The sequence below is a fragment of the Polyangiaceae bacterium genome (genome assembly GCA_016715885.1).
Taxonomy (GTDB): Bacteria; Myxococcota_A; Polyangia; order Polyangiales; family Polyangiaceae; genus Polyangium.
This window is the reverse complement of the sequence record JADJXL010000002.1, coordinates 1-57,671: the sequence shown is the minus strand read 5'-3', so window position 1 is coordinate 57,671 and position 57,671 is coordinate 1. Positions and strand designations below refer to the sequence as shown.

Genomic DNA, 57,671 nt, shown 5'->3' with positions numbered 1-57,671 from the left:
TATGGTTCGTCGCGTCCACGACGCGCGTATACAATGCACCGTGAATTTCAGCTTCGTTACCATGCGCCGGCATGACTTCGGCAAGCTCGCCGAGAACGCCGTCGACGCCTTCTCGATCCGTACGTGCTCCCCGCAAGCCGCCCGGAGGCAGGTCGACGAGGATGTCTTTTACTTCATCGAGATTGCAACTGATTTGACCGGTATATGCGGGGCCATCGATCCGTGCCATGATGATTCCTCCTCGTGGGGGATACTTATGGTTTTACATGACGATGGGCGATCTTCTCGCCACCCGATTTGCTCTGATGCACGAGGACGAGAATCATTCAACGGTCGTACGAGATTTTTTCATCGACATCGTTTGATGCGTCGAACGTGCGGGAGGGATGTGCCAAGCGGTGACGAGTGATTGGCCAACGGTGGTGGATGCTTCGCGCCGACATGGCGGAGGGATGCCGGGAAGGTGGCGAAGTGGCTGTCGAAAGGTGGCGGACAGATGGCGGGGACTGGCGGAGGGATGACAGCCACGTGGCGAAGTCATCGGCCGACGGTGGCCAATGCTTGGCGCCGACATGACGGAGGGATGGCGGCCACGCGGCGAAGCCATCGTCCAACGGTGGCCAATGCTTGGCGGATGGCGGCGACGGGATGCGTAAATGGGGTGAGAACGACGGGGAAACCCTCGCATCGGAAACGATTCGCCATCGCCCTTCGATCGTATGACCTATCGCTCGGCGGCAAAACTTCACGTTATTTGATGGTCACCGACCTTGGGACAGCGACGGGTGACCCCTCGAAGGGCGGCACTTTGGCGCTGCGAAACGCTGCTGCGATGCAGTTTCCTACGGGCGTACCAGCAAACGGCGCGCCCTGTACCTGAGATGACGTCACGTTGCCGCTAGGTGCAAACGTGACGATGACTCTGGCTGTTCCTGTCGGGCCATTCGGCTTCTTACACCCTTTGGTTGCTGGACCCAAAGCGCCCAATGCTGCGGACGCCGCCCCTCGGTTGAACACTGCGCCCACGGATGGCTCTTTCGCCTTCGAGCGATTTACAGGTGGTCCCCACATGGACGTGTGAAGCGGTGGCGGAGTTGGCGCACTGCTCGAGGATGCCGACGCCGAGACAACAGGCGTTTCGACGATGACCGGAGGCTCGATTTCGGCTGACGATGCAGAAGGCGCGGCTTCCGGCTCGACCGGCGAGCCACTCGCACTTGGCACCGTCGATAGCACGTCCGTCTCTTCGCTTCTGGATCGGACATCCATGACGACTAGAATGACGAGAATGCATCCCACGATGGCCGCGCCAACGGCGGCCATCTTCATATTCCGGAAGCCCCGTTTCGTTGCGCGTGGAATCGGCGGCGTCTCATCGAAATCACGATTCAAATTCGGTCGTGGATAAACAATGGTATCCAAATCGCTCGAATCTTTCGCGTTGGATTGCGGTGATTCCAACGCCTCTATGAGTGGCGCTGCAGCGACCGTGCGTGCCATCCATGCGGCCTTGGCTTCAGTGAGTTGCACGAATGCGTCCAAAAATTCGCTCACGCTCGAATACCGATCCGCCGAGTCGTGCGCAACGCACTTCGAGAACCACGCATCGAATCCCGGTGGCAGCGTCACATCGCAGCGCCGTTTTGCGCGTACGCCTGGCAGCTCCACCGGACCTTTGAGGAGCTTTTCAAAAAATGGCATGACCCCCTCGGTGCTCCGCCCCTCCTCGGCCCAATAAGGTTCGCCCACGAGCATCTCATAAGCCAAATGACCGAGAGCATGAATGTCCGTTGGAGGCCCAACGGTTCCCTTGCCAGCAAGCTGTTCCGGCGCCATGTAAAGCGGAGTGCCCACGCGCGTTGCGGCCCCCGGCTGGCTGCGTGCAACGACTTTCGCAATCCCGAAGTCGAGGATCTTGATACACGGCGAACCGTCGTCGCGCTTCGTCACGAACAGATTGTCGGGCTTCAAATCGCGATGAACAATTCCCGCTTCGTGCGTTTTCGTCAGCCCGAACGAAATTTGCTGCAAGTACAGCTTCACGTCAGCGACCGGCAAGACGCGCCGACGTTCGAGCTCCTTGCTCAACGTTTCGCCCCGCAACAGCTCCATCGTGAGAAAAGGCATGCCGCTCGCCGGATCGACTCCTGCATCGAGCACGCGCACCAGATGGTCGCTCTCGATTTTGCCAGTGATTTGAGCTTCCTGCGCGAACCGCTCGCGTTGCACGGGATCGCGCACGAGGCTCGGTTGCATGACCTTGAGCGCTCGTAGACTCTGGGTCCTCTCGTCAACGACCTCGTACACCGCGCCCATCGCGCCAGCGCCCAAACGACGCTCGACACGATAGCGTCCGTAAAAGACGCTTCCTCTTTCGAGCTGATCGTACGACGTGACGAGCATGACGGGCTACACGGACGCCTATCATGACGGCGACTCGGAAGTCTAGTTTTCAGCGCCAAACGACAGTTCCTGATTCGCACGACTTGCGAGATCAATTACACGCAACCTACGCGATTGGAAGAATCCGCAACTTTCTTTACATGCGATGTCGAAGTGTAGTAGAGGACGACAGGCGGTCAGTATCGGGTCGGTGGGACCACGAGGGACCAGGGGTCGAAAAGGGAAGTTGTCATGTCGATCTTGGCATTGTCATTTGAGAGTGGCGAGAGTTCGCTTTCGGTGCGTCGGTTTTCCGTGCACGAGGACATGTCGAGCTTGTTTGCGGTCTCGATCTGGGCCCGCTCGCCCAACGATGATATCGACATCAGCTCGATCATTGGCCACCCTGCCTCATTTCGTGCGGTCAGCGGCTATGCACAGGCGCAAGCCAGCGAGCGGATCTGGTCGGGCATCTGTAGCCACATGGAGCTCGTGCAGGCCGAATCAACTGGTTTGTCCACCTATTACCTCCGCATCGTTCCTACGTTGTGGCTATTGACGCAGCGCAGAAACAACAAGATTTTTCAACGCAAGAGTGTTCCCGACATCGTCGACGAGATTTTGGTGGAGTGGAACATCGAACCGACATGGCATATCGATCGTCCATCTTATCATAAATTCGAATATCGCGTGCAATACGGCGAGAGCGATTATGCGTTCATGAGCCGATTGCTCGAAGAGGCGGGCATTTCATTTGGCTTCGATGATGACCCCGAAAAAGGCTCGAAGCTCGTGCTATGGGACGCGCCGCAACACAAGGAACCTCGAGCTGGATTGCCACTTCGTTACATTGACAAGCCCAATGAGGCTTCCGAGATGGAATTCGTGTCGCAGGTTCGCGTATCCGAGGAAGTGCGCCCGGGCAAAGTGACCGTGCGCGATTTTGACTTTCGTAGGAATCCTTCGTTCAAATTGATGGGTGACACTCCAGCGCTCGGCACGTTCGAAGACAAGCTCGAGCAGTACGTGTATGCACCGAGTGCATTCAAGGTCTTGCAAAGCAAGGCCGAGGCGGCAGCGGGAGCGGGCCACAAAGCAGCGGGGATGCTCGACGATGCCAAGCACACTCTCATTGAAAAGGCAGACGCAAAGGTCACGGCGCTCGTCAATGAGGAAGTAACCGAGCTGCTCAACAAGGCGTTGAAGGATGTGGCCGGCAAATTCGCGGCGGATATTTCCGGAGACATTCTCGGGGGCATTTCCGGAGAAATCGCCGGTAACGTTGCGGGCAAGGTCGTTTCGGATATCATCCATGGCGATCGCGAATCCTTTGACCTTCATTTCGAGAAAATTCTCCGTGACAAAGTGAAGGGCACCATCAACAATCGAATCGCTGGGAAAGTCGATGAAAAAGTAACCAAATTCGTGACCAAAACGCTCGGAAAGTTTGGCAAGGGCAAAATTGGACAAGTGGCCGCTGGTGCCATGGGAGACCTGGCCAAAGAGGCCACCAAGGCGATTGGCGGAAAGGTCGTCGACAAGGTTCTTGGCGATGGAAAGCAGGCCGCAGAGAACGCCGCGGGCAAAGCCATGAAGATGCTGGAGCAAGGGCAAAGCGTTGCCGGCTTGCTGGCCGGTGACGACAAAGGCGCCGCTCGGCACGACGAGAAGGCAGGTAAAGAGTTTGCAGCGCGTGTCGCGGGCAGCATGAGGTCCGGGAAAAAGAGATTGAGCTTCGAGACGAACGCGATGGATCTCAAACCGGGGACGATTTTTTCGATGTCTGGACATACGCGGTCGGATCTTGGACCCGATACGAAATTGCTTGTGACTTCGTTTGCCGTGGAAGGTACGCAAGATGGCGAATGGTCGATGATGAGTAGCGCCGTCTTCGCGGACCAGCCCTATCGTCCGCTCATGAAGACACCGCGGCCGAAAATCGAAGGGATCCAAAGCGCCATCGTTGTGGGACCGAAAGGACAAGAAATCCATACCGATGAACACGGTCGTGTCAGGGTGCAATTCCACTGGGATCGGCAGGGGCAATTCGACGACGAGAGCTCGCTGTGGATGCGCGTGGGCCAAGGTTGGGGCGGGCCTGGGTACGGCATGATGGCGATTCCACGTGTCGGCACGGAGGTCATGGTGGGGTTTCTCGACGGGAATCCAGATTGTCCTTTGGTCCTCGGGCAGGTCTTCAGCACGACGTCTCCAGTGCCACACAAATTGCCGGACAACAAGACCGTGACAGCGTGGCGAGGCAATTCGTCACCGGGAGGTGGGGGATTCAATGAAAATCCTATTCGAGGACATGAAGGGCAAAGAAATGCTTTTCCTGCAGGCCGAGAAAAACTTGCGGAAACTCGTCAAGCACGATGAGACGGAAATCACGCAGCAGAATAGGCGCATTACAGTCGGAGCCAATTTGACAAAAATGGTCACGTTCGACGAGACCGAAACGACCGGTTCGGATCGAACGATGACGGTGGGCGAGAACTTGCGGCAGAGCGTTGGTGCCAATCATGCGGTTACGGTGGGCGGAAGTCAAACACAGCAGGTGGGACAGGGGTTGTCGATGACCGTGGGGCCCAATCCACCGCCAGAGGGAGAAGAGTGCGCTGCGCCCGAGGAAGACGTGCCTGCGGGCGTGATGAAACTCGACGTGAAAGAGCGTCTCGAGATTACCGTGGGAGCCGCGAAGCTCACGATTGACAAGAGTGGAAAAGTCGAATTGACCGGAGCGGAATTCGATTTCAGCGCAACTGGGCACGTGCAGATCAACGGCAGCTTGATCGACTTGAATTGAGGAGTAGCTGCGGTGATATTGCGCAACTATACACCGTTTCCGCCGCTCCTATTCGATGGTCGGGACGTCCAGGGTCGCGACTTTGCCGTATTGGTTTTGCGCGGAACGTTCGATATCATTCCCGGAGCGCCTCTTCGGCCCAATCCAACGCAGCAGCCGATTGTCGAATCGGATGTTTGGCACGGTGAACCGAACTATTCGAGCGTGTACATGGAGAGCGATTTGGCGCCTTTCAAGCCGCGGACGGACATTTTGGTGAATGCCATTGCGCACGCGCCCGGTGGGCGACCGCTTCCCGATTGGCAGGTGGGCATTGAAGTGGGGCCGATCAAGAAAAGGCTACGTGTGACGGGGCCACGCGCGTGGGTACGCGAAGGCGGCGAGTGGAAATTGGAGGATCCAGCGCCCGTTACTGAAGTGCCATTGCGGTATGAATATGCATTTGGAGGAATCTACAAATCGAATTGGGGCGACGAGCATATTTTCATGCGAATCCCGTGGGCATGGGATTCATCGAGGGGGAGGTGCCGAGCAACATGGATCGATGGCCGGCGCCGCAGATTGAAAGCCTGGACGATCCGGTGGTGGAGCTTGGCAAGAAATATCGTCCGGAGGGATTTGGACCCATTGCGCGATCCTGGCAGCCGCGATTGAAACGAGCGGGGACGTTCGACGAGGAATGGCAGCGGACGCGGTGGCCGGAGTTGCCTCACGATTTTGAATTTTCGTTTTACAACGCGGCTCATCCGGATTTGATTTGTCCAGGCTTTTTGCGAGGGGATGAAGAGGTTCTCTTAGAGGGCTTGTCGGCGGAGGGAACGGTACGGTTTTATTTGCCGGGGTACAAGATGGGGGTGTTGTTGCGGTTCAAGGATGGATCGATGGCGATTGTCCCAGTGTATTTGGATACTCTGTTCGTAGACGTGCCGGCACGAAAAGGACACATCATGTGGAGAGCGCCGATCCCCAAGGAGAAGGCGATCAGAGTAATGGAGCCGCGAATGACGCAACCGAATGGGGGCGGCAATGGCTGACAACGAGGGGGTACGAACCACGGGCGAAGCCATCGTGAAATGCACGACGCCAGACGTGTGCAAAACGCCTCCTTCGATGTCGCCGGTTCCTTACGAAATCATTGGTCGTTTCAGCGATGGAGTCTTGTTTTCGGATTCGGTTTGCATGACGGGACTCAACGTCATGACGACCGCAAGTCGATTACCCAAGGTATACGGTGACGAAGCGGGTACAGGAGGAGGCGTCACGAGCGGCGTGAACGTCGGGTATTGCAAACCGATTACGCATAGTCCAACCGTACGCGCGCAAGGAGATTTCATTGTTTTTCATTCAGCGGAATACTGGATGAACTGCAGTGGCCCCGATGGTCCGGGCAATACGAAGGGGACCGTCGTGTACGTCGACAATGTCGATGCAGTGCACATTGGGCCTTTGGGAGATATCGAGGGGGAAACGAATCCACCGGCGGAACCGGAGACGGAAAAGGAAAAGAGCTGGTGGGAGACCGCGCTCGATTGGACACATACGGCACTGGATGTCGTTGGACTGGTTCCGGTGCTCGGCGAAGTAGCCGATGGTGCTAACGCGATCATTCATGGGGTCGAAGCCGGCGTTTATGCGGCAACCGGAAACGACGCGAAGGCAAAAGAGAATGCGTTGATGGCTACCCTGTCCGTCGCCGCAATGTGGCCGGTGGGAGGCCAAGCTGCAACAGGAACAAAGCTTGCGATCAAGGTAGGCAAGGAGTTGGTAGAGGAGGGTGCGGAGAAGGCTGTCAAGGAAGGGATTGAGGAGGGGATTGAACAGGCGGCCAAGAAAGAGGTCAAGGAGGAAGTTGCGGAGAAATCGACGAAGAATGGCGTTAAAGTCACCAAACCCGAAATCAAATCGGCGGCCCAATGTAGAACGGAACTCAAGAAAAACCTGGGCGATCCGCCTGGCAATCTGCAAAATCCGCAAGCGCATCATGACCTTCCTGTAAAGTATCAGGAAGAATTCGTAGAACACGGAATTGATATCAACAAGGCCGAGAACGGGCGATGGGTGGAAGGGACGCCACCTGGCCGGCATCAAAACTGGAGCAAAGAATTCAACGACGAATGGCAGAAGTTTTTTGATGAGCCCAATATCCCAAAGAACAAGGAAACGATCCTGGAGAAAATGAACGACATGCGAAACGATCCGAGGTTTCAATGACCACCGAGTTCTTCGTTGTGAGAATCATGGTAAATTCACCATGGATCACCAGCACGCGCGCGGCGATGGTGCACGTGCACGAGGACCCTGAATTCAAGACGAAGTGGACGGAACCGTTGAGCCCCATTGACATCGACATCGATGACGAGACGGCGGACACTTGGCCCGATGTCCTTGGATGCGGCGGCAAAATTCTCGGACGCTACGTCTCAGAACATGTCCTTCGAGATTGGGATGGAGCAGGCATTGCCTATGGCAAGGTGTGGCCGGCCCAAGTAGCGAAGGTCGTACCAGGCAAGCTCAAAAACGTGCCACCACCGAACTACTACTGGATTAGTGGGCATATCGGGGCCGCGATCGACTTCGAGAGGTCGGGCTACCGAGTGATCGGACGATCGAGTCACACGGGCAAGACGTACGTGGATCATCGCGTTTCCGCACATCGTATCGTATTCGTGGAAGGAAGCTGGGACGGGAGCGACTTGTTCATTACCGATTTTCCTCCGACACAATTTTACTGTACTCGCAAAGTCGTTGAGCTTGCGGCGAAAATGCACCGGACGAACTTCCGGTTTGTCCCCATCGAGGAAGCGGGGAATGCGTCGCATCCGGGGATTTAAATCGTTCCATGCGGTGTCGTTACCGATTGTGCTTCGTCATATGGAGGCATCGTACTTTCATGCAAACAGCTACGAATCGCGCATCATTACTCAAACAGCTTGATGGAATCCAACAACGAATTCAGGAGTGGTCGGATCAATGGTTTGAAACGGACGATGCTCGCTGGTTTTTTGCACACGCTCAAGCGTATATTCTTCGCCAAATCATCGCCAACATCCGGACATTTCCAGAAGCGGAACGTGACGTACTCTTACGGGTGAGCATTCATTTCGGCAAGAGTTTTCTTGAAGCAATCTTGAAAGAGGAATCCAAGCCATTTTGGCGTGACGTACTCGAAGAAGTGGGTCCCCCGCCGATTTGGTCGTCCGATCAATGGGAACGGGCGTTTGCTGCGTGCAAACTTGTTCGCCGAGCCGAGGATGGACGCATGCGCATGCCTACGCCACCCATACGGGCCGATGTCGAAGCTTGCGGCGCTTTGATGGCCAATGTGCACATCACGAAGGATCTTCCCGCAGCGCTCCGTAGCGAAAGTGTACGAATTTCTCCGCAAAGTTACTCGAACCTCGTCATATTTGTCGAAGCGGGCGCAGAATCTGCAATTCGCAAATTGCGGTGGTGGGGCATGGAGCAGTTAGAGCTCACCATCAAGCGGCGATTTGTGCCACGACTTGAGAAGATGTGGCGCAATCAGGTCTACAGGGATCTTTATGAGCAGGATGTGCCGCCGGAGGACCCCAAATTCACTGAACAAGTGCAGTGGGTCCCGTGAATGCCGGGTCTCACATGTCCATGAAGTGCGAGTAGCATCCATCAGCTGGATAAGCTTCTCCCCACCGCCACTGCCCTCACTGCCACCGCACTCATCTCCCCCTGCTCCGCACGTGGACGTACTTCCCCGATCAATCGCACCCCCATTCGTCGCAACCCAGGCAATTCCTTCGCCAAACTCTCGGGCAAATACACCGGAGCTGCCGCCTTCGTACCCGGCGTAATCAACGTCCCCACCACCCGTGGCTGACCAAATACCGTCCGCTTCCGATAATGCCGATGCTCGAGCAACGTTTGCTCCACCTGCGCATCGAACACCTCGACCGGCGCCCCTTTTCGTCCCTCGACAAACAGCTTTCGTAAATTCGCCGTCGTCTCTTCCAATACCGCATTCGCTCCCTGCGCCCACGGCATCTTGAACATTTCTTGCACGCGCGCGATCGCCTCTTCCAGACGCTTGTCACCGTGCGCATGCGGCGCCAACGCCGCCAACGTCGCTTTCAACGTCTCCAGCTCGTCGAAACGCATCACCAATTCCCCCGCAGCAAGCACGAGCGGCGGCGTAAATCCATTTTCATCCTCGGTTGCGCGAGCCAGCGCCTCCTCTACGCCAAGCATATCCAAGGGTTCGCCCCGACATAAAATCGCCAACGCTTCTCGACGATCCTTCGCGGGAAGGCGTCGCCCCGGCGGGAAATCGTCATCCAAATCCTCATCTTCAGGACGAACCTTTACACTACCCAAAATCTCTTTCCAGGCCGATTGTTTGCGAATCCGCGGCATGGATCCCGCATTGAGCCAGATGAGATCGACGGAAACCCTGCCCGTGAGTGCTTTCGCGGATGCCCGTGATGCCGACTCCGCTGCTGCATTCGATGCCGCCAACGCACCGCCCATGGCAGCGTCTTGGATCACTGCTGGTTTTTCGTTCGACTCCGCTGACGGAACTGGACCAGCAAGAGCCGGTTTTTCCGAGCCATGTGCAGGAACTTCGACATTCGGCGCAGCAACCATGATTTGTCCAATCGACATGGGCGTTGGACGAGGTGCCCCTGGCGCATCACCCGGCGCCCGAGGTGTATTGGAAATCGGTGGAGCAATCGGGTCCACTCGAGGCGCTGCAGTCACCATGGGTGGCGGAGTAGGGAGATTCGACGAACCGCCAAACGGCAACACTGCGTCGGCAGTTCGCGGTTTAGATTGCGAGATCGGCGTCGCTCCTCCACCGATGAACGGCATGACATTGCCAACGACTTTGCTGATATCGAATCCAGGAACGAGCGTCATTCCTGCCAGATCCTCCACAGATGGGTCGTTCTCCGCAATCAATACGGACAGACTCGGCTGCACGAGCTCTTCGGTCGCTTTGGCGACTGCGACGACGGATGCTGCAGGATCATCCACGGTCACGATGATTTGACCGGGTTCGGCCGCGTGCCGCAAGCCGATACCTCCACGCCAAACCAATACGCATATTCCGCGATCGGTGTCGATCCACAAAGTGTCGGCAACGAGCTTCACGTCTTCCCGTTCACCGGTGGCTCGATGCGCTATCGCTTTTGGCCTCAGGTTCGGCAAGTTCGTCACGAGCCGTGGATATTCGGGGTGCAAGTTTTCCAGCACGATTCGCTCGTTCGCGCGCAGTTCGGCGACTTGCTGGTCAAGCGGAGCGGATTGAAAAAAACCATGGCCCAGTTCTTGAGGTAAAGGCTTTTTTTCCCAATCGCGGTAGGCTGATGTTCCTGCCAAATGCCTAAGTCGTTCCATTCGAGTCGGCCAATTCGGCGCGATGGGCCCGTAACCAACCGGCGCGAATGTGTCCGTTCGTTGCGATACGACAACGGTCGGCGGCTGCAAATTCGGGACAGCAACGGCACCATTTGCATCTGGAAGTGCATCGAAGCGCATGCCCACGGGATTGTTCGTATCGGGCCCCCCTGCCGCTTTCTCCCAACGGAGCGGCATCTTCAGAAAACGCGGCCCCTCTTTTAATTGGCCATCTCGAATCGAGAAATTTCGATCACAATATACTTCGATCGACTTGTCGATTTCACCCACCGTCAGCCGCGTCATCACCGAGCGCATCGGTTGCTTGTTTGGCGCATACGCATGCCCCACGAGAAGCACGTCTGCCCGCAACTTGAAGGGGACCTTGTCGCTTGGTACCGCAATACTCCGTGTCTCGTCATCGTCCCAATGGGAATCCTCGTCGTTCGAGGTTTCTTGATCCGCAGCCAATGTCGACGTGCCCGGGGCCAAGGAGAACGTAGCCTTTACTACGATCGTTTGGAAGTACATTCCCGTGTGAAACTGCCAGACGAACCCCCAAGCCGGCATCGCGCAGTGAGAAACGACGTCCATGGAGCCGACTATATCAGATTTCGCACCATTGGACGCAGAATTTGACGACGCGTGTGTCAGGTCAACCGACGGCCACTCGGGGTTGGTCTCCGTCCGCTCATCTTTTTCAGCACAATATTTGTCCCACGTCCGGCCTCTGTGGTAACGGCTCTGCATCGGGCGGATCGTGTAGTCGAAACAACTGTCACGGGCCGCAAAATCAGAAACGTAGGTGTTTGGGGTTCGGTACGAACATGAAGATTTCATCGAGCATGAAGCCGGGGGATGTGATCGGGGGCAAGTACCGCCTCATTCAACAGATCGGTGAAGGCGAAGGCAATATGGGGGCCGTTTGGTCTGGGACGTGCATGACGCTCGACAAACCCGTCGCGCTCAAGTTCGTGCTCCACTCCACGCACGACCTACGTCAGCGCTTGCTCCGAGAAGCAACGGCGTGTGCGAGTTTGTCTCATCCAAATATCGTCAAGCTGTACGATGTTGGTGAAACCGACGATGGCGACCCATTTCTCGTTCTCGAGCTGCTTACTGGCCAAACGCTGGGACGGATGATCAAGTCGAAACGTCGCATCGAGCCTCCGATTGCAGCGCGAATCGCGAGAGACATTGCCAGCGCGCTCGATGCGGCGCACAAGGCCAAGTTCGTTCATCGGGATCTGAAACCGGCCAACGTGTTTTTGCATCGCGCGTCCGGGATGGAGGACGGAGAGTTTCTCGTCAAAGTGCTCGACTTTGGCGTCAGCAAGCACATCGGAGCCAATGACGGTCTTGTGACCGCCACTGGCGCTGCAGTGGGGTCGCCGGCGTACATGAGCCCCGAGCAAGTATGTGTCCGCAAGGACGTCGATCATCGTACGGACATTTGGTCGTTCGGCGTTGTTCTTTATGAAATGTTGACGGGAGTCAGACCCTTCGAAGGGGCTGTCGATCAAGTCGTGCGCAACATTCTACTGGCAGAAATCGTGCCCCCATCGAGCCGCGTGCGCAGCCTCCCGCCCGAATATGATGAAATCGTGAATCGTTGTCTCGAGCGTGACCGCGGTAAGCGTATTTCCCATGCCGAAGACCTCGTGCGTATGCTCGCACCGCTCATCGAGACGAGCCGATCGTCCCGCGTGCAATTGAACGTTCCGGGATTGTCCGTTGAAACCGCGCAAGAAGTCGCTTCTTCAACATTGCATTCCACTCCCGCGCCGGGATCGCTGGCTGCTCGTACAAGCGACTCCGGTACGCCGGCGGTCGGAATGTCAACCGTTGCCGAGGCGCCTGAGCGTAGGAAAACGCCGCTCCCTTCAATGGCGGAAAAGCCGCAGTTCACGACAACAGGAACGCAACTTCTTCCCAAGAGCACTGCCGCGGCAATCTTGTCTGGAAAATCGGCCGTATCGGCAACGGGTACTGCGATTCTAGATCCAGAGGCCGATGTTGGTGATCCATTTGCAGCATTGCGACAAGAGCGTCAGCAGGCGTTGGCTGCCTATCGGCAAACCCTCGTGTTGCCCGATACCATTGTGCAAGGTGGGACCATGGCCTTATCGGCGGATGTCCTCGAGAAAGCAACGTCTGGCGTCACGCTGAACGAGACACATGCGGGTTTACCATCTGAATCCGTGAATATGGCCTCGGCGAAGGTGAACGGCCAGGGTCATCCGCGTCGTCCCAAGCGGGGTGGACGGGTCATTTTTGCATCCATTGCGATTGGCGTCATTGCCGCGTTGTCACTTGTCGGGGTGCTCCTTGCGAGCTCGCTCTCGCGCGAAAAGGAAGCTCTGGGAGCTGCAGAGACGCGGCCAACCATGCAGCAGGCGAGTTTGCCTGCGGCGACCGCCGAGGCGGCGGCGTCTGACGCCACCACCTCCGAAGGCGCGTTGCCCATCGCCGAATCGGAGCAACCGACGACAGCTCCAGCCACGACACAAGCTTCCAAGACAATTGCGGAAGGACCTGCAAACAAGTCGCCCCAAGCGCACAAGCAGTCTTCTGGTGAGAGAAACCGTGCACCGAGCCGGTCAGCGGGTGGCAAGCATAGCGCGTCGATCGTTGCCAATCCTTATGATACGCCAGCCACGACACGAGCTCGATTGTTCGATTGACAAGCTCGTCCGTAGGTGGGATACAGTCGTTCAGGTAGGCGATGAGGGGAAGCAAAACTCGAAGTTGCGCAATGCTCGTGGGTCTGCTGCTGGGGCTTTGTTCTGGCAACACGACGCCGGCCTGGGCGCAGAGTAAGGGACCTCAATCCGGGAAAAAGCCGGCTCCGGTGGCTCCGGATCCGGTAATGACCGAGTTCGACAAACACGTTCAGGCCGGCAATGAAGCTATCAACTCGAATCGTTGGGAGGCGGCGCGGCAAGAATTTTTGAAGGCGCACGAATTGAAGCCGGATGACGCCGAAGTCGTTGCGCAACTTGTGCAAGCGGAGATCGCGACCGAGAGAAATCGCGATGCGGTGGAGCATCTCGAGCTTTTCCTGGCCAAACCCGGCGGTAACGACGCCGATCGAAAAATGGCAGAACGATTGTTGGCGGAAGCGCGATCCAAGCTGGCGATCGTGACGATCAAGGTGAACAAACCAGGCGCGAAGGTATCGGTGGATGGCCGCATGTTGGGCACATCGCCGCTTGCGGATCCTGTTCTCGTGGATTCCGGTCGTCGGCGTTTCGAAGCAGAGGGGCCTGGGGGGCAAGCGCGTGTCGATATGGACCTCGAACCGGGAACCAAGCCGACCATTGAGCTGGTGTTGAAGGCGCCGGAGTCCAAGGTGATCGTGAAGGAATCGCAGTCATGGCGTACGCCTATGTTGCTCACGGGACTGGGGATTGGGGTGGTGGGGTTGGGTATTGGGACAGGCTTCAGCATTGCCGGACGCAGGACACATGCGGAAGCCATGGCATTGGGGGAGGAGATTCGGCTCTCGCGAAAGACGAGTGAAGAGTTATGCCCGCCGATCGGCGTTGACGCTCGTTGCACGGATCTTGCCGCGTTCGAAAATCGTCGCGACACCTATGCCAATGTCGCCTTGGCCGGTTTCGTCGTCGGAGGTGCAGTGGCGGCGGGCACGTTGATCGTATGGCTTACCGGACTGAAGAAAACAGCCGCAACAAATAAAAAAGAAGGTATTCTGGTTGTGCCATCGCGGAATGGGGTTTTCCTAACGGGCACGTTTTAACGCTTTGTTGTTGGGAGGTGTTTCGTCATGCCTGCGCTTCGAGTTTTCCTCGCTTTGGGATCCGCATCCTTTCTCTTTGCAGCCGCGTCGAGCACACCGCGTTCGCCAGGGTGTGCGGCTTACGAGCACGTTCAAAAATGGAACGGTACGGCTGTCGATGACGGGAATTCGTGCACGTCAGCCAAAGTCGTCAATGGTGTGACGACGTACGATTCTGCTGCGAGGGATGGATTGGCTTGCAGCCGTGGAAGCAATCCAGGGAAATGCCAAAGCGGTGAATGCGTACCGAATTGTGCAACGGATCCCTCCATGTGCATCTGCTCGAGCGCCGCAGATTGTCCGGCAGCAACGGAGTGCTCGAGTTGGACATGTGACGCGGGAACATGCAACCGAGTTCCGCAAAAGAACGGCATGGCAATCGACGCGCAAACGCCTGGCGATTGTCAGGTTGTGGTTTGCAATGATAAAGGCGAGCCGGAGAGCCGGACGGATGACACGGACAAACCGGGGGATAGCCCATGCATCACAAATTCCTGTGTAGGCGGAGCGCCCGCTGCGCCGTCGCTGAATGCAGTCGGCACATCGTGTGCAAGTGGAATGGTATGTGATGGGAATGGTGCATGCGTCAATTGCCTTTCGGCTGCGGATTGGATGAATTGCGGTGCCAATTGCGCTGTAAAGCTCTGCCAAGGCGAAGCGTGCACGGACATGTCAGGCCAGCAATGTGAGACTGGCAAATGTGTAGATGGCTCTTGTTGCGAATCCGATTGCACCGGCGAATGCATGAGTTGCGGTGTTGCGGGAGCAGAGGGGACGTGCACGAATGTGCCGTTCTATAAGCCTGATCTAAGTTACATTGATGGCATGAAGCTGGAGAAATGCGACAGCTCAAATCTATCTACATGCAATGGAATGGGTAAATGCTTGAGTTATGTGGGTGGCATATGCAGTAATGATACGGACTGCGTTAGTAGTGTTTGTCAAAAGGACATGGTTGGCGACCCTTTTGGCACATGCCTCGGAGCCACAGGAGAACCCTGCAAAAACTCCTCCGACTGTGCATCCGGGATCTGCATGAACCTCAAGTGTTCTCAATAGCGATTGCCAATCCGGCACCTGCATGTCCGGCACTTGCACCTGACCCTCATTCCTTCGCCTGCACCTTCGTGAACAGCTTTGGAGCGTCTTCTCTCTTCTCGAGTGCGCTCTTCTTCTTCGCTGCCTTGTTTGCCACGGTCGTCACCCTCGGCGTTTCCGCTTTCGCTGGCTCTTTGACGGCTGCCGGCGCTTTGACTGCCGCCGCTTTGGCTGTCGCGCTCGGCATCAAGGCCGGTGCATCAATGATTATCGGCGCCGACTGCGCCTGAACTTCGAGCTCCGGTGGCGCCGCAGTTGGCGCGGGCTCTTGCTTCTGTGGCGTTTCTTGCATGCCGAGTCCAATCGCCACGAGCAGTCCAGCCACGGCAAATGCGGCCACTCCGCCAATGAGCAAACCGAGCCGTCCTCTGGTCGATTTTGCACGGCGTCGCGATACCGGAGCCATCTCGGCGATGTTGTCGCTTTTCGCCGAATTCGGAATGTCGTCGTTCAGATGCTCCTTCATGTCGATTGTCGGCAACGCGATCGCTTGCCGCCAACCCACGTGAGCCACTGCGTTTTGCCGCGTATCTCGGGCGCTGAATAACTTCACGGCAAGCTCGGCGAGATCCTCGGGCACCTCATCCAATCGAAGCACCACTTCACCGCCGTTTTCCCCAGCGGCATCGCTTTCGGGAACGAACCGCACCGTCGTTCCACCGGCAATGTCCGATTCGCGCCCACTCGTGATGCACGTCCAGCGAATGTCCGATTCGACGAGCACGGCGGCAACTCGTGCAGCGCACGCTGCAACCACTTCGAACGGCACGCGATCTGGATGCACGATCGTGACACGTTTTGGCGGCGTCGTCCCTTCGACTGTCCACCGCAAGCCCAATTGGCTTTGCGGCAAATCTGGCAGACTATCGAATTCGCCCACATACCGGCGCAAGCGCGACTGCAAGAGCAGCGGATGTTGCCCCAGTCGCAGATAGTCGTGATAGAAGGCACTCCCTTCGGTTACGCCATTACGCTGCGACAGGAGTCTGGCATGAAATGCCGTCGTGGCCGCAAGGATGTGCTGCTCGTCCAGATGTCGGTCAACGATTGCGGCGGCATGACAAAATGGTGGATCTTGCCGTCCCGCGTGATCCTTGGCTCCTCGGATACGCAGCCCAAAGATGAGGGCGACTCCTCCGTGTCCAGGTTCGTATTGCGTATCGTCTCGAGACAGATTTCCAATGGCAAACGCATACGGACTCCCTCGACGTGGCTCGATGTACTTGACGAACCGAGCCAGATGGCTGAAGTGTTGCTGCGAAAGCTGACCACTCGGAACCTCCGGCCGGTACATGAAGTCGATTTGGTGTCCCGGCACGTTGCCGTGCAGGAAATGGTGCCAAAGCGCATCCGGCAGCGGGCAGTAGGTAGGAACCGAATAACCTGCCGAAGCAACTTGCGTTTCCATGGTAAACTCGACTCAAGCAAGATGCTTGGCAATACCGTTGGCTTTGACGGCTACGGGCAGAGTGCCATTGGACTTTGACACCAGTGGCACCGTGCTGAGCGGATTGCGGGATGCGTTCTGCGGGTGCGGCTTGTGTCCAAACGAGGGCGCGCTGGGTTCCGCATCAACGGGCGGCACCGGCGGCGCCGCGAAGCTGAAAGGCGCAGTCGTCGACGTCGAAGTCGACGTCATTGTCGTTCCCAGATCCGCTTTCATGCGCTGCTGGAGCTGGTTGTCGTAAGCATTCTTCGGGAGGATTTTCTCGACGAAGTGCGAAAACAGGAAATGCGTCGCGTGGCCATAGTTCGCCGATCCCACGAATACCTTGACGTCGATCTGATTGGCGTACTTCGCCAAACTATCGATGAGCGGTTGATAGAGGTGCCTGGCTTGCTCTTCGACTTGTGCGGGCATTCCTGGAATGAGGTCGCTCTTGTTGATAAACAGCACGACCGTCTTGCAGGAAGCCATCATCTTGGGGACGAAGAAATACCGCAATGCCTGGGGCTGGAATTCTTGAAGTTGCGCTGTCACTCGTTCACGATCCACCTGTTTTGCGTCTTTTCCGCCGAGATCGACGACGAGCAACAGGCCGTGTACTTCTTCGGTAATCAATTCCTGGACTGCATCGACGATATGCTCGCCGCCCCAGTCATGCACCTCGAAGACATGCTCGGTAACATCCTTTGCCGCTTGTACACGGCTGACGCTTCGCTCGTAGCGCTCGATCTTCGTACCGGCGATCGATGTCAAATCCGTCAATGGATTTGCCCACTTCAGCGTCAGAGAGGTCTTGCCCGTCGCTTTCATACCCAGGGCGAGGATGCGGTACGTTTTGCGCTTGCTTTCGGGGCGCAGATCGAGTTGTTCACGATAGTGCGCGATTTCTTGATCGGCGCTGTCGAGTTGGCCGATCATCTTGCGCTCGGCTTCCTGCATCGCCTCGATTTTTCCGATGAGCACACGCCGTTCCCCCTGGACGGCTTCGAGCTTGAGCTCAGCTTGCTCGAGTTCTTCGCCGAGCTTAGCGGCTTTCATACCGACGACAATGAGCGCTCCGACGAGCGCGGCGGCGACCACAGCGATTACCATGATGACGAGCAGGGACATATGCGCCTCTCAGGGACAAACGACCCCACGACACCACGGAGCCCCGTCCGGGTTTGGTGTGAGGTCGAACCTGCGGGTCACCTGATCACAGCGTGACGAAGTGGGCCAAGAAAATGGTCCACATTTACGACAGCGCATAGCCGTGATTCCGCACACAAACACGCAGCGAGCACACCTCACGCCCTCCTGCCCATGCGGAAAGTGCGCAGCAACTTTGATCTCCGACACATCGATCGGATAACATGCGCTCAGGTCACATGCTGCGCGGGCATTGATCCTTTTCGTGTGCCGCCTCATCGAGCATCTTCTTGATTTTCTGCATGTCTTCTGGATCAAGTCTCATTGCGTATTGCCTCAGCCCCGCATTCTCCAAGAGCGCCCGCTTCACGTCGTATGCGTGCTGATTGTTCGCCGGAATGCCGATGAGCGCCAAGAGCCAAGCCAAAACGTCTGGTTCGTTTACTTCGGCCAGCTTGTCCCACGTTTTTTCGGTCAGCACTGGCCCCCTATCGGACAACACCCGGACGAGCGCTTTCTTCATCTGCGCAGGATTGGATACCATGTCCGGCAATTCCGCCCGCATCTGCTCGAGCATCTGCTCCACCGAATACGCAATTGCGTGAACCCATGTCCGCTGTGCTTCGCCCATTACACTGACGCTCTTCAACGTCACCAGGTACTCGGTCGCGTCATACCCGTGCTCTTCAGCGTCTCGTAGAAGTGCGCTCACGTTTTCGCTGCTTGGACGAAGTGTCGCTTCCAAATTATCCGTTTCCTCGACGAACAGCTTGGCAAGCGCTGGCCCGGATTCGCCAAACACGTTTTTCAGTATCTCAGCCATGTGCTGCTTGGAAATATGCACACGAGTATTTCGTCCCATGGCTTCCATGTCCAAGAAAAATGACCCCATGAGATAGGCAATCGAGGGCGCTTCCTCGGATGGCTTGCGAAATGCCTCGACGGGACGGCGGACGCTAGGATCGACGCTGACCCACGTCGCCACGAGCGCCTTGACGAATGCTTGGGGCTCGAATCGAGGACCTTCGGACGAAAAACATGCCACTTGGCACGCCTCCGCGACATCGCGGTCGGCATTGAGCCATGCAATGAGCGAGCGCATGACGCCAAGAACCGTGGGGGATTTGTACCCGATAAGCGAGCGCACCCATTGTCTCGCGCCGGAACGTCCCGGAAATGCTCGAAGCACGGCTTCTTCGCCCAGCCCAGGTTCGTCTTGAAAAACGCGGGCGAACGCGTCTGGCAAGGCATCGTCGTCGTAATGTGATCGCAAGCGCTCAATGAGTCGCGGTGCATCGACGCGCACAGGCAATCGCAGCTCGCGCCCCAGAAACCGTTTTGCCATCCGACCAGCACGCTCGGCTTGCCCTTTGTCGATATCGCCCCAGACCATCGCCGCCCGCGGGAAGCGTTCTTCGACCAGCATGGCCGCGGCGAGCATCGCAAAGTGGTAAGGATGCCCCTGCGTCTTATTCCCAAATACGCACGCGGGGCCGCTCGTATCGTCATTTTTCGGATCGGCCGCTTGCACCAGGATATCGACATCGTTCGGGCGACGCTCCGACGCCTTTCCGTAATGCGCAATGTCGCGGTACATCGATTGCGATTCGGAGGTCGTCAAGGTTTTTTGATCCCCGACCACCGTCCAATGCACCTTGTTCGCGTCGCGCCCGAATTCAATCGACCGCGTATACATCTGCACGCGACACCCGTCGATCGTTCGACTACCCCACCCGAGCAGACGCGGTCGCCATGCACGAAGCAGGTCCAGCGTTTCGTCATACACCGCGGCCCACGCACCAGGCTCGATCTGATTCGGATCGATATCCAGAATGACGTGCACTCCCATCGGCCGTCTCCTCTACTGGACGCACGTGCGTCGGACTTCCCATTCCGCGCCTGGAAAAACCGTGCGCCAGGACAAACATGAAGCGCATCGCGCGGACGGTCAACGAGAAAATTTGACTTCGGCTGCAAATGGCATTGTTCAGGTTCGTTCAAATAGAACATCCGCAGGCCGTGTTTTCAAGGTCGACGTCGTCCAAGGCTCCGGCGACGAATCCATGCTGAGAATTCGGTCCACTCGCCAAACATTTTTGCGCAAATCGGTTGGTCCCGGGGTCGACCCAATGCACGCAGGAATGCCAGAGATACCCTCGAGATCTACGCAGACGAAAAGCGTACTCGTGGGGCTCCTTTCCCATCGGGTTCCGCCCTACAAGACGTGAACACTTGGGTTATAGAAAGATGGCACTCCGGCACCTCTAGGTGCCCAATACACGGCGCATGGCCTTTCCCGAGAAGTATGGGTGCCCGATGCATGGGCCTTGCACCTGAGCCGGGCACCACCGAGTGCCCGGATTCGTGCGTCTGCTTCCGTTCGGGGCACTCCGGGGTGCCCGAAACAATGCTCGAAGCGGCGCTTGGGGCGCCTAACGGTGCCCTGATGAGCTCAAAAAGACCCTGCGAGGCACCTCGGCAGCGCCAAAAGGGGTCACGCATGGCTCTTGCCCATGCTCTCGCCTACGTCGAGCCGGCAGCAGCGGCGAGTCCCAACGTTGGACGGATGGGCTATCGATTCGACCCGCCCACGCCCCCAAACGCCCGCTCGACCAACACACCCCCACCCACTCCACCTTCACCCACTTTTGGCCCATCCGAGACTGGATCTTCCCCACTTGCCACCATTCGGACCCGTCGAAAAGCCCACCTGCGTGGTTTGCCCAACCAATTTGGTTGTCCCGACGATCCACCAACCATCACAAAAAGTCCAAAAGGTTGACTCTTTTGGCTGAGATCCGTAGGGTGGCGGGGCCGCGTGGGAGAAAGTGGCAAAAAAGCCCATGCCCATGCGGAGCGTCTTCGACACGGTGGATCCGCGCTCGAAGGCTTCTGTCGCTAGCCGGGCCTTCTGATGCACACGATGTTTCGCGGTCACTTCGAGCACTCGATCGACGCCAAAGGGCGCACGAGTCTCCCTGCGCGCTTTCGCGACTTGCTCGCAGCGTCCGGTGATTTTGCGACTCGTCATCACGCCGGCGCTCTTCGATCCGTGTTTGCACGCGCACCCCATGCGCGCGTGGGAAGCGCTCGAAGAAAAGATCGCAGCTCTGCCGCAATTCGATCCGAACGTGGTCGCGTTTCGTCGGCGGTACGTGTCTGCGGCGGTCGAGTGCGAGCTCGACAAACAAGGCCGACTTCTCGTTCCGCCCGCGCTGCGAGAACACGCGGGCTTTCTGAAGAAGTCTTGTGGGCCGGTATGGGCCCAACGATCGAGCTCTGGTCGAAGGAGCGGTGGCAGGCAGCGCAGCAGATGAGCGAGTCGCAACTGGCCGACTTCAAGGCCGCGATCTCGGAGCAGTTCCGCCTATGAACGTGGTGAACGTCGTCCCTATGCGTCCTATCGAAATGCCTCCGATGCCCAAAGAACACCACGTCACCGTGCTTCGGGACGAAGTGGTGAAGGCGATCGAACCCAGGTCTGGCGGGTTTTACGTCGACGCGACGCTCGGAGCCGGAGGGCACGCCGAAGCGATGCTCGACGCAGCCCCGGGCACTCGTTTGCTCGGTGTCGACCGCGATACGCGTGCGCTCGAGCTTGCACGCGAAAGGCTCGCTCGTTTTGGAGATCGCGTCTTGTTCGCGCATGGGCCTTTTTCCGGCATCGAAGAGCACTTGGAAAAAGTTGGTGTTCCCACGATCGATGGCTTGGTCGCCGACGTGGGTTTGTCTTCGATGCAGCTCGAAGATGCCGACCGGGGATGTCGTTCCGAGCCGAAGGGCCGCTCGACATGCGCATGGATCGTTCGACGGGTGAGACCGTGCTGGAGCTCATCGAACGGCTCGATGACGACGAGCTGGCGAACGTCATTTATCAATTTGGTGAAGAGCGTCGATCACGACGCATCGCGCGGTGCATCAAACAGGCTGCGGCGCAAAACGAATTGCGCACGACGCTCGACTTGCGGCGCGCGGTCGTACGCGCGGTGGGGCCATCGCGCGTGGGCGGCGTGGACCCTGCGACGCGAACGTTTCAAGCGCTGCGCATCGCGGTGAACGCGGAGCTCGACGAGTTCACGGCGCTTCTCGAAGCGGCTGCGCGCATCGTTCGTCCGGGCGGCGTAGTCGCGATCATCACGTTCCACTCGCTGGAAGATCGCATCGTCAAGCACGCGCTGCGTTTGCCCGGGGTATGGGAGCCGCTGACGAAGAAGCCGGTTCTGCCGACGGATGACGAAGTCGCGACAAACCCACGTTCACGCAGCGCCAAGCTGCGAGCGGCGCGGCGCATCGAAGGAGAGGCAAGCGCATGATGAAGTCCGAGCGCATGAAGCAGCGGCCGTTCTTGGCTCTTTGGACGCTCGCGGTGCTCGCTTCCGTAGCAGCGTTCATCGTGCATTTGGGTTTGCGCGGCCGGATCGTGGACCTTGGTTACAAGCTCGGGCGCGTGCGTGCCGAGCAAGCGCGGCTGCGCGAAGTGAAGCGCGCGCTGTCGCTCGAGGCTGCGAGTTACGAGACGCCGCAGCGGGTGGAGATGGTCGCGCGCACGTTGCTTGGCATGACGCCGCCACCGCCCGAGCGCGTCATCCCCATGCGCGCCCCCGTGCGTATCCAGGACGAAAGCGCCGAGGAAGCGCCGGCGAGCGGTGCGGCGAATGGAGGTACGCCGTGAAAAACCTCGATCCCCAGCGCGCTCGATGGATTCGCATCCGCATGGGCATTCTTTGCGGGATGATGGGCCTCGGGCTCGGCATCATCGTTTCGGGCGCGCATCGCATTCAGATCGAAGATGGTTCGGAGTGGTACGATTTGGCCGAGCGCCAGCGTCAACGCCGTCTTCACGTCACGCCCAAACGCGGCACGATTTACGACCGTAATTCCACGCCGCTCGCGGAGAGCGTCGAGGTGCCCAGCGTGTCGCTCGATGCGGTCGAGTTGCTTCGCGGCATCGACAAGCGCTACTTGCCGATGCGCATCAAGGACTACGGCGAGCGCATCGCGCAAGCGCTGAACCTGCCGCCCGAAGACGTCATTGAAAAGGTGAGCCGCCGGCGTCGTTTCGTCTGGCTGAAGCGCCGCGTATCCGAAGCCGAAGTTGCAGCCGTTCGAGCGCTCGGTGCCAAGGGCCAACGATATCCCCTGCGTGGGCTCGTCATCGAAGGTGAGGGTCACCGGTTTTACCCGAACCGCGAGCTTGCCGGGCCGCTCGTCGGGTTCGTCTCTCCAGACGGCGAAGGTCGTGAAGGTTTGGAGCTGGCGCTCGATCACGAGTTACGCGGGAAAAGCTCCGAAGTCCGCGGTCTACGTGACAGGTCCGGGCGCCTCATCTTCCACGAAGGCATCGAAGACGAAGCGGCGCTCGCTGGGCACAACATCGTGCTCACGATCGACAAGGGCATTCAGTTTACCGCGGAACGCGAGCTCGAAGCCGCGATGAGCACGTACGAAGCTTTCGGAGGTTCGGTCGTCGTCGTGGATCCGATGAGCGGCGAGATCCTCGCGATGGCCAGCGCTCCTGGGTACAACCCGAACGACTACGGTTCGTCCGATCCGGATGCGCGACGCAACCGCTGCGTCGTCGATCGTTTCGAACCCGGATCGACCATCAAGGTCTTCTCGTTCGCCACGGCGCTCGCAGCGCATAGCGTGTCCCCCACCGCAAACGTCTATTGCGAAGAGGGGCACATGCCTATCGACAACGTCGTCATCCACGACACGCACCCTGCGAAGTGGCTTTCGGTTACGCAGGTGCTGAGTTTGTCGTCGAACATTGGTACGGCGAAGATCGCGCTCGGCCTCGGTGAACAGAGGCTCTACGAAGGGTTTCGGCGGTTCGGGTTCGGCGACACGACGGGCATCCCGTTCCCTGGTGAATCCATGGGCGTGCTCAGGCCGCGCGGAAGGCCGTGGGTGCAAGTCGAAACGGCGGCTGCTTCCTTCGGGCAAGGCATCAGCGTCACGACGCTACAGCTCACGATGGCGATGGCGGCCATTGCCAACGGGGGCAAACTCCTCGAGCCAATTCTCATCAAGCGCATCACCGACGGCGCCGGCACGGTGCTGACGGAAAACCAGCCGCGCGTGCGTCGCGAAGCCGTCAATCCTGCCGTTGCCAAGCTCATGTCGGAGATGCTCGTCGCCGTCACCGAAGGCGAGGGCACGGGCATCGAAGCTGCAATTCCAGGCTTTCGCGTCGCTGGAAAAACAGGGACAGCGCAGAAGGTCGACCCTGCGACGGGCAGGTATACGGACACCCACTACGTCGCCTCGTTCGCCGGATTCGTTCCGGCGGACAAACCACGGCTCGTGATCTCGGTCGTGCTCGACGAACCTCTGGGCGGCACGTACGCCGGTGGTTCCGTTGCGGCTCCGGTCTTCCGACGCATCGGCGAGATGGCACTTCGGTATCTGGGTGTCACACCCCGCGGTACGGTTCCGATGAAGCTCAAGGATGTCGCCGAACGTGCCAAAGAAACGGACCTCGCGACGAGCACGTACCAGGTGCTCAGCGAAGCACGTACAGCGGCTGCCCCCATCACGAACAGCGTCGTGACGCCGTCTGCACCGATGAAGAACGGCGAAACGCGCGTGCCTGATTTGTCCGGACAACCCTTGCGCGAAGCCATTCGCGCGGCGGCTGCAACAATTTGGTGCCCACGGTCGTCGGCACCGGACGGCTGGCTCGCACCGAACCCGCGACGGGCACGGTTTTACCCAAAGGTTCAACCGTAAAGCTTTTCTTCGAGCCTTCGTCATGACGAACGCCGAGCCCGTTTTCCAGCGCGAAGTCGGCGTATATCCACCGTGCAAGCAGTCACGGATGGGTCGGCGCGTCGATGAGCTGGTGCGGGAAGTCCCTCGGTCGCGTCTCGTCTCCGGCAATCCCTCCACCTTCATCACCGGCGTTCATCACGATTCGCGCCGCATCGAACGCGGGCATGCCTTCGTCGCACGACCTGGCCTGCGCACGCACGGCGAGCGGTTCGTCGCAGATGCGATCGCGCGTGGAGCAAGCGCAGTCATCGCGCCTCGCGGGGTCGCATCGTCGAACGATGTTGCATGGATCGAAACGGAGGATGCGGCCGTTGCCCTCGCGTTTGCGGCCGCTGCGGTCTACGGCCATCCAACGTTTGCCCTCGAAGCCGTGGGCATCACCGGGACGAACGGCAAGACGACGACGTCGCATCTCGTTCATGCGTGCATCGAAGCTTGTGGAGGCAAGCCCGGCTCGTCGGCACGCTTGGGTATCGCTTCGCAGACCTCGATCTGCCGGCGACCCACACGAGCCCCGAAGCGGACGAGCTCGCTCGCATTGCGCACGCGATGCGCACGCGCGGTGCGTCGCACCTCGTGATGGAAGTGTCGAGCATTGCCCTCGCAGCCGCGCGCGTAGAAGCCGTGCGATTTCGCACGGTTGCGCTCACGAACCTCACGCAGGACCACCTCGATTACCACGGCACCATGGAGGCATACGCCGAAGCGAAAGCGCGCCTCTTCGTCGACCTCGGACCTGGTTCGGCTGCCGTCAACATCGACGATCCGTTTGGCAGAGCGCTGGTCGATCGGCTTGCACCTCGCGGATTTGCAGGCCCCACGTCGGCCACGCTGGTCAGGTATTCAGCCAAGCCAAACGCGTCTTCGAGCGAAGCCGACGTTGCACCCGCACGCGTCGAGCACACGCCTGCAGGCATCTCGCTCGATGTGCGTACGCCCGCGGGCACCTTCGCCATCGAGTCGCCACTCGTTGGTGGTCATAACGTTCAGAACTTGCTCGCAGCGGTCTCCATCGCGCACTTGCTCGACCTCGACCTGCGCAAGGCCGCCGAAGCGCTCTCCAACCCGATCCTCGTCGCCGGTCGCCTCGAACGCTGCGATGACCCGACGAAGGACGACGTCATCGTGCTCGTCGATTACGCGCACACGCCCGATGCGCTCGCACGCGTGCTCGAAAGCGTGCGCGCGTATGGCAAGCGCCGCGTGTTGTGCGTGTTCGGCTGCGGGGGCGATCGCGATCCGAAGAAGCGCCCGCTCATGGGAGAAGCCGTAGGACGAGGTGCCGACGTTGCATTCGTCACGAACGACAATCCGCGCAGCGAAGACCCGCTTTCGATCATCGACGCCATCCTACCTGGTTTGTCCGGGCGCAAAGCTACCGTCGTCGTCGAGCCCGATCGCGCCAAAGCCATCGAGTGCGCGGTGCTCGAAGCAGCTCCGGGCGACATCGTGCTCATCGCCGGCAAGGGACACGAGCCGTATCAGATCATCGGAAGCGTCACGCTCCCGTTCGACGACCGCGTCGAAGCTCGCCGTGCGCTGAATTTGCGACGTGCGGTCCGCGGAGGAGGCGCCTGATGGGCACGCCCATCCCCCTCAATGCGGCATCGTTCACGCTGGGCGATCTTGCAAGGATCACCGGCGGCGCGATCGTTACGCCGGGGTCTTGTGCTCCCGAAGACGTCGTCGCGTCCATTTCCACCGACACCCGTACGCTCACACCCGGATCGCTTTTCGTGGCGCTCGCGGGCGAACGTTTCGATGGCCACGACTACCTCGAGACGGCGAACCAAAACGGCGCGCGCGCGGCGATCGTCGAACGCGACGTCAAGGCTCCCGCGGGCCTTGCGCTCGTACGCTGCTCGTCGACGCTCACAGCACTAGGCGACTTGGCCCGAACGCACCTCGAACGGTGGCGATCGTTTGACGGCAAACGAATCATCGTCGCGATCACGGGTTCGGCGGGCAAAACCACGACCCGCGTCGCCGTCACCGCCATGCTCGAAGCGCTCTACCCGGGCGCGGTGCATTCGACGAAGGGCAACCTGAACAATTTGGTTGGTGTTCCCATGGTCGTGTTTGGTCTCGACGAACACCACCACGTTGCCGTCATCGAGATGGGCATGAATCAGCCGGGGGAAATCGCGCAGCTTGCGGCGATAGCCAGGCCCGACGTCGCCATCGTCACGCTCGTCGCAGCAGCTCACGTCGAAGGCGTCGGTTCCATCGACGGCGTCGCTCACGAGAAAGGCGCGCTGTATCGCGCGCTCTTGCCGAGCGGCATCGCCATCGCGAATGGGGACGACGATCGAGTTCGTACGGTACTAAAAGGTTCGTCCGCGACGCAACGGATTTCGTACGGGACGCGCGACAACGTCGACGTGCGTATCGTGGACCGCCGTCCTGAAGGGTTTTCCCTGTCGCGCATCACGCTCGCGCGCCCCGACGGACAGGCGCTCGAGTTTGTCACGCCGCTCATCGGCGAAGCGGGCGCCTATGCGTGCGCGGCAGCCGTGAGCGTTGCGGAAGCCCTCGCGGGCGAGCGCTTGACGTCGACCTTCGTCGAAGCTGCGTTTGCCGCGGCGGAAGTGGGCGGCGGCGCGGGACGGCTCGTACCGCGACCTCTTGGCCGGGACGTCGTCGTCATCGACGACAGTTACAACGCGAATCCTGCGTCATCCGCTGCGTCGATACGCACTGCTGCCGAGCTTGCTCGCGCCTCGAATCGGCGCCTCGTCCTGGTGCTCGGCGCGATGTACGAGCTCGGTGTCGAATCGACCAGTGGTCACGACGCCGTTGGTCGCGCGGCAGCTTCGAGCGGCGCGACCATCGTATTCGCCATCGGCGGCGAAGCTCGGCGCATTGCGGATCGTGCCGAAGAAGTTGGTGTACCAAACAAGTTTTTCCAGACGAGCGCAGAGGCGGCCCCGGTCGTCGTCGATGCCGTTCGTCCAGGTGATCTCGTCCTAGTGAAAGGATCGCGCGGCGTGGGAACGGAAAAGATCGTGCGCGAGCTCTCGCTCGCGTTCGGTGAGCGGGTTGCGAATGCGGAGGCTACAGCTTGATTTACGAGCTCTTTTACCCGCTCAAGTTCCATTACCATTCGCTGAGTTTTCTCAACGTTCTTCGGTACATTCCGTTTCGCACCATCATGGCGACCATCACCGCCATGCTGCTCGCGTTCGTCCTGGCACCGTGGTTCATCCGGGAACTGAAGCGCAAGCAGATTGGTCAGGTCGTTCGCACCGAGGGTCCCGAGACGCACAAGATCAAAGCAGGCACGCCGACGATGGGCGGCGCGCTCATTCTGCTTTCGCTCCTGCTTCCGACGGCGCTCTGGGCCGACTTGCGTAACCCATTCGTGCTCGCGACGACGGCCGTCACCGCCGGGTACGGCGTCATTGGATATCTCGACGATTATCTCAAAATCAAGCGCAAGAACACGGGTGGTTTGCCCGGACGTTACAAGCTGCTCGGCCAAGTTTTGATTGGCGGCGCGGCCATCACGTACACATTTGTTTTCACGTCGAAGCTTCCGGCGGATTGGGCCGACATTCGCACGCAATTGGCGCTGCCGTTCGCAGCGTTCTCGAAGCACTCGATCGATTTGCCGCTCTGGTTTTACATACCCTTCGCGGTGTTTGTCGTGGTCGCCTGGTCGAACGCCGTCAACCTCACCGACGGTCTCGACGGCCTGGCCATTGGCCCGGTCATGATCAACGCCGGCACGTACCTCATCTGGTCGTACGTTGCAGGTGCAACGATTGCGAGTTTTTCTCTCGCAACCTACCTCGACATTCCGAAGATAGCTTCCGCAGGCGAATTAGCGGTCTATTGCGGCTCGGTCATCGGCGCGGGAATAGGGTTTCTCTGGTACAACACCTATCCCGCACAAGTGTTCATGGGCGACGTCGGATCGCTCGCGCTCGGCGGCGGCTTGGGCATGCTCGCGGTGTTCACCAAGAACGAGCTGCTCAGCGTCCTTCTCGGCGGCGTGTTCTTCGTCGAGACCGTCAGCGTCATCGCGCAAGTCACGTCGTACAAGCTCTTCAAGAAGCGCGTTTTCTTGATGGCTCCGATTCACCACCACTACGAAAAGAAGGGGTGGCCCGAGCCCAAGATCATCGTTCGTTTCTGGATCATTTCCATCCTATTGGCGCTGGTCAGCCTAGCGTCGATGAAGCTCAGGTGACGCTGATGATGCTTACGGATCGCAGCGTCCTCGTGGTTGGTCTTGGCCGAAGCGGCATCGCAGCCGCGCGTTTGTGCCTCATCAAAGGCGCTCGCGTCACCCTCAACGATACGGCCCCGCGCGAGCGTTTGTCCGCGGAAGCCTTGGCGCTCGAAGCCGATGGCGCGCGCATCGTCGCCGGTGGTCATCCGAATTCGATGCTCGATGGCGTCGATCTGGTCGTCGTTTCACCAGGAGTACCGCTCATTCCAACGGTCGAAGCGTGGGAACGTGCGGGGGGCGAAGTCATCGGCGAGCTCGAGCTTGCATCGAGGTTTGTCTCGGCACCCATCGCGTTGATTGGCGGGACAAACGGCAAGAGCACCACGACGGCGCTCGTTCACGCGATGCTCGAAGCATCCGGACAAAACGCGTTCATTGGCGGCAATTTTGGTGTTCCGCTGTCCGAGGTCGTCGGCACGGACTTCGATGCGCTCGTCCTGGAAATATCGAGTTTTCAAGCTGAACGAGTGCCCACGCTGCGCGCACGCGTACACGTGCTGCTCAACATCACGGACGATCACCTCGACAGGTACGCGAGCTTTGCCGCGTACGCGCATGCAAAGGGCAATCCTTTCGAGCACATGACGGCGGAGGACACGGCAGTCGTTCCGTTTGGAGATGCGATCGTCAAGCAGCAGGCCGATCGAGGTCCCGCGCGTCAAGTGACGTTCAGCGAAGTCGACGCCTCCGCGATGGTTGCGCGTGATGGCGATGCGATCGTCGATCGAATTCGCGGCACGCGATACCCGCTGAGTCTCTTGCGCATCAAAGGCACGCACAACATCGCGAATGCATGTGCGGCCATTGCGGCAGCAGCAGCCATGGGCGCAACGGACGAGGGCATCACGCGCGGGCTCGCGCGATTCGAGGGGCTCGGGCATCGCACGGTGCTCGTCGGAGAAGTCGGCGGCGTGCGTTATTACGACGATTCCAAAGGCACGAACGTCGGAGCTTCGGTGGCTGCGCTTCGAGGTCTCGAGGAGAGCAAGGCCGTGCTCATCGCCGGTGGTCGAGACAAACTCGGCGATTACCGGCCGCTCGTCGAGGCACTTCGTGACCGTGGCAGGGCGCTCGTGGTGATTGGGGAAGCGGCAGATCGGATTGCGGCCGCTGCCGAAGGGTTCGTTCCGACGCACCGGGCCAATTCGATGCCGGATGCGGTCCGAATTGCACGTTCTTTGGCCCAAGCCGGCGATGCGGTTTTGCTCAGTCCCGCATGTTCGAGTTTCGACATGTTCCGGGATTACAAGGACCGCGGGGACTCGTTTGTCCGGGCGGTACGTGAGATGCAGGAGGTACGATCGTGAACGGCAGCGCCATCATCGACGGCATGCGTCCTTCGGGGGACCGCCGGCACAGCAGCGCGCCCCCTCCGAAAAACCGTCACGTTGCTCCGTCGACGCATCCTGCGCCGCGAAATGTGAAGGAAGGGGTTCGTTCGGACGCACCTACAGCGGGCGTGGGCTTCGGCAACTTGCTGAAGTCGAGCCCCTCGGGGCCGGTGGATTCGGTGCTCGCGGCCGTCGTCATCGCGCTCATCGGGTTTGGCGTGGTCATGGTCTACAGCGCCAGCGCCATCGAAGCGACGGTGCGCCATCACGACGCGCAGTTCTTCTTGAAGCGTCAGGCCATCTATGCGCTCGCCGCCATGTTCACGATGTGGCTCGCAAGCCGCTTCGACTACCGCAAGCTTCGCCCGTTCACGTATCCGATTCTCGCGACCGTCACGTTGCTTCTCGGTTTGACGGTGACGGGCTTGGGACACCGTGCAGGCAATGCGTATCGTTGGATCGCTCTCGGCCCGATTCACATTCAGCCGGCCGAGATGGCCAAGCTCGGCATCGTCTTGTGGCTGGCCTATTCGCTTTCGAAGAAGGCCGAGAAGATCAAGAGTTTCGCCGTAGGCTTTTTGCCGCACCTGATCGTGGTCGGCGTGCTGATTTTGCTGCTTTTGAAGCAGCCCGACTTCGGCAGCGCCGTCGTGCTTTTGTTCTTGACGTTTACGCTGCTGTTCGTTGCGGGAGCGCGCATTCCGTACATCGCTGCATTCACCGCGCTGCTCGGCATGGGTGCCGCCGCGCTCGTCATGTTCAGCGACTATCGCCTCAAGCGTTGGCTCGCGTTCACCGACATGGACAACCATCGGCAGGACTTGGCGTATCAGCCGTTCCAGTCGGTCATGAGCTTCGGCTCGGGTGGATGGAGCGGGCTCGGTTTGGGCAAGGGTCTGCAGGTGCTCTATTTGCCCGAAGCGCACACGGACTTCATCAGCGCGATCATCGGCGAAGAGCTTGGATTCATTGGGATTTTGGGTCTCTGTGGTGCCTATCTGATCATCGTCTCGCGAGGCGTGAAGGTAGCTCTCGAGGCGGCCGATGATTACGGCAGCTTCCTCGCGTTCGGCATTGCGACATTGTTTGGGGTCCAAGCATTGGTGAACCTCGCTGTCGCGATGGCCATTCTTCCGACGAAGGGTTTGACCTTGCCGTTTTTGAGTTACGGCGGTTCGTCGCTGCTCGTGAACGCCGCAGGCATCGGCGTCATCCTCAGCGTCAGTCGTCCGCGTACGAATGAGGTTTCGCCTGCCGTGCGCGCACAAGCAAAGACGAGCGAAGGGGCTCCGAGCGCATCGGCCGTCGTTGCAACGGCAGCCGAGGAGGGGACGTCTTCGTGACGACGATCTTTTTGGCGGGTGGTGGCACCGGAGGCCACGTCTTTCCGATGCTCGCAGTGGGCGACGCGATCGCGTCGTCGGACCCGTCGTGTCGCATCGTGTACGTCGGGACGGCTCGAGGGCTCGAGGCGCGTGTCGTGCCCGAACAAGGCAAGCACCTGGAACTGCTCGACATTTTGCCGCTTCGTGGAGGTGGTTTGTCCGGGTTTGCCCGTGGCGTGAAAAATGCCGCCGTTGCCCTTCCCGAGGCGCGAGAGCTCGTTCGTCGCTTCAATCCTTCCGCGGTCCTTTCCGTGGGCGGGTATGCGTCGGGACCGGTTTGTCTTGCTGCACGAACCCTCGGCGTTGCCGTTGGCATCCTCGAACCGAACAGCGTGATGGGCTTGGCAAATCGATTGCTCTCGCCGTTCGCCGTGCGAGCGTACACGGCGTTTCCCGAGGTCGATCGGTATTTCCGGCCGAGCACCGTGCGTCGTTTCGGCGTGCCGCTTCGTCGGGCATTTACTCCGGCTTCGTACGAACCACGCGAGGACAAACTTTCGATCCTGGTGCTCGGCGGAAGCCAGGGCGCCAAGGCGCTCAACGACGCGCTTCCGCGCGCGTTCGCCCGCGTGAAGAAGCGTCTGCCGACGCTCAGCGTGATTCATCAGACGGGACGCGAACGCGAGGTCGAAGCGCGGGCGCTTTACGAGTCGTTGGGTTTGGCGGACACGGCGACGGTCGTGTCGTTCATCGATGACATGGCATCGGCTCTGATCTCGGCGGACATCGTCGTCGCACGAGCGGGTGCATCGACGTTGGCCGAGCTTTGCGCCGTTGGAAGGCCTTCGATCCTGATCCCCTACCCCTTCGCGGCTGACGATCATCAGTACCAAAACGCGCTTTCGCTCGACCGTCGAGGAGCCGCCATCGCGCTCAGGCAAGACGATGCGACGGTCGAACGCGTGGCTTCGGAAATCGAAAAGTTGGCGTTGTCCGTGGAGCGTCGCGTGGCCATGGCCGGTGCAGCAGCGGGCAGCGGCGCGTCGGACGCGGCGATGCGCATCGCAGCCGATTTGCTCGAGCTGGCGTACGTTCGAGAAAAACGCGGCCTTTCGCAGGCGCGAGAAAGGGCCGTGTGATGTTTCGCGGGCGAGTTCGCCACGTTCACTTCGTCGGTGTCGGCGGCATCGGCATGAGCGGTTTGGCCGAGATTCTTCGGTCGCTCGAGTTCGACGTGTCGGGCTCGGACATCAAGGAAGGCGACACCACGCGTCGTCTCGCGTCTTTGGGCGTGCGCATCGACATCGGCCATCGCGAAGAGAACGTGCGTGGCGTCGACGTGGTCGTGTATTCGAGCGCGGTTTTGAAAGACAATCCCGAGCTCGTCGAAGCGCGAAGCTTGGGCATCCCCATCATCGCGCGTGCCGAGATGCTCGCGGAGCTGATGCGGCTGAAGTACGGCGTTGCGATCGCCGGTTCGCACGGAAAAACCACGACGACGTCGCTCGTCGCAACGGTACTTCGTCACGCGGGCTTGGACCCCACGGTGGTCGTTGGCGGCAAGATGGCGGCGCTCGGATCGAACGCGCGCCTCGGTGCAGGTGATTTGCTCGTTGCGGAAGCCGACGAAAGCGACGGCTCGTTCTTGCGACTCACGCCGACGATCGCGGTCGTGACGAACATCGATCCCGAGCATCTCGATCATTACGGATCGTTCGAAACGCTGAAGGCTTCGTTCGTCGAGTTTGCCACGCGTGTGCCTTTTTACGGGCTCGCGGTGCTCTGCATGGATCATCCAGCGGTGCAGGACATTTTGCCGAGCATCTCGCGGCGCACCGTGACGTACGGTTTGTCTCCGCACGCCGACTACAGCGCACGCGGCGTGCAGTTCCGTGGCCTCGAAACGCGCTTCAACGCGTACCGGCGCGGCCAGGCGCTCGGTGGTTTTACCGTGCGCATGCCGGGTGCACACAACGTGCTGAATTGTTTGGCGACGATCGCCGTCGCCGACGAGCTCGAAGTGCCGCTCGACGTCATCAAGCAAGCGCTCGCGACGTTCGGTGGGGTTGCGCGACGTTTCACCGTCGTCGGCACGCCGCGCGAAGTGACGTTGATCGACGACTACGGCCATCATCCAGCCGAAGTTCGCGCGACGATCGAAGCTGCGCGGAAAGCGTTTCCCGAGGAAGGACGGCGCATCATCGTCGCGTTTCAACCGCATCGGTACACGCGTACGCGCGACCTGTTCGACGACTTCACGCGCGCGTTCAACCAAGCGGACATCCTGTTTCTCACGGACATCTACCCCGCAGGCGAAACGCCGCTGCCCGACGTGACGTCCGAACGGCTCGCGAAATCGATTCGCCAGCACGGTCATCACAACGTCACGCACGCACCGGACAAGGCGACGCTGCACGAAGCGATTGCGCAAGTGGTTCGTCGCGGTGATGTGGTGATCGCGCTCGGCGCAGGCGACGTCAACAAGATGCTCGGGCGTTTGCGCGCGCATATCGAAGCGTTACCGGAAGACCAACCCCCGCCACGGGAGGGCACGACATGAGCGATGTTTTGCGTCCCAACCGTCGGTTGCGAGCTCCGAAGCCCTCGGTCGTGGCAGCTCCGCCCGATCCGTCGCCGGAGATCGAACACGATTCACCTCCGCCGCCGCCCGCCACGACGACGACGGTGAAGCCACCTGCTCCTTCGCGAGCGCGAAAGTTGCCGCGTGCCGTGGCGCTCGTGCTGGGCGTGTGTGTCGTGCTCTCTGCATCCGTCGCGGTCGCGTGGGGAGCTCGTCGCTACATCACGACGAGTCCGCGATTCTGCATTCGCACGGTGCTCGTCGATGGAAACAAGCGTTTGTCCGCGGAGGACATTGCGTCGCTCGGTGGTGTGGCCATTGGGCGCAACATCTTCGAAGTGGACCTCGAAACGGCGGGCACGACGATCACGAACGAGCCTTGGATCGAGAAAGCGATCGTCACGCGCAAGCTTCCTTCGACGGTGAACATCACCGTGGTCGAGCGTGAAGCGTGGGCCGTTGCGACGATCGGCGACGAGCTGTACCTCGTCACGCGCGATGGAGATCCGTTCAAGCGCGTGAGCGAAGGTGATCCATTCGATTTACCGGTCATCACGGGGATCGCGCCGGAGAAGGTTTCACTTGACCGAACGGGCGTCGTGCAGGCGTTTCGCCGAGCGCTCGATGTGGTCGAAGACATGGACCGCGCAGGCATCAGCAAGCGTTATCCGATCCAAGAAGTGCATCTCGAGCGGGACGGGACGATCGTGATGACGATCGGCAAGGATGCGATTGCGCTGCATCTCGGCCAATCGCGGTTCCGCGAGAAGATCGAACAAGCGTCGCGCGTGCTTTCGGAGCTCGCTCGGCGCAAGGCGCAACCGTCGGTGATCTTTCTTGACAACGAGGCGCATCCCGAGCGCGTCGTCGTGAGGATGCGATGAGCGCAAAAGGAACGTTCGCGAAATTTGGCCCTTCATCTTCGCTCGTGGCAGCGTCGCGAAACCTCCACGAAGGGCGCAGTGGGTTCGACACGACCCACGCGAAACCCTGGTCGAACACTTCGGGTGCACGGGAATGAAGAGCAGGATGGAGACGAGCGAAATTGTCGTAGGCGTCGATATCGGGACGACGAAGGTGATTGCCGTCGTCGGCGAGGTCGATGCGGACGGGATCACCATTCTCGGCGTGGGAAACGTCCCTTGTCGCGGCCTGCGCAAAGGCATCGTGTCGAACATCGACTGGACGTCGCGCGCGATTGCAGACGCGATCGAGGCTGCGCAGACCATGGCCGGTGTCGAAATCCGCACGGTTTTCGCGGGAGTCGCGGGCAATCACATTCGTTGCCAAGGATCCGACGGCGTCGTCGCGATCGCTGGTGGCGAAGTGACGGCCGCAGACGTCGAGCGAGTTCTCGAAGGAGCACGTGCCATTCCGATCGACGCGGATCGACAAATCCTTCACGCTTTGCCGCGCGAGTTCACAGTCGACAATCAGGATGGCATTCGCGATCCCGTCGGCATGAGTGGGGTTCGTCTCGGCACACGAGTCAACCTCATCACCGCGGCCACGTCGTGTGTTCAGAACGTCGTTCGTTGCGCCGAACGGTGCAACTTGACCGTGGCCGATGTCGTGCTCGAGCCGCTTGCGAGTGCTGAAGCCGTGGTTTCGGAAGACGAGAAGGAAATTGGCGTCGTCGTGATCGACATGGGTGGTGGCACGACCGATCTGCTGGTGTACGCTGACGGCGGCATCGCCCACGTCAGTGTCATTCCTGCAGGTGGCAACAACGTCACCGCGGACCTTGCCGCAGGGCTTCGAACGCCGATGGCCGAAGCCGAGCGGCTGAAGCGCAACTTCGGTTGCGCGCTCGGACGAATGGTGGCGGACGACGAGGAGGTCGAAGTACCCGGAGTGGGTGGGCACATGCCGCGGAAGGTTCCGCGTCGCGTGCTGTCGGACATCATCGAGCCACGGATCGAAGAGATTTTTGCGGTCGTTCGCAAGCGTCTCGAAGACGCGGGCCTGCTCGATCAACTCGCGGCCGGTGCAGTGCTGACCGGTGGTGGCGTGTTGATGGAGGGGATGAGCGAGTTTGCCGAAGAGATCCTCGGCATGCCCGTTCGTCTCGGCGTACCCGTCGGCATGCGTGGCATCACGCAGCTCGTCGCGGGTCCGCAATACGCGACCGGCGTGGGTCTCGTGCAGTACGGAGCGAATGCGCTGCGCACCGCGCGTGACGTACAGCAAGTGGAAGTTTCACGTCCCACGCCGACGCGTGTGGCGGCGCCGGCGCGAGTCGAACGGCGTGATGCAGTGGAAGAATCGAGCGTCGAGCGACGCGGAAGTGGACGGTTTTGGAATTGGCTGCGTGCAGCCTTCTAAGGCGTCGAAGTAGGGTTTCGTAGGACAAACAGGTAGAACGGTGGAAGCGGTTTCGCGGGGAAGAGGCGCCCCTCGGAATCACCCTGGGAGCGGGTGAGGCTCCCTTGGCCCGACTGGCCAACCAAACATCTCGGGAGGCGTTTCATGAGTTTTTCGATTGAGTTTGCCGATGAGCATGCGGGCTACGACGCTCGAATCAAGGTCATCGGTTGCGGCGGATCGGGCGGCAACGCAGTCAACACCATGATCAACTTCGGCCTCGAAGGGGTCGAGTTCATGGTCGTGAACACGGATGCGCAGGCCCTCAGTGCGAGCATTGCACCGATGAAGGTGCACATCGGCTCGAACGTGACGCGAGGCCTCGGCGCAGGTGCCGATCCCGAAAAGGGTCGCAAAGCAGCGCTCGAAGACGTGCAACGCCTGAAGGAGCTCATCCAAGGCGCAGACATGGTGTTCGTCACGGCCGGCATGGGCGGTGGCACGGGCACCGGAGCCGCGCCGGTCATCGCGCAGCTCGCGCGTGAAGAAGGCTGTTTGACCGTCGGTGTCGTGACCAAGCCGTTCTTCTTCGAGGGCAAACAACGTTCGCGTCGGGCCGAAGCGGGCCTCGCCATGCTCGCCGAGCACGTCGACACGCTCATTACGATCCCGAACCAAAAGCTCCTCACGCTCGGTGACGAAGAGCTGTCGTTCGTCGATGCGTTCCGCAAAGCGGACGAAGTTCTCTATCAAGCGATCAAGGGCATCAGCGACCTCATCACGCAAAACGGCATCGTCAACGTGGACTTCGCCGACGTGAAGACGGTCATGCAGAACATGGGCCGCGCGCTCATGGGAACCGGATGCGCCAAGGGGCAGGGCCGCGCGCGTCTCGCTGCCGAGATGGCGATCACGTCGCCGCTGCTCGACAACATCTCCGTCGAAGGCGCGATGGGCGTGCTCATCAACATCGTTGGTGGCCCCGACATGCGCATGAAGGAAATCGAAGAGGCCGCAACGCTCGTGCAGGAGCAAGCGCACGAAGACGCGAACATCATCTTCGGCGCGACCATCGACGAAACGATGGGCGACATGATCAAGGTCACGGTCATCGCAACCGGTTTCGAGCTCGCTGGAGCCGATGCGGCACAACTTGCAGCAGCAACGATGACCACGGGCCAACGAGGGCATCATGCGACGGCTGTTTCGACCGCCCCGCCCCTCGCGAGCCCGCTGTCGAACGCGCTGACGAGCCCGAGCCCTCGCTCGATGCCCGCGCAAGCGCCCACGCAACGCACGCCCCCGCGCGAGCCCGCGCCGCGCGACGAGCCCGCCTACACCGTGCGCCGTACGCCCCCGCCCCAGGCCGCTCCTGCGTCCTTGTCTTCGGGTTCGACGCCGCGCGAACGTTCCACCTTCGTTCCGCCCCTCGACGCCGACTGGGACACGCCCGCTTTCCAGCGTCGCGGTCAGTGAGAATTACCTGAACATATTCCCGGTCCTGCGCGCTCGCAGAGCTGATCTGTCGGGCTGTCGTTGACAGGACCGTGAAGCTGCTTATCGTCTCCGCGCCTTGCGGCCTCTGCGGGGCTGTTTTCCGGCACCGATCATGAGCCAAAAACGGGATTATTACGAAGTTCTCGGGGTCTCCAAAGAAGCGTCGACAGACGAGCTTCGGAAGGCCTACCGCGCTGCGGCGCTCAAGAACCACCCGGACAGAAATCCCGGCGACAAGGAAGCTGAAGCGCGCTTCAAAGAAGCCACCGAAGCGTACCAGGTTCTTTCGGACGAACAGAAGCGCGCTCGGTACGACAGGTTCGGACACGCCGGCGTCGAAGGTTTGCCCGACATGGGTCAGGGCGACATCTTCACGCACTTCCAAGACATCTTTTCCGAGCTTTTTGGCGGGTTTGGCGGCGGGTTTGCCGGACAAGGACAACGCCGCCGAGGCGGTCCTTCGCGAGGTCAAGACCTACGCGTCGAACAGCGTCTCTCGCTTCGCGAAGCGATGACCGGAACCAAGCGTGAGGTCACGTTGCGCACGCCCGTCGCGTGCGAAGAATGTTCGGGCAGCGGCGCCAAACCTGGTTCCAAACGGAAAAACTGCCCCACGTGCGACGGACAAGGGCAAGTGTCGACGGCACGTGGGTTTGTCATGTTCACCCAGACATGCCCCGAGTGCCGCGGCGAAGGCACCGTCGTCAAGACGCCCTGCACCGTCTGCAATGGCCAAGGCGCCGTCGAAAAGACGCGCAAGGTCGTCGTCACCTTCCCCGCGGGCATCGATGCCGGACAGCGCCTGCGCGTGCCGGGTCAAGGCATGCCTGGCGGTCAAGGAGGACCGCCGGGTGACTTGTATGTCGATGTCGATCTCGAGCAGCACGAGCAATTCGAGCGCCACGAATCGGACCTGGTGACGCGCTCTGTGATGCCTTTCTCGAAGGCTGCACTCGGCGGACAAGTGGAATTGACGCTTCCCGATGACAGTGCGGTCACGGTGGATGTGCCCGCGGGATCGCAACCGGGAGACGTCATCACCGTGCGCGGTCAAGGGATGCCGCGAATCGATGGTCGCGGCCGCGGATCGCTGCAAATCGTCGTTCAAGTCGCCGTGCCGAAGACGGTGTCTGCAAAAGCGAAAGAGCTGCTCGAACAGCTCGACGAAGAGCTGCAGAGCCTCGCCTAGAGCGCCGTTCTGGTTGGAACAAGGTTAAATCGGGGGGTATGGGGGGGCCGAGCCTCGCCGTGTTTTGTGCAGGCGCAAAAACGAGGGGGGGCGAGGCTCGTCCCCATCGGTAAACTCTGCTCGCGCAAAGCACGGCGAGCGCTCGCGCCATACCCCTCATTTGCCTTATTCCAAACCGACCAGCGCTCTAAGCCGGTCTATCCATCCCGAACCACGCGCCTGCACATGCAAGCCCAAACGCGACGGGCGCGCATGCGATGCCAATGACGACGGCCACGGGCGCCGCAAGCCCCAAAAGCACGACGCCTCCACCAATCGCGAGCACCGCGCTGATGGCTGGCTCGAGCACGCTCTGGGCGCTCGATGCTCGAGCCGTGATCCAGCCGGCGATGGGAAAGGCCACGACCGATGCAGCCGCAAGAAGCAAAATGGGAACGATTGCAGCGGCTTGCGACGCGTCACGATCGACGGCGCCGAAGTCGACGCCCATCTTCGCACCAAGCATGACCGCCAGCACGAGCATGCCGATGATGACGCCAACCATGACGAGCGCGCCGATCGCGATCCACAAAAGCGATATCGGACGTTCCGACTTGCGAAGCGCTTCGCGTAGTGATCGAATGGATGGTGCCGGCAGCGAGATGCGCGGCTTGCGAGGCGTAACTGGCTTGGCCGTCTCGCGCTGCAACAGATCGCGCGCACCGAAAACGGTGATCACTCCGGCGACGAGCAAGACGGGAATCATCCCGAACATCCCGCTTTTGCCGCGCGCGAAAACCACGTGTTGACACGTCGCCCACCCGAGCGACGCGACAAACCACGCACCATTGAACGCCCATCCACCCATCGGTCGCTTGGGCGCTCGACCAAGCGCATAACCCCAAAGCGACGCGATGCACGGCGCGGCTACGGCAACCAGCAACGCACGCACCGGATCGATCCACGTAAGCGGCTGCTCGTAGAGCAAGACAGCGTTGTGCGCCGAGCCAAACCCGAGCGCTGCAGCAGTCGCATACGCCATTCCATCGATGGGCCTGTGCCTCCCGGAACGCCATCGCCACACGGGTCCTGCCGCAGCGACCTTCACCGCCTCCTCGAACGGCGCTGCCACCAAAAACGCATACACCAGCGCCGCAACGAGGTTTGTCCCGACGTCCACTTTACGCACTTCGAGGTTGCTGGCGACGAACCGTTCGAAGTACAGTGCCGGGACAAACCCGATGACGCCAAGCACGAACGTCAGCACCACCGACCGAGGGCTCGACGGCTTCAGCGCACCGCGCGACAAAATGGTCGCGTACAGCCCCAATGGCGCGACGACGACGAGCAGTCCTACGAGGATCTTTGCGGCTAACAAGGCTTAGAAATGGAGCCCAACCACAGCCATGGCAGTGCCAGCTGCACCGTAGCTCGTACCTTCGAACGCGAGTAAATCAGCCTTTTTCTTTTGTAGATCACTCAAGTTCGGATCCGCCTTGATCTCGGTAATCTTCGACGGATCGAGCCCCGGACGCGTGAGTCCCAAAACTTCGAAGCTCGCCAGCGCGCCGATCGAAAACATCGGCGTGATGTAGTAGTCGACGCCGCCTCCAGCGCGCACGTAAAACCCGGCAATGTCCGTGTGGTCAAGGGCCGACTGCACCGCGCCGCTTTGCAGCGAGCTCTTGAAACTGCCGAGCGCCGTGTACCCACCGCCAAGCTCGAAGTGAGGCTCGAGGTTGCCAAAGGGCAAACGCAAGCCCATCTCCCCACCGACGCTGAAGAGGTCCCACGAGTCGAAAAAACCCACGCGCGCACGAGCTCCAAACGTCAGGAAAACAAGGCGCAAACCAACACCAGCACCCATGACGAATCCTTCCGATTCGGTCTCGACGAAGCCAGCGCTGAAGGTCTCCTCATCTAGGTTGAACGTTCGTAGTCCAACGATCTGCATGCCACCGTTGACGTCCACATAGAGCCACTCGAGGCCTCGTTTCGAATCGCTCTTTTGCGAATTGTCGAGGTCTCTTTCCGTAGACGACGCATCTTCACGCTCCTCGGGTGCAAGCGGAGGCGGAGGCGCAAGGCCCTGCGCCGATGCAGCCGCAGAAAGCGTCAGTGTCGTGGCAAGCGTGATTGCGCCAATAAGCGAAGTTCGTGCAAGCATCACGGGTCTTCGTCTCCTTTGAGTTCGTACGAATGATCGGTATCGGAGCCATTGCTCGCGCTTTCGATCTCCCCCATCCCGCTCGATTCGACAGGCGGGCCGGGTACGCGATAGGAGCCGCTCAGCCACTTGTCCAGATCGATGATCTTGCAACGCGCCGAGCAAAAGGGACGGGATTTGTTGTCGGCGGAAGTCGACACGTCTCGTCCACAAATCGGGCAGCTCTGTCCTGCCGGTCCTGCCATGGGCGTAACCGTAGCAGCGTCCCGCGCGACCATGTAGCCTTCGGCAAGAGCCGGGCGTGGAAAAAGTACGCGCTGGGGGTGGCAAACGTGCATGTTTGGGCCGTTCGTCACTCCAAACACGCGTCACTTGTCGAGCGGTAGCACGCGGACAAACTCCACGACGATCTCCACGTGCCTACCGCTTGGCTGCGTAAACGAAGCCGTTCCTTTGCGCCCTTCCCAGTCCGACGAGAGACCAAACGCAGCAGCGCCGCTGGCTTCTTCCTCGGTGACCGTCACGTCGCTCAGCTTGGCCGAGATGCGCAGCACGTGTTTTCCGGGATTCACCGATCCAACGCCCAGCACCGCCAAGCTCCGCCGGATGTTCGCTACCGTTCGCTTGGCTGCATTGACCAAGTGCGCTGGAGGGTTTGTCGTGATGGGCTCGACGCCCATGACCTTCCCGTCTTCGCCGACGATGACCGCAAGCTCGAGCGACCCGGCGTTGCCAACGGCGAGCGTGCCCCACGTCTTGTCGGAATCGCATGCAGGAGGAAGCGCGTGCGCGAAGGCTCGGCCGAGGTTGCGGATGGAAGTCGCTCCATCGACGCCGAACGCGCTGCCGCCCGGGCTGGCAGCCTCGGGCGCTGCATCGGCGCTCGATGCCGCCGCGGCCGCCGCGGGGCTCGGTTTGCGACGCCTTGCCGTGCGAGCGGGCCTCTTGTTCGGCTCGGGCGCTCGATCGCCTTGGGCAACCGGTTTGTCTTGATCGACCGGTGCGGGCTCCTTCGCTTCGTCGGGCTTGGGCTTCGGAGCAGGCGATTCCGGGGCAGCGTCCGGCGTTTTGTCGGCCTCGCCTTCGTCTTTCGGTTCCGGTGTTTCCGGTTTGTCCGCGACCGGCTTGGGCTTCGCCGGAACTTTGGGCACAGGCTTCGGGGCGGGTTCGTCTGAAACGCTGGGTTTGTCCTGAGTGACAGGTTTGTCCTGCGCGACCGGCGGCTTGGGAGGCTCGGCCGGCGCTTCGTCGTCGTCCTGTCCCGCAGGCGCCGCAGGTGGTGCAGGCGGAGCGGCCGGGGGCGTTTGTGCGGCAGAACCGCCCAAAACATCCACTTCGTGAAGTTCTTCGGCATCGGCTGGCAGCGCCGTCGTTCCGGCCAAAAGGTCCGCGGCCTGCGGCGGTTCGTCAGGTGCTGGCGCAGCCTTTCGCAAACCGGCTGCGCCAATCAGCGACGCGTGTGCCAGAATCGACACCATCACCGCCGTTCGCATCACCCACGCACCCTTTGCCATGTTGCCCTGCCTTTGCGGAACGTTCGACGTTCGACCAAACGGACAGGACAACGACACAGCCACGTCGTTCCCGGTTGGATCAACCTAGCATGAAGGTTCTCGCCCTCTCCACTTCGACATACCGCGGCAGTGCTGCTGTCCTCGACGGCGATCGCGTCTTGGGCGCAAGCGGCTATGCCGACCTTGGCGGGCATGCCGAGCGCATCTTTTCGGCCGTGACCGAGGCACTCGAAGCCGCAGCCGTAAGCCGTTCCGAGATTGAGCTCGTCGCGTGTGACATCGGTCCCGGGTCGTTCACGGGCGTGCGCGTGGGCGTTGCGTCCGCCAAGGGCCTTGCGCTGGGCCTAGGCGCAGCTTTGGTGGGTGTCGGGTCTTTGGAGGCCATGGCGGCGGCCGCGTTCGTTACGGGCGCCGCAGGGCCCAAAGACGTGGTCGTGTCGGTGCTCGATGCCAAAAAGCAGGAATTTTTCATCGCCGCCCATGACGCATCGGGGCAGACATTGTGGGCTCCGGCGCATGTGCCCATCGCGGACGCATTTCATTTGCTCTCGGCGTGGACGGAATTTTCGCGTTTGATTGCGGACGGTTATGCCTTACGCATCGTTGGTGAGGCGGCGCTTCTCGAGCCATCGATGGCGGCGCAAGTGGTGCGCGGGGCTTCGGTGGACTTGCCGGACGCGGTGGCGGTTGGGCGCGTCGGCCTGAGACGCTTTGCGTCATCGAAGGGTGTTGCGGGCGAGTTCGATGCGTCGCTGCTCGAGCCGAGTTACGTGAGGCCTCCGGATGCGAAGCCCATGGCATCTGGGGCAGCGAGCTAGGTAGACTCGGGGCCCTCGATGGACGTTTCGCCTGACACCGAGCAAGAGCCTGCGGCCGTGGTCGATCCGCTTCACGCGCGGTTTGGGCAGCGTTTCGAGGCAGGAGACACGCTTTTCAGCGAGGGGGATCCGGCGACGCATGCGTACTTGCTCGAGGAGGGGCGAGTGCGTTTGATCAAGCGGATTCGCGGGGCGGAGCGCAGCATTTTGGTGTGCAAACCGGGCGACTTGTTCGGCGAATCGGCGCTTCTCGAAGGCTCCGAGCGATCATCGACCGCGGTGGCTTTGTCGCCCGTGCTCGCGCTCGTCATCGATCAAGCGACGCTTCAACACTTGCTCGAGCACAACGCGACCATCGCTTCGCGGGTTGTCAAGCAGCTTGTGCGACGCTTGCGGGATGCCGAGCATCAGCTCGAAGTGACCATGCACACCGACATTCAATCCAAGGTCGTGCGGGCGCTTTTGGAGCATGCGCGTCGGGCGCGGGAGCCTGGAAGTGGCGGAGCAACGTTTTCCATTTCACCGATGGAGCTTGCGGCGCAGGTGGGGCTCGATGTGGACACGCTGAAGCGCAACGTGCAGAAGCTTCGCGATGGGCAGTACGTTCGGATCGTGGACGAGCGGCTGGAGATCCCGAGTATTGAAGGGCTTCGGAAGTATTTTGGTCTTTTGGGTCAGCGGGACGAGCTTGCGGCGGAGGTGCCCGAGGCGCGCTGAAAACTTTTGATCGCAGTGAAGTTCGTCCAATGGATACGCAATTTCGCCTGCGTTTTCCGTCCGGTTGACTGATCATTTGCCGAGATCGTGATTGTTCTTGGGCTCGGGGTGTTTTTGCGGGTTGACGCTTTGCCGCCCTTGGGGTACCCCCTTTTCCCCGGTCGGCCATGCAGATTGGCCTCGGGGAAGACCGCTACGAACATCGGGAAACGCCTTCTGCACATGAGAGATCGGCGAAAAAACACGGGGAATGGCAGCTTTGCGCGCGACAAGCGTGCTCGGTTTGCCCTTGCTTGTGCGCTTTCGCTGCATGGCTTGGGCTGTGCGGGGGCTCAGCTTCGAACGGATGAAGATCCCAAAGCGCGGGCCGAATACGACTTGGCGCGCGTTTCATTTCAGCAGGGGATGTTGCGGGAAGCGCTCGGGCACGTCGAGGCTTCGCTTCGCATTGACAATGCCGATCCCGAGGTCCATTACCTTGGGGCCGTCATTCTCTTGGCATTCTGCGCGGGCGATGAAACTTCGCCGGATTGTCGATTCGAGGAAGCCGAACGTCATGTGCGCCAAGCCCTCGAAACTGCTCCGGAAATGCGTGATGCCAAAAACGCGCTCGGCGTCATTCTCGTACATCAGAAAAAATACGATGAAGCTGTCGCGGTCTTGAAACCGCTTGCGGAAGACATCTTGTATGCCTCGCCGGAGAAGGCGTGGGGCAATCTGGGTTGGGCTTATCTTTCTCGTGGGAATATCGACGAAGCGATTGTCGCGTTGCGTCGAGCATTGACGGCTGAACCTCGATTCTGTGTCGGTAACTACCGGCTTGGACTCGCCTACGAAAAGAAAGGGGAGCTTTCGCTGGCACAAGAAGCCTTTACGAAAGCGCTCGAAACGGATAGATCGGAGTGCAAGCAGCTTCAGGAAGGGTATGCCGCACGCGCACGCGTGGCGGCGAGGGCTGGATCTCAGGATCTCGTCCGTGCGGATCTCGAGCGGTGCCGTGATGCCGGCCCCGCGACTGCGGTCGGAAAACGTTGCGCCGCCGAGCTCACCGCCCTTCAATGAGGTTGTCATTCGCGGAAAAACCAGGTTATGCTCCGCGAAGGTTGGAAGGAGTTTCGCATCGCTGAATGGGTGATCTCGGATGGAGTCGATTGGTCGCTACCTAAGACATGCCCGTGAAAGCAGGGCCATGAGCGTGGAGGAAATCTCCCGCGCCACTCGTATTCCCGTTCCTGCCATCGAACGGATCGAGGCAGACCATTTCGATGACCTCCCAGGCGAAGTGTTTGTCCGTGGCTTCCTCCGCGCGTATGCGCGAGCCGTTTCCATTCCCGTTGAAGAAGTTTTGGCTCGCTATACTGCCAGTCGTCGAGTTGCCGTGGTTACACCATTACCCATGGCTTCTCCGATGCGCGGAACGCAAAGTCGCAGGTTCGGCGTGGCATTCGCCTTTGTACTCTTGCTCATTCTTTTCACGCTCGCTTTGAGCATCGTCATGCGTCCGCGCGGACACGACATGCCGCCCGAACTTTCTCAGGTTTCTTCGGACAAACCGGCCCTGGCATTCCATATCTGACGATATGGGTTTGGCCGGTCCATCGCGTCCCTCGCGGCGCGTACGTCATTCGGTTGCCAAGAAAAACCTGCGCACCGACGCGCTTCTCGTGCGCCGAGTCCCCGTTGGCGAAGCGGATTTCATTGTAACGCTTTTCACGGAAGCTCGAGGGATTCTTTCGGCCGTCGCCCGGAGCGCTCGAAAACCATCCAAACGCGTCGCGGCGCTCGAGCCGATGCATTTGCTCCGGGTTTCTCTGGACGAACGCGAACACCAGGACCTATTGGTGCTCGTGGAAGCTTCGATTGCGCACCCACGTTTGCATCTCGTCGAAGCGCTGGCACCGATGGAAGCTGCCGGACGTGCTTTGCGTTGGATTCGTTCGGTCGCTCCACCGGGGACGCGAGAGCCGGCGCTTTATGCGACACTGAATGAATTGCTGGATGCATTGGACGATCCGTCACGAGGCAACCCCGAGCCTCGGCTTGCGACCGGGGGATTACGCATTCTTGCCGATATTGGATTTGCTCTGGTGCTCGACAGGTGTGTTCGTTGTGGGCGCTCGTGTCCGCTCGATGCGCCGGCGTGTTTGGATCCGGCATTTGGGGGATTGGTATGTCGAGCGTGTGGAGGGGCGAGGTTGGTGGTGCGGTCCGACTTGCGGGCGCGCATTGATGCGGCGAGTGCAGGAGACGACCACGCATTGCGCGACGAGGATGCGCGCATCGTCGTCGACTTGGTGGACGCGGTGATTGCGGCGCACGTGCGCTGATTTGAGAGCGGGCCTGGATTTGGATCGAGGTTGCGATTCGATCCTGGGGGGTATGGGGGGGCCGAGCCTCGCCGTGTTTTTGTGCGAAGCGCAAAAACACCGGGAGGCGAGCCTCGGCCCCCCCATCGTAAACACCTTGCGAAGCGCGCGTCCCACGCGCGCGAAGCAAGCGTACAAATCCAGGCCCGGCCTCAAACAGCCTTAGGCCAATATCTCCGGTGAGCTCGCGGGGTTTCTCCAGCCATGTCAATCTCCAAAAAGGGCCGGCCCGGAGCGCCCCGGGGGAATGCAAAGCTGGCTGTATTGGCGTAGTTTTCTCCGAGCGCTTCGCGGTGGGTATGTCCAAAAATAACCAATTGAGCACCCGTGGTGTCCACGATTCTTTGCGCGCCTTCGGCGAGCTGTTCGGCAGTGGAGCCGCGGTATCGGTTGTGCCCGCGCGCCCAGCTCGAAGCCAAGGCCAATGCCCCAATTGAAAAAACCGCTTTTCCTGCTCGCTTCTTCCCAAGCGCGGCGGCGGACAATCCTGCGCCCATGGCAATGGTGGACAGGACGCGATCGAAATAGAGACGAGAAAACGTGCGGCTGACGCTTTCGAGCGTCGGGCGAGCACTCAGATCGAGCAGCGAGCGGGCGAGGTCGGATGGTATGCCGAATGCATCGGTAAAGCGCGCGAGCTCTTCTTCGCCGAGTGGTTCTTCCATTTTCGTACGGCGGCGATACGCTGGCCCGCTGCGCAGCACCGCATGAATGGCCGCGTGGAAATAGCGGTAGATGACATACGGGGCCCTGGGGCCATAAAACGAAAACGCCGAAAGAAAAAGCTTCAATGGCGTTTCGTCGTTCATGTTCAAGTACCGATGAGCCCCCGTGGGCGCGATGAATTGTTCGACGAAGTGAACGCCGAGGCTGGCTTCGCCGAGAACGAGCGGGTGAGTTGGAGCGTTGTCGGGATCGAAGATGTGACCGTGTTCGATGTGGAGGCCACCTTCGCGAAAAAACCAGGGGGTCGTGCGCAGGCGCGAGCGAGCTTCACTTGGTAGATCGAGTACGTTTTCCAATGCCGTGCGGAAATCGTCGAATCCGAGTGCTGCGTCGTGATTCCCACTGACGAGCCACAATTCGCCACCTCGAGCGATATGCCGACCGAGCGCAGCTTTGGCGCTCACGTGTGTCGCGAACACTTCATCGATGGCGCGCGTGAGAGGCAGCTTTGGCAGGTCGGCCGAGAGATCGAACAAATCGCCGGCAATGACAATGCGTGTGCCCGGATGCGTTTCAATGAGGCGGGCGAGGTCATCGGAAACGTCGCGAGGAGTCGACCGAGTCAAGTGGACATCGCCGAGCGCGACCATTCGGGGGGGACTCACCATGGCGGGTGGTTATGACGCGCGCGGGCGATGCGAGCAATGATTTCTTTTATTTTGGAGGGGCGTATCCCCATCGACAAATCCACAAGCTGGCACAAGAAATCGCGCATGGAGAGCTCGATCCGTCGCCATCTGGAAGATCCTCCCTTCATCATGGAACGCATTCGTCGTGCACTCGAAAACCGGGATCCCGAAGCCCTGGCCGAGGTTTATGCGGACGATGCCGTCATCGAGGAGGTTTCGAGTTTGCATCCGCCGGCTCATCCGGTGATCGTGCGCGGTCACAAAGCAATCCTCGAACGACTGCGTGGAGACTTTTCGGTGGATGCCGTCGGGGGGTGGCATCGCCGCATAGAAAACATGTCGATCATCGACGAAGTGGAAACGAGCGATGCCATTGCATTTACCGAGGTTCGCACCTACGCCGCGGGAGACAAGGTGGTCACGCAACACATGGCGCACAAGGTAAATGGGCGCATCGCGCACGATCGGTTGGTGATCGCCAGGGATTCCGAATAGCGGCGGGGTAAAGCGGGCAAGCGTTCAGGACCTGACCTGGTTGCATTTCGAACCGGGGGGTATGGGGGCAGAGCAGTCGGCCCGTGTTTTTGCCTCTGGCAAAAACACTTATAGGGCCGCCTGCGAGCCCCCCATCGTAAACTAGCCTCGCGTAGCGCGCGTCCCACGCGCGCGGAGCGAGCCTACAGATCCTGGCCTGGCATCAAAGAGCGGTTTCGATGGCCGTTGTCATTTCGACATAGGCGGGGCTGTCGATGACGAGTTTACCTCGATGCCGAAACACGACGCGGCCGTCGCGATTGATCACCAAAAATGCCGGTATGTCCGCGACGCCGTGTTTTTTGGACCAAGCGCCATTTTCATCGAGGTACGTGGGATAGTCCATTTTTTCTTCCCGCGCAGCTTCGATGGCACTTTGGCGTTCGCTTTCGGCGTCCGCTGGATCGAAATTCACAACTCCCAGGGCCCGCAGACCGCGAGCCTTGAAGCGTCCGTGCAGCGCCATCACGGCAGGCACGGACGCTCGGCAAGCGCTTCAGGCTGGGTGCCATGCCTCCATGAGCAGCACGTGTTTCTCGCGAGAATCGGCGAGCGACAGCGGAGCGCCATTCACCCACGTTTTGGGATCCAGGCTGGGAAAGTTTTCCACGGGTGCGGATTCGGCGACCGTGGCGCTCGAAGAACCGCTGTCCCGCGATTTGTTGCACCCCAGCGAAAGCATTGCAGCGAAAGCGATGATGGCTGGTTTGATGACGCGTGGATGAGGCATGACGACGCATACGTACCACGCTTCGGGGCAGGTGACGAGCGATGACGTTTACTGTTGGTTGCTTGGTCCGCGGTTCGCGGCGCCGCGAACGATTTGTATTGCGCCGAAAATGATGGCGCCCCACGCGAGGACGTAGGTCAATTCTTCGGTCGACGCGGTTCCCGAGTAGGTCACGGCGTTGCACGCGACGCCAGCAGCGCAGCATATTGCGCCCAGCAGCATGGTTTTCCTGCCAGTTCCGGTGTCCATGACCTGCTCGAAAGGAGAGAGCTCGAAGCTCGCGCTACCGAGCACTATCACGAACGACGCGCGGCACAAAACGATTTTTCGTCGAGCGTCCAAGCTGCCCGGGTCGTTCTACATTTCGTCTTTGGATCGAAGAAGCCTAGAAAGTCGGTCTTTTTCGATTCGCACGAGGATCACTTTTTCGCGTTGGGTGGTGACTTCGCCCGGGGCGCTTTTTTTTGGTTTGCGGACGTAGCGGCGTTCGACATACGTCACTTCGCAGGTCGTTTCGTTGCGGGCGTCGCTGAAGTATGCGGCAAGGGTAGCGGCGTCGACGAGCAGATCGGCGGGGCAGGCATGATTTTTTTCTTGTGGGACGACGACGTGCGCGCCGCGCATATTTTTAGCGTGCAGCCACAAATCATGCGGTCTGGCAATTCGCGTCACGAGCTGGTCGTTGTCTTTTGCGCTACGACCCACCAAAATGGTTTGTCCTTTGGGCGACCGAAAAGTATGATATGGTTTTCGTTCGTCGGGTTCTACGTGATTGTTTCGATATTTTGTGGCGCCTGCGGGAGTTTGTCCAAGGAGTCCAATGGCCTGCATTTGCTTGGCGATGGTTTGGAGCGCGTCCCAATCGGCTGGTGCATTTTGGAGGGCCGATTCGAATGGCTGGATTTTTGCAATTGCAAAAAGCGTTTCGTCGAGGCGTTTTTGCATGACATCGGCGCCTCGCTGCAGTCGCCGTGCTTTTTGGAAAAAGGCGGCAGCTTGTTCTTTGGCGGGTTTGTCTGGAGCGATATCGACATCGACATTTTCGCCCGTTTCCCAATCGACGAGCGATGCGGTCGTCGTTCCGCGGGCAATGGTTTGCCCTTGTGCAAGAAGCAATGAGCCGATTTTTTGCAGGCGCGGCACGTCAGCAAGGCGTGCCAGGTCCGATCGCACGGCGAGAGCGCGTTTTTCGAGGCGCTTTTGTTTTTTCTTGATGACTCCACGAAGTTCATTCCGAAACGATTCGACGAGGTACGAGTCGCTCGATTGGACCAGCGTCACCCCGCACGATTCGAGCGAATGTTCGGATGGAGCGGGTGCGTGGTCCTTTCGTGGCCGCGCCGTGGGACGAGGTTCCGGTGGCCACGAGATTGTGGCGCCGGAGGGCAACATGAGTTGCGCCGATCCGTGCGGCCCAACTTCGAGGGCGAGTCGCGTAGGGAAGCTTGCATCATTTGCGGGCTCGGTAGTGAAGCCTACGGTGGAATCATCGAGGTTGACCGAGCGGATGTGTTTTCCGACGAGGTGAGCGTGCATGGCGGCGGCGAGCGGGTGTTGTGTGGCAGTTCGGCCTTGGGGCAGGCGCGGTAAAACGCCGACGCCGCTGACGATGGGCCCGATGCCGACGCCGAGGAGCAGCTTGCGACCTTGGTAAAGCGACAGTGCCACGAGACCCGTTTCGGCGACGATCAGCGCGGCGTCGATGCGCGCGCCGGCCACGTAAGCAAGCGCAGCACGAAGCACTTCGTCGCGAATGGGCAACGCGGGACTGGTCATGTGGGTGGTTTACGATGTATACAGGAGCCGGTCGTTGGCGTGAAGCGATGCTCACGGCGACGAGGCCGAATGGCCCCATGGCGGAATGGCAGACGCCGGGGATTTAAAATCCCTTGCCCGAGAGGGCGTCCCGGTTCGAGTCCGGGTGGGGCTACTACCTTGAAATTGTTGAGGATTTAAGAGGCCGAGCAAGGTCATGATTGGCGAAGGTGTCGCCTTTACTGTCGCCTTTTGCTCGGGAACGAGGCGAGCGAGTTCGGGAATGGCTCGGTACATCGGCGCCAAGTTTCCAAGGTCGAGCTCGGCGGCGGTCCGAGCGGCACGGCGGTAGCGATTGCTCATACGACTTGGGCTTCCGTGGCGTGGTGCTCGCTACATACCTGGTCGTTTGGCGTGCGAAATACACACCGCACGCAACGACGCCGTCCCTCATCATTGAAGGCGATAAAGCCGATATTCGAAAGGATCGGCTGGAATTTTTGAAACCATACGCCTACGACCTGGCTGCGCGAATTCGTTTGGCGGACGAATCGCTCGAAGTAGCGCTAGAACGGGCATTGATGCTTTTCTGGACGCAGTGGATGTCCCGACAAGGGCTTGCCAAATACCAGCATCCGGTGGCAATGCTCTCGGAGCGGGATATCAAGGAAGATTTCGCTGCAATTTACACGCAGGATGTTGGGAGTAAAAAATCACCGGCGAATACGACGGCAAATCCAACGAATGCTGTCGCGAATGCCGAAGTGGACGAACGCGCGCACCTACAGCGTGCAGGCGATGCCCTTGCCTTTGCAAATAGCTTCAATGGACCAACAGGTGCAATTCCGCAGAGGGCCGCATAATGGGCTATGAATTTCACACCGTTCGTCGGAACGTGCCTTTGGCGTTCAAAGTGAGCGAGAAGGAGTATAGCATGATCAAATCGGCGCAAATGCGCCGCGGACATGATCATGTGACGCATTATGTGCGGGAATTGATTTGGGAGGATGGTCCGGTAATGGCTGCACCGACGCTCGTTGCAGCGGCAGTCAAAGAGCGATGGCCACAGCAATCGTTGGACATTGCGACCCTGAAGGTTTCTGCTTTCCCAAGAAATTGGGAAGCAGTGCATGCACGACTATGCCAGATGGTTCGCGCTGCCATGGTTTTCGCACCCGACGAGGTGCCGGCGTGGGCGTTGCAATTCAACATACCGGTGAATACCAACGCCGAAGTGGCCGAGACGAACGAGCCGGAGGATGTTGGAACGGCGGACGTGGCCCCGGCTTCGGAATCAAAGCCCAAAAAAGGCGCGATTGGTCGGGCAAAACGTCGAAGTGGCGGCACGAAATAGGCGCGTGCCCCCGACTTTTCGGGAAGTCGAGGGCACACTCAACCAGAATTGGAGGTTCTGGTCGTGGACAAACGATATCAGAAATCAGAGCCACACGCAAGCGAACCCGTGCCTGTCGCTGGGCGAGTTCCGCCACACGACTTGGACGCGGAAGCGAGTGTCCTGTCGGCTGTCCTCCTCGAGCGCGATGCGCAAGACAAAGTGCTCGAAATCCTCAAACCAAACTATTTTTATAGCGATCCGAATCGGCGCATATTTCAAGGTGTGCTGGAGCTCGCGCTCGCAGGCGACCCTGTGGATATCACCACGGTCGCGGCGTGGTTGCGCAGCCGCGATTGGATAAACCACATTGGTGGCCCGAGTTATCTCGCGCAGCTCGTCGACGCGACGCCGGCGGTCACTCATGTTGACGCACACGCACGGGTTGTCGCGGAGAAATGGCGCCTACGGCAATTGATTGGCGCATGTCAACGTATTGCTGCCGAGGGATACGGCGATGTTGGGACGATTCAAGAATTCATTGAAGGCGCCGAGGAATCGATTCATCACATCGTCCAAATTGCAACGAAATCATCTTTTCAGCCCATTGGGCATGTATTGAAGTCGGTATTCGAAGCGCTGCACGCGGCGGCAGAGCGTGGCGATCGGCTCACGGGTTTGTCGACGGGCTTTGGGCGCCTCGATGACATGACCGCAGGCTTGCAAGATGGTGATTTGACCATCGTCGCCGCACGGCCTGGAATGGGCAAGACGTCGTTTGTCTTGAACATGGCCGTCAACGTCGCATCCCCGCGGGCAGTCCGTCGCAATGGTGTGGAGCAGCAGGAACCGGGGGACGGCGTATGTGTGTTTTCCCTGGAAATGCCGCGCGAGCAATTGGGGATGCGCACGACCTGCAGCGAAGGTCGTGTGGACCTTGGCAAGGTAAAAAAGGGAATGCTCCAGGCGGATGATTGGCGCCGCTTGACCGACGCAGCCGCATACCTGAACCAACTTCCGATCTTCATCGACGACACTCCGGGGATTGGGTTGATGGAGTTGCGGGCGAAAGCTCGGCGAATGCAGGCCGAATACAATCGACCCGCCAAACCTGGCCAGCCGGAGCGTCGAATCGGTTTGGTGATCGTCGACTATTTGCAGCTCATGAAAGGGCGCGAGGGCGCGCAGAATCGTGAGCAGGAGATCAGCGAGATTTCGCGCGGTCTCAAAGAGCTGGCCAAGGAGCTCCGTGTGCCCGTCATTGCGCTGTCGCAGCTCAACCGAGCTGTCGAAGGTCGCACGGACAAACGACCGCAGTTGAGCGATTTGCGCGAATCGGGCGCCATCGAGCAGGACGCCGACCTGGTCATGTTCATCTACCGCGACGACTATTACAACGAAAACAGCAACAAGAAAGGAATCGCCGAGATCATCATCGCGAAACAACGAAATGGTCCAACGGGCAAGGTTCTCGTGCGGTTCGCGAGCTCGTACACGCGATTCGATAACCTTGCTTCGACAGAATACCCCGACATGGAGGATTGAATGAGCATCAAATGGGTGGGAATATTCCTGGTGTTGGTTGTGGCGTTCGTCATGGCATGCCAGGACGACACGTCGCTGTTTCGGAACGCAGAATGCGTCTGTGATGGCGGAAGTGGTGGCGAGGCTGGAGCAAGTGCATCGAGCGCGTCGAGCGCGTCAAGCGGCGGCGCCGGCGGCGCAGGAAGTTCATCGAGCGGTGTTGGCGGTGCAGGCGCATCGAGCAGTTCAAGCGGCGAGGCCGGCAGCGCTGGTGCGTCGAGCTCCAGCTCGAGCAGCTCGTCCTCGAGCTCGGCCGCGTCGAGCTCGTCATCGAGCTCCGCGTCGAGCTCATCCGGCACGACGTGCACGGCTCAGGGATCATGGATTCATTGCAGTCCCGCATGTCCAGCGCATTCGACATGCGAAGCAGATGGAACGTGCACGAGCGATTGCGCGGCAGGTGGCGGGTCGTGTGCAGCGTACCCGAATCACCCGGCTTTCTATCGCTGCAAATCAACGTATTTGCCGGGGGGCGATTGCATTTCGCTTCCCCCTGACCCGAAGTTCATCGACCCCGTGTATTGCTGCACGGAATGAAAAAGGCGTGCTCCCAACCCGGTAGGACAGGCTGGGAGCACTCAACCAAGACCTTGAAGGGAGGTCCGGCTGTGACGAAATCGTATCATGATTCCAAACGACGTGCACCACTCGACTGCGCTCATGAGGAAATCGGGGAGCGCATACGCTGCATCCGAACTGCACGAGGGCTGTCGATGCGTGACGTGACGGCCTTGGGCGGGCCCGGCGTCTCGACGCAGCACCTGGCCGAATCGGGGCTCATCAGCGTGCATATCACCACGCTGGCGAAGCTCGCGCGCATCTTCCACGTCCGCGTGGAAGAGTTTTTCATTCGTAAGGACTGCGAAATCGACGAAGTTGCTGCGATGATCTATCGCATGACAGACAAAGATTTGCGAGAGCTTCGGCAGAAGCTCGAGAGAAAGGTGGTCAATTAGAATGGGCGTTGTACTTCCGCATGGTGGCATTGTCCTACGGCAGTTTGCCGAACCGGATCTTCGATGGTTCGGTGCAAATATCCGACTGGGTGAGAGTTTGGCGGAGTTGGGGGCCGAATTTGCCAAACCTCGGAATCTTGCCGGCTACCTTGCGCGTGGCTCGCTCATGCTGCCGCTTGTGCTCGTCGCCGCGGCGAATGGAGGCGTCGAATGGCGCCTTCGAGTAGATGGCGTGCGCCCGCAAGGTTTGCCCAATTATTACATAACGAAAAGAACTGCCGAAGCGTTGCAAAAGGCAGAACAGGCGAGCGCCGACGAGGTGCAAATCGAGGGGAATCGTTATCGCTTGCACGCATCGTGCATCGACGGCGTACATCTGGCAGTCTTGGCGAGAGTTGAACCGTGACGAACTTGGGAGCCGTCCTGCAATTGTTCGCGGCGATGCTCGCTACGCTCCGAGCGTGCGTGCTGTCGTCATCGCCGCGGTGGACGGCTCCTAGTTTTACGTGGCCACGAGCGAGCAATGATAATGTGGTGAAACCGTCGTTCGAACCGTGGTTCTTGGCGCTTGTTCTTTGGGTGGACGTGCTGAACGATTGGACGAACCGAGCCGTGAATGCGTATTTGCCGCCTCCAGGAGGTCCGCCCCTCGTGGGTCTTGCTCGAGCAGGGGCCCACGTCGGTCTAGCCATGTATGCGGCGTGGATTTGCGGGATTCTGTGGTTCGTGGGGTGGTTGGCCAGGCATCGATTGCCCAAATACGGTGTCGAGAGTGCTGCGATTGTGTGGGTTTCGTTTGTCGTGGTGAACGTGCTTTTCTATCGCGAGGTGCGGGGCGACCTTGCATTACGAATGCTTGGGGCGCTCCACGTCATCGCGTTTGTCAGTGAATTTCCGTGCCTTATCGTTTATGCCAAATCGGGCAGAAAAAAGCTTACCACCGAGCGAATTTGCGCGGTGTGGTTGGTGTTCTTGGGTTTGGCCGCGGGAGTGGGCCCGTTGCGGCCGTGGGAAACGGGGTCGATCGACCGAGTCGCCGCCGAAGCGCTCATGGGGGCTGCAATGACGGCGATGTACGCGTCGATCATCATCACAATTTTGGCTCGAGGTGCAGCATGGTTTTCCTCGTCACTACGCTGTGGTTTGTCGCGTTCTCGTCACTCACGATAATCGCGATCTGGCGACTGGAGGTCAATTCGCGAACGATTCGCGAAAATACACGCGTTCTGTTGAGATTTGCGCCACCCGATTCGTCGGAGGAACGCAAGGCGATTGTCCCGCCGAGCCCAAGCCCGATCGAAAATGCTGCGGTGATTCCTCGGGAACTTCCTGATGCTGAGATTCAGGCAATCCCTCGACGTCCGCAGTCGGATACGCTCATTTCTGGGAGCGAACCACCACCGCGAGATACGACGCCTGACGCACCAGCGGCGGCCGACCTACTCGATGACGACGAGGATCATCCGACGACGGTGCTGCCTCGTTGCGGCAAATGCGGATCTGTCGATTACGCTCCGACCGGTGGCCTGTTCCAGTGCAAGTCGTGTGGAAAAGTCGGGTATCTCAGCTTTCCCGGCCTGCACCGCAAGGTGGCGTGATGGAGCTCAGCTATAAAGAGCTCGCGGTCCAGGCTTTGCGAATTGGCAAGCAACACGTCGCCGGCACTCGGGATGTGACCGCGTACATCGTAGGAGAGTGCGATTGCGATGACGGCGATCCAAGTGGTGGGCGGATATGGTACGCATATGATGCCGGGCAAATCATAGGGGTAGCGCAAGGGTTTGTCGCGCACGTCATGCGCCGGCATGGCGGAGAGTTGACACCTCGGGCTGATGAGTCGGAGCAGCAGAAAATCACCGAGAGGTTCTTGGCGTTCGTGTCCGAGTGGGCGGGCGATTTCAATAGATTTCGCAAACTCGGCCATGGCACGACGCACAAGGAGAACCTGATGGTTGCGGCGACACGGTTCTCCGAACTGATGGAGAGCGCGGCGCAAAACGAGGCAAACGGATGAATTGGACGACATCGAAGCATTCTTTGTGTTCCAGGGATGAGCCCTGTGTTATCGGACAACCAAAGACGTGTCCAGCCGCGCTCGCTGCCAGCGCGAGGCTGGATGCGCTGGCTGGCTCATGGCTTCCGCTGACGTTCAAGGAAGACCGCCATTTTTTGGACGGCGAGCCGATCCACTGCGGGACAGCATTGGAATTGCAGGCAATAGAGTATCGGTACGACGATTACGGTGAGTACCACGCGGTACTCCCGCGGGGCATCCGAGTTCGATACGAGCTGGATGGGCCAGGCTCGCTGGCTCAACGTGTTGTCCTGCATGTGAATGTCGAAGGGCACGAGTTCACCTCGCGTTTACTCGGCTGGATGCGCTTCCGATGGCCGAAACGAAGATGAAAACCCAGCGCGGTTTCGGCAGGTCGGTTGTTTGCTCGGCGTTATAAAGGCGAAGCACGGTCGCGGCCCGGAGTGTTGTGGAACTCGTGTGTGGTTGGGGGAAACTGGGTGATAATCTGCGCAGGGGGATTGCGAGCCTGAAGTCACGTTGTGCGCTTCCACCACACGGAGTTTTCCGCGGGACAAGTGGAT

Annotated in this window: 51 protein-coding genes, 1 tRNA gene and 4 pseudogenes (1 of these 56 running past the window's edge); 41 read left to right on the top strand and 15 right to left on the bottom strand. The window is 59.9% G+C overall.

Annotated elements, in window-relative coordinates; all coding sequences use genetic code 11:
* On the bottom strand, window positions 1–229 hold the 5' end (the start) of the coding sequence (locus tag IPM54_03670; GenBank protein MBK9258913.1) for a hypothetical protein. Its footprint begins 272 nt before the window's first position; the window shows 229 of its 501 coding nt (coding positions 1–229); the start codon lies at window positions 227–229; its stop codon lies off the left edge, out of view.
* Between IPM54_03670 and IPM54_03665 the strand changes: the two genes are divergently transcribed.
* Window positions 228–365, top strand: a complete 138-nt coding sequence (locus IPM54_03665) for a hypothetical protein (GenBank protein ID MBK9258912.1) — start codon at window positions 228–230, stop codon at window positions 363–365. The genes IPM54_03670 and IPM54_03665 overlap by 2 nt on opposite strands.
* A 385-nt stretch (window positions 366–750) precedes the next feature.
* Here IPM54_03665 and IPM54_03660 read toward each other — a convergent pair whose 3' ends face one another.
* Window positions 751–2,403, bottom strand: a complete 1,653-nt coding sequence (locus tag IPM54_03660) for a serine/threonine protein kinase (protein MBK9258911.1) — start codon at window positions 2,401–2,403, stop codon at window positions 751–753.
* A gap of 231 nt (window positions 2,404–2,634) precedes the next feature.
* On the opposite strand from IPM54_03660, the gene tssI reads away from it, so the two are divergent.
* The 7 genes from tssI to IPM54_03625 are packed head-to-tail and all read left to right on the top strand — an operon-like array spanning window position 2,635 to window position 8,792.
* On the top strand, window positions 2,635–4,761 hold the full coding sequence (gene tssI / locus IPM54_03655) for a type VI secretion system tip protein VgrG (protein ID MBK9258910.1): 2,127 nt from the start codon (window positions 2,635–2,637) through the stop codon (window positions 4,759–4,761).
* Entirely contained in the window at window positions 4,673–5,188 is a 516-nt protein-coding gene (locus IPM54_03650; GenBank protein MBK9258909.1) for a hypothetical protein, read from the top strand. The genes tssI and IPM54_03650 overlap by 89 nt, the downstream gene beginning before the upstream one ends.
* A gap of 12 nt (window positions 5,189–5,200) precedes the next feature.
* Window positions 5,201–5,842, top strand: a complete 642-nt coding sequence (locus tag IPM54_03645; GenBank protein MBK9258908.1) for a DUF2169 domain-containing protein — start codon at window positions 5,201–5,203, stop codon at window positions 5,840–5,842.
* On the top strand, window positions 5,725–6,222 hold the full coding sequence (locus tag IPM54_03640) for a DUF2169 domain-containing protein (protein ID MBK9258907.1): 498 nt from the start codon (window positions 5,725–5,727) through the stop codon (window positions 6,220–6,222). The genes IPM54_03645 and IPM54_03640 overlap by 118 nt, the downstream gene beginning before the upstream one ends.
* Complete coding sequence (locus IPM54_03635; GenBank protein MBK9258906.1) at window positions 6,215–7,399, top strand: DUF4150 domain-containing protein; 1,185 nt, start codon at window positions 6,215–6,217, stop codon at window positions 7,397–7,399. The genes IPM54_03640 and IPM54_03635 overlap by 8 nt, the downstream gene beginning before the upstream one ends.
* Window positions 7,396–8,019, top strand: coding sequence for a hypothetical protein (locus tag IPM54_03630; protein MBK9258905.1), 624 nt, complete (start codon window positions 7,396–7,398; stop codon window positions 8,017–8,019). The genes IPM54_03635 and IPM54_03630 overlap by 4 nt, the downstream gene beginning before the upstream one ends.
* Window positions 8,020–8,078: 59 nt before the next feature.
* On the top strand, window positions 8,079–8,792 hold the full coding sequence (locus IPM54_03625) for a hypothetical protein (protein ID MBK9258904.1): 714 nt from the start codon (window positions 8,079–8,081) through the stop codon (window positions 8,790–8,792).
* A 41-nt stretch (window positions 8,793–8,833) separates the two neighbouring features.
* Here IPM54_03625 and IPM54_03620 read toward each other — a convergent pair whose 3' ends face one another.
* Entirely contained in the window at window positions 8,834–11,152 is a 2,319-nt protein-coding gene (locus tag IPM54_03620; protein ID MBK9258903.1) for a DUF2169 domain-containing protein, read from the bottom strand.
* A 233-nt stretch (window positions 11,153–11,385) separates the two neighbouring features.
* Here IPM54_03620 and IPM54_03615 point away from each other — a divergent pair, with 233 nt between their 5' ends.
* Both IPM54_03615 and IPM54_03610 read left to right on the top strand, forming a co-directional pair.
* Window positions 11,386–13,242, top strand: a complete 1,857-nt coding sequence (locus IPM54_03615; protein MBK9258902.1) for a serine/threonine protein kinase — start codon at window positions 11,386–11,388, stop codon at window positions 13,240–13,242.
* A 41-nt stretch (window positions 13,243–13,283) separates the two neighbouring features.
* Window positions 13,284–14,318, top strand: a complete 1,035-nt coding sequence (locus tag IPM54_03610; protein ID MBK9258901.1) for a hypothetical protein — start codon at window positions 13,284–13,286, stop codon at window positions 14,316–14,318.
* Window positions 14,319–15,462: 1,144 nt separating this feature from the next.
* Here IPM54_03610 and IPM54_03605 read toward each other — a convergent pair.
* From IPM54_03605 to IPM54_03595, 3 genes are all read right to left on the bottom strand, one after another.
* Complete coding sequence (locus tag IPM54_03605) at window positions 15,463–16,863, bottom strand: hypothetical protein (GenBank protein ID MBK9258900.1); 1,401 nt, start codon at window positions 16,861–16,863, stop codon at window positions 15,463–15,465.
* Window positions 16,864–16,875: 12 nt separating this feature from the next.
* Window positions 16,876–17,994, bottom strand: coding sequence for a hypothetical protein (locus tag IPM54_03600; protein ID MBK9258899.1), 1,119 nt, complete (start codon window positions 17,992–17,994; stop codon window positions 16,876–16,878).
* 271 nt (window positions 17,995–18,265) lie between these two features.
* A complete protein-coding gene (locus IPM54_03595) occupies window positions 18,266–19,879 on the bottom strand; it encodes a hypothetical protein (GenBank protein ID MBK9258898.1) in 1,614 nt (537 codons plus the stop codon).
* A 1,065-nt stretch (window positions 19,880–20,944) separates the two neighbouring features.
* Between IPM54_03595 and mraZ the strand changes: the two are divergent.
* From mraZ to dnaJ, 15 genes and pseudogenes are all read left to right on the top strand, one after another.
* Window positions 20,945–21,403 (top strand): annotated as a pseudogene (mraZ, locus tag IPM54_03590) (division/cell wall cluster transcriptional repressor MraZ).
* Window positions 21,400–22,343, top strand: a pseudogene (gene rsmH / locus IPM54_03585) (16S rRNA (cytosine(1402)-N(4))-methyltransferase RsmH). Before mraZ ends, rsmH begins: the two co-directional pseudogenes overlap by 4 nt.
* 14 nt (window positions 22,344–22,357) lie before the next feature.
* Entirely contained in the window at window positions 22,358–22,702 is a 345-nt protein-coding gene (locus tag IPM54_03580) for a cell division protein FtsL (GenBank protein MBK9258897.1), read from the top strand.
* Window positions 22,699–24,788: pseudogene (locus IPM54_03575) on the top strand (PASTA domain-containing protein). The gene IPM54_03580 and the pseudogene IPM54_03575 overlap by 4 nt, the downstream one beginning before the upstream one ends.
* 62 nt (window positions 24,789–24,850) lie before the next feature.
* Window positions 24,851–26,382, top strand: a pseudogene (locus IPM54_03570) (UDP-N-acetylmuramoyl-L-alanyl-D-glutamate--2,6-diaminopimelate ligase).
* On the top strand, window positions 26,382–27,869 hold the full coding sequence (locus tag IPM54_03565; protein MBK9258896.1) for a UDP-N-acetylmuramoyl-tripeptide--D-alanyl-D-alanine ligase: 1,488 nt from the start codon (window positions 26,382–26,384) through the stop codon (window positions 27,867–27,869). Before IPM54_03570 ends, IPM54_03565 begins: the two are co-directional and overlap by 1 nt.
* Entirely contained in the window at window positions 27,866–28,996 is a 1,131-nt protein-coding gene (locus IPM54_03560) for a phospho-N-acetylmuramoyl-pentapeptide-transferase (GenBank protein MBK9258895.1), read from the top strand. The genes IPM54_03565 and IPM54_03560 overlap by 4 nt, the downstream gene beginning before the upstream one ends.
* Window positions 28,997–29,004: 8 nt before the next feature.
* A complete protein-coding gene (gene murD, locus IPM54_03555; protein ID MBK9258894.1) occupies window positions 29,005–30,345 on the top strand; it encodes a UDP-N-acetylmuramoyl-L-alanine--D-glutamate ligase in 1,341 nt (446 codons plus the stop codon).
* A 23-nt stretch (window positions 30,346–30,368) separates the two neighbouring features.
* A complete protein-coding gene (gene ftsW, locus IPM54_03550) occupies window positions 30,369–31,712 on the top strand; it encodes a putative lipid II flippase FtsW (GenBank protein MBK9258893.1) in 1,344 nt (447 codons plus the stop codon).
* Window positions 31,709–32,833: an undecaprenyldiphospho-muramoylpentapeptide beta-N-acetylglucosaminyltransferase gene (gene murG / locus IPM54_03545; protein ID MBK9258892.1), complete on the top strand. Its 1,125-nt coding sequence runs from the start codon at window positions 31,709–31,711 to the stop codon at window positions 32,831–32,833. The genes ftsW and murG overlap by 4 nt, the downstream gene beginning before the upstream one ends.
* Window positions 32,833–34,254 (top strand): UDP-N-acetylmuramate--L-alanine ligase, encoded by a 1,422-nt coding sequence (locus IPM54_03540; protein MBK9258891.1) that lies wholly within the window; start codon window positions 32,833–32,835, stop codon window positions 34,252–34,254. The genes murG and IPM54_03540 overlap by 1 nt, the downstream gene beginning before the upstream one ends.
* A complete protein-coding gene (locus IPM54_03535) occupies window positions 34,251–35,159 on the top strand; it encodes an FtsQ-type POTRA domain-containing protein (protein ID MBK9258890.1) in 909 nt (302 codons plus the stop codon). Before IPM54_03540 ends, IPM54_03535 begins: the two co-directional genes overlap by 4 nt.
* A 133-nt stretch (window positions 35,160–35,292) precedes the next feature.
* Window positions 35,293–36,600: a cell division protein FtsA gene (gene ftsA, locus IPM54_03530; protein MBK9258889.1), complete on the top strand. Its 1,308-nt coding sequence runs from the start codon at window positions 35,293–35,295 to the stop codon at window positions 36,598–36,600.
* 144 nt (window positions 36,601–36,744) lie between these two features.
* Window positions 36,745–38,055, top strand: a complete 1,311-nt coding sequence (gene ftsZ / locus IPM54_03525; protein ID MBK9258888.1) for a cell division protein FtsZ — start codon at window positions 36,745–36,747, stop codon at window positions 38,053–38,055.
* 133 nt (window positions 38,056–38,188) lie between these two features.
* Window positions 38,189–39,265, top strand: coding sequence for a molecular chaperone DnaJ (gene dnaJ, locus IPM54_03520; GenBank protein MBK9258887.1), 1,077 nt, complete (start codon window positions 38,189–38,191; stop codon window positions 39,263–39,265).
* Between the two features lie 187 nt (window positions 39,266–39,452).
* Here the strand turns inward: dnaJ and IPM54_03515 are convergent, their stop codons facing one another.
* The 4 genes from IPM54_03515 to IPM54_03500 all read right to left on the bottom strand — a co-directional run bounded on the left by IPM54_03515 (window position 39,453) and on the right by IPM54_03500 (window position 42,925).
* On the bottom strand, window positions 39,453–40,622 hold the full coding sequence (locus IPM54_03515) for a PrsW family intramembrane metalloprotease (protein ID MBK9258886.1): 1,170 nt from the start codon (window positions 40,620–40,622) through the stop codon (window positions 39,453–39,455).
* A gap of 3 nt (window positions 40,623–40,625) precedes the next feature.
* Complete coding sequence (locus IPM54_03510; GenBank protein MBK9258885.1) at window positions 40,626–41,411, bottom strand: hypothetical protein; 786 nt, start codon at window positions 41,409–41,411, stop codon at window positions 40,626–40,628.
* Window positions 41,411–41,656 (bottom strand): DNA gyrase inhibitor YacG, encoded by a 246-nt coding sequence (locus IPM54_03505; protein ID MBK9258884.1) that lies wholly within the window; start codon window positions 41,654–41,656, stop codon window positions 41,411–41,413. The genes IPM54_03510 and IPM54_03505 overlap by 1 nt, the downstream gene beginning before the upstream one ends.
* 123 nt (window positions 41,657–41,779) lie before the next feature.
* Complete coding sequence (locus tag IPM54_03500; GenBank protein ID MBK9258883.1) at window positions 41,780–42,925, bottom strand: hypothetical protein; 1,146 nt, start codon at window positions 42,923–42,925, stop codon at window positions 41,780–41,782.
* An 89-nt stretch (window positions 42,926–43,014) separates the two neighbouring features.
* Between IPM54_03500 and tsaB the strand changes: the two genes are divergently transcribed.
* From tsaB to recO, 5 genes are all read left to right on the top strand, one after another.
* Complete coding sequence (gene tsaB, locus IPM54_03495) at window positions 43,015–43,743, top strand: tRNA (adenosine(37)-N6)-threonylcarbamoyltransferase complex dimerization subunit type 1 TsaB (protein MBK9258882.1); 729 nt, start codon at window positions 43,015–43,017, stop codon at window positions 43,741–43,743.
* 18 nt (window positions 43,744–43,761) lie between these two features.
* Window positions 43,762–44,460, top strand: a complete 699-nt coding sequence (locus tag IPM54_03490; protein MBK9258881.1) for a Crp/Fnr family transcriptional regulator — start codon at window positions 43,762–43,764, stop codon at window positions 44,458–44,460.
* A 222-nt stretch (window positions 44,461–44,682) separates the two neighbouring features.
* Window positions 44,683–45,522: a tetratricopeptide repeat protein gene (locus IPM54_03485; GenBank protein MBK9258880.1), complete on the top strand. Its 840-nt coding sequence runs from the start codon at window positions 44,683–44,685 to the stop codon at window positions 45,520–45,522.
* A 79-nt stretch (window positions 45,523–45,601) separates the two neighbouring features.
* A complete protein-coding gene (locus IPM54_03480; protein ID MBK9258879.1) occupies window positions 45,602–46,036 on the top strand; it encodes a helix-turn-helix domain-containing protein in 435 nt (144 codons plus the stop codon).
* 4 nt (window positions 46,037–46,040) lie between these two features.
* A complete protein-coding gene (recO, locus tag IPM54_03475) occupies window positions 46,041–46,787 on the top strand; it encodes a DNA repair protein RecO (protein MBK9258878.1) in 747 nt (248 codons plus the stop codon).
* A 191-nt stretch (window positions 46,788–46,978) separates the two neighbouring features.
* Here recO and IPM54_03470 read toward each other — a convergent pair whose 3' ends face one another.
* Window positions 46,979–48,157, bottom strand: a complete 1,179-nt coding sequence (locus tag IPM54_03470; protein MBK9258877.1) for a metallophosphoesterase — start codon at window positions 48,155–48,157, stop codon at window positions 46,979–46,981.
* Window positions 48,158–48,265: 108 nt separating this feature from the next.
* Here IPM54_03470 and IPM54_03465 point away from each other — a divergent pair, with 108 nt between their 5' ends.
* A complete protein-coding gene (locus IPM54_03465) occupies window positions 48,266–48,676 on the top strand; it encodes a nuclear transport factor 2 family protein (protein MBK9258876.1) in 411 nt (136 codons plus the stop codon).
* Window positions 48,677–48,878: 202 nt separating this feature from the next.
* Here the strand turns inward: IPM54_03465 and IPM54_03460 are convergent, their stop codons facing one another.
* The 4 genes from IPM54_03460 to IPM54_03445 form a co-directional block, all read right to left on the bottom strand.
* On the bottom strand, window positions 48,879–49,193 hold the full coding sequence (locus IPM54_03460) for a TlpA family protein disulfide reductase (protein ID MBK9258875.1): 315 nt from the start codon (window positions 49,191–49,193) through the stop codon (window positions 48,879–48,881).
* Between the two features lie 18 nt (window positions 49,194–49,211).
* Window positions 49,212–49,445 carry a hypothetical protein gene (locus IPM54_03455; protein MBK9258874.1) on the bottom strand — a complete coding sequence of 78 codons (234 nt, stop codon included), beginning with the start codon at window positions 49,443–49,445 and terminating at the stop codon, window positions 49,212–49,214.
* A gap of 48 nt (window positions 49,446–49,493) precedes the next feature.
* Window positions 49,494–49,694 (bottom strand): hypothetical protein, encoded by a 201-nt coding sequence (locus IPM54_03450; GenBank protein MBK9258873.1) that lies wholly within the window; start codon window positions 49,692–49,694, stop codon window positions 49,494–49,496.
* Between the two features lie 108 nt (window positions 49,695–49,802).
* Window positions 49,803–51,221, bottom strand: coding sequence for a DUF814 domain-containing protein (locus IPM54_03445; GenBank protein ID MBK9258872.1), 1,419 nt, complete (start codon window positions 51,219–51,221; stop codon window positions 49,803–49,805).
* A 71-nt stretch (window positions 51,222–51,292) separates the two neighbouring features.
* Here IPM54_03445 and IPM54_03440 point away from each other — a divergent pair.
* From IPM54_03440 to IPM54_03395, 10 genes are all read left to right on the top strand, one after another.
* A tRNA-Leu gene (locus IPM54_03440) sits at window positions 51,293–51,375 on the top strand.
* A gap of 208 nt (window positions 51,376–51,583) precedes the next feature.
* Complete coding sequence (locus tag IPM54_03435; GenBank protein MBK9258871.1) at window positions 51,584–52,063, top strand: hypothetical protein; 480 nt, start codon at window positions 51,584–51,586, stop codon at window positions 52,061–52,063.
* A 71-nt stretch (window positions 52,064–52,134) separates the two neighbouring features.
* Window positions 52,135–52,554 carry a hypothetical protein gene (locus IPM54_03430; GenBank protein ID MBK9258870.1) on the top strand — a complete coding sequence of 140 codons (420 nt, stop codon included), beginning with the start codon at window positions 52,135–52,137 and terminating at the stop codon, window positions 52,552–52,554.
* A 63-nt stretch (window positions 52,555–52,617) separates the two neighbouring features.
* Window positions 52,618–54,078: a replicative DNA helicase gene (gene dnaB / locus IPM54_03425; protein MBK9258869.1), complete on the top strand. Its 1,461-nt coding sequence runs from the start codon at window positions 52,618–52,620 to the stop codon at window positions 54,076–54,078.
* On the top strand, window positions 54,079–54,654 hold the full coding sequence (locus IPM54_03420) for a hypothetical protein (GenBank protein MBK9258868.1): 576 nt from the start codon (window positions 54,079–54,081) through the stop codon (window positions 54,652–54,654).
* Window positions 54,655–54,830: 176 nt separating this feature from the next.
* Window positions 54,831–55,073, top strand: a complete 243-nt coding sequence (locus IPM54_03415; protein ID MBK9258867.1) for a hypothetical protein — start codon at window positions 54,831–54,833, stop codon at window positions 55,071–55,073.
* 1 nt (window position 55,074) lies between these two features.
* Window positions 55,075–55,479, top strand: coding sequence for a hypothetical protein (locus tag IPM54_03410; protein ID MBK9258866.1), 405 nt, complete (start codon window positions 55,075–55,077; stop codon window positions 55,477–55,479).
* Window positions 55,476–56,243, top strand: a complete 768-nt coding sequence (locus IPM54_03405; protein MBK9258865.1) for a hypothetical protein — start codon at window positions 55,476–55,478, stop codon at window positions 56,241–56,243. Before IPM54_03410 ends, IPM54_03405 begins: the two co-directional genes overlap by 4 nt.
* 59 nt (window positions 56,244–56,302) lie before the next feature.
* Window positions 56,303–56,671 (top strand): TFIIB-type zinc finger domain-containing protein, encoded by a 369-nt coding sequence (locus IPM54_03400; protein MBK9258864.1) that lies wholly within the window; start codon window positions 56,303–56,305, stop codon window positions 56,669–56,671.
* Window positions 56,671–57,087, top strand: coding sequence for a hypothetical protein (locus IPM54_03395; GenBank protein MBK9258863.1), 417 nt, complete (start codon window positions 56,671–56,673; stop codon window positions 57,085–57,087). The genes IPM54_03400 and IPM54_03395 overlap by 1 nt, the downstream gene beginning before the upstream one ends.
* Window positions 57,088–57,671: the final 584 nt, after the last annotated feature.

What these genes read in the sequence shown, in the direction of transcription:
- IPM54_03430 (MBK9258870.1), top strand. Translation starts at nt 52,135, where the DNA reads ATGATCAAATCGGCGCAAATGCGCCGCGGACATGATCATGTGACGCAT.
- IPM54_03580 (MBK9258897.1), top strand. Translation starts at nt 22,358, where the DNA reads ATGAAGCAGCGGCCGTTCTTGGCTCTTTGGACGCTCGCGGTGCTCGCT.
- tssI (MBK9258910.1), top strand. Translation starts at nt 2,635, where the DNA reads ATGTCGATCTTGGCATTGTCATTTGAGAGTGGCGAGAGTTCGCTTTCG.
- IPM54_03540 (MBK9258891.1), top strand. Translation starts at nt 32,833, where the DNA reads ATGTTTCGCGGGCGAGTTCGCCACGTTCACTTCGTCGGTGTCGGCGGC.
- IPM54_03510 (MBK9258885.1), bottom strand. Translation starts at nt 41,411, where the DNA reads ATGCTTGCACGAACTTCGCTTATTGGCGCAATCACGCTTGCCACGACA.
- IPM54_03535 (MBK9258890.1), top strand. Translation starts at nt 34,251, where the DNA reads ATGAGCGATGTTTTGCGTCCCAACCGTCGGTTGCGAGCTCCGAAGCCC.
- recO (MBK9258878.1), top strand. Translation starts at nt 46,041, where the DNA reads ATGGGTTTGGCCGGTCCATCGCGTCCCTCGCGGCGCGTACGTCATTCG.
- IPM54_03450 (MBK9258873.1), bottom strand. Translation starts at nt 49,694, where the DNA reads ATGGACACCGGAACTGGCAGGAAAACCATGCTGCTGGGCGCAATATGC.
- ftsZ (MBK9258888.1), top strand. Translation starts at nt 36,745, where the DNA reads ATGAGTTTTTCGATTGAGTTTGCCGATGAGCATGCGGGCTACGACGCT.
- IPM54_03640 (MBK9258907.1), top strand. Translation starts at nt 5,725, where the DNA reads ATGGATCGATGGCCGGCGCCGCAGATTGAAAGCCTGGACGATCCGGTG.
- IPM54_03490 (MBK9258881.1), top strand. Translation starts at nt 43,762, where the DNA reads ATGGACGTTTCGCCTGACACCGAGCAAGAGCCTGCGGCCGTGGTCGAT.
- IPM54_03485 (MBK9258880.1), top strand. Translation starts at nt 44,683, where the DNA reads ATGAGAGATCGGCGAAAAAACACGGGGAATGGCAGCTTTGCGCGCGAC.
- IPM54_03615 (MBK9258902.1), top strand. Translation starts at nt 11,386, where the DNA reads ATGAAGATTTCATCGAGCATGAAGCCGGGGGATGTGATCGGGGGCAAG.
- IPM54_03630 (MBK9258905.1), top strand. Translation starts at nt 7,396, where the DNA reads ATGACCACCGAGTTCTTCGTTGTGAGAATCATGGTAAATTCACCATGG.
- tsaB (MBK9258882.1), top strand. Translation starts at nt 43,015, where the DNA reads ATGAAGGTTCTCGCCCTCTCCACTTCGACATACCGCGGCAGTGCTGCT.
- ftsA (MBK9258889.1), top strand. Translation starts at nt 35,293, where the DNA reads ATGAAGAGCAGGATGGAGACGAGCGAAATTGTCGTAGGCGTCGATATC.
- IPM54_03465 (MBK9258876.1), top strand. Translation starts at nt 48,266, where the DNA reads ATGGAGAGCTCGATCCGTCGCCATCTGGAAGATCCTCCCTTCATCATG.
- IPM54_03635 (MBK9258906.1), top strand. Translation starts at nt 6,215, where the DNA reads ATGGCTGACAACGAGGGGGTACGAACCACGGGCGAAGCCATCGTGAAA.
- IPM54_03415 (MBK9258867.1), top strand. Translation starts at nt 54,831, where the DNA reads ATGCGTGACGTGACGGCCTTGGGCGGGCCCGGCGTCTCGACGCAGCAC.
- IPM54_03445 (MBK9258872.1), bottom strand. Translation starts at nt 51,221, where the DNA reads ATGACCAGTCCCGCGTTGCCCATTCGCGACGAAGTGCTTCGTGCTGCG.
- IPM54_03565 (MBK9258896.1), top strand. Translation starts at nt 26,382, where the DNA reads ATGGGCACGCCCATCCCCCTCAATGCGGCATCGTTCACGCTGGGCGAT.
- IPM54_03600 (MBK9258899.1), bottom strand. Translation starts at nt 17,994, where the DNA reads ATGGTAATCGCTGTGGTCGCCGCCGCGCTCGTCGGAGCGCTCATTGTC.
- IPM54_03610 (MBK9258901.1), top strand. Translation starts at nt 13,284, where the DNA reads ATGAGGGGAAGCAAAACTCGAAGTTGCGCAATGCTCGTGGGTCTGCTG.
- ftsW (MBK9258893.1), top strand. Translation starts at nt 30,369, where the DNA reads ATGCGTCCTTCGGGGGACCGCCGGCACAGCAGCGCGCCCCCTCCGAAA.
- IPM54_03595 (MBK9258898.1), bottom strand. Translation starts at nt 19,879, where the DNA reads ATGGGAGTGCACGTCATTCTGGATATCGATCCGAATCAGATCGAGCCT.
- IPM54_03505 (MBK9258884.1), bottom strand. Translation starts at nt 41,656, where the DNA reads ATGGCAGGACCGGCAGGACAGAGCTGCCCGATTTGTGGACGAGACGTG.
- IPM54_03455 (MBK9258874.1), bottom strand. Translation starts at nt 49,445, where the DNA reads ATGCCTCATCCACGCGTCATCAAACCAGCCATCATCGCTTTCGCTGCA.
- IPM54_03650 (MBK9258909.1), top strand. Translation starts at nt 4,673, where the DNA reads ATGAAAATCCTATTCGAGGACATGAAGGGCAAAGAAATGCTTTTCCTG.
- IPM54_03660 (MBK9258911.1), bottom strand. Translation starts at nt 2,403, where the DNA reads ATGCTCGTCACGTCGTACGATCAGCTCGAAAGAGGAAGCGTCTTTTAC.
- IPM54_03480 (MBK9258879.1), top strand. Translation starts at nt 45,602, where the DNA reads ATGGAGTCGATTGGTCGCTACCTAAGACATGCCCGTGAAAGCAGGGCC.
- IPM54_03410 (MBK9258866.1), top strand. Translation starts at nt 55,075, where the DNA reads ATGGGCGTTGTACTTCCGCATGGTGGCATTGTCCTACGGCAGTTTGCC.
- IPM54_03500 (MBK9258883.1), bottom strand. Translation starts at nt 42,925, where the DNA reads ATGGCAAAGGGTGCGTGGGTGATGCGAACGGCGGTGATGGTGTCGATT.
- IPM54_03605 (MBK9258900.1), bottom strand. Translation starts at nt 16,863, where the DNA reads ATGGAAACGCAAGTTGCTTCGGCAGGTTATTCGGTTCCTACCTACTGC.
- IPM54_03395 (MBK9258863.1), top strand. Translation starts at nt 56,671, where the DNA reads ATGGAGCTCAGCTATAAAGAGCTCGCGGTCCAGGCTTTGCGAATTGGC.
- IPM54_03625 (MBK9258904.1), top strand. Translation starts at nt 8,079, where the DNA reads ATGCAAACAGCTACGAATCGCGCATCATTACTCAAACAGCTTGATGGA.
- dnaJ (MBK9258887.1), top strand. Translation starts at nt 38,189, where the DNA reads ATGAGCCAAAAACGGGATTATTACGAAGTTCTCGGGGTCTCCAAAGAA.
- IPM54_03665 (MBK9258912.1), top strand. Translation starts at nt 228, where the DNA reads ATGATGATTCCTCCTCGTGGGGGATACTTATGGTTTTACATGACGATG.
- IPM54_03620 (MBK9258903.1), bottom strand. Translation starts at nt 11,152, where the DNA reads ATGGACGTCGTTTCTCACTGCGCGATGCCGGCTTGGGGGTTCGTCTGG.
- murD (MBK9258894.1), top strand. Translation starts at nt 29,005, where the DNA reads ATGCTTACGGATCGCAGCGTCCTCGTGGTTGGTCTTGGCCGAAGCGGC.
- IPM54_03420 (MBK9258868.1), top strand. Translation starts at nt 54,079, where the DNA reads ATGAGCATCAAATGGGTGGGAATATTCCTGGTGTTGGTTGTGGCGTTC.